This window comes from Lysinibacillus odysseyi 34hs-1 = NBRC 100172, assembly GCF_001591965.1.
GTDB lineage: Bacteria > Bacillota > Bacilli > Bacillales_A > Planococcaceae > Lysinibacillus_B > Lysinibacillus_B odysseyi.
In genome coordinates, this window is record NZ_BCVX01000011.1 from 57,672 (window position 1) to 115,342 (window position 57,671).

Genomic DNA, 57,671 nt, shown 5'->3' on the forward strand with positions numbered 1-57,671 from the left:
ATGATCATGGCATAACAATTGATTTTTCCCTCATGGACAAAATAGTAGAAGTTCGGGAGAAGGATTTTCTTGTGAAGGTTCAACCAGGGGTGACGCGTTCCCAGCTAAATAAGGAGTTGAAAAAATACGGATTGTTTTTCTCAGTGGATCCCGGAGCAGACGCAACACTTGGTGGCATGGCAGCTACAAATGCTAGTGGAACAACATCAGTTAAATATGGGACTATGCGTGACCAAGTGCGGGATTTAGAGGTGGTTCTTTCAGATGGTACGGTAATTCATACGGGCAATTTAGCAGAAAAATCTTCATCAGGCTATCATTTGAACGGTCTATTCGTAGGATCTGAGGGAACACTTGGCTGCTTTACTGAACTGACGGTAAAAGTCTATGGAATTCCTGAATATATTATGGCTGCCCGAGCATCCTTTCAAACAGTCAATGATGCTGTTGAAGCAGTTGTTAGTATTTTGCAGGCGGGGATTCCGATTGCACGAGTTGAGCTTGTAGATGAAATTTCTATGAAACAAGTTAATCTGCATAGTAAAACAGCCTATCACGAACAGCCAACACTATTTTTAGAATTTCATGGGAATGAAGCCGGTTTAAAGCAGGATGTTGAATTTATGAAAGAAATTGTAGCAGGGCATAATTGTGAAAGTATTGAATTTGAGACTGATAATACAGCTCGAAATCAGCTGTGGGAAGCACGGCACAATTTGGCTTATGCCTATATCCATGGACACCCTGGAAAAAAGTTAATGGTAACCGATGTTTGCCTGCCTATTTCCGAGTTAGCAGGGGCTATTGCCCATGCAAGGGAAGCACTTAACCTATTATCGCTGCCAGGAGGGATTGTAGGCCATGTCGGTGATGGCAATTTCCATGTCCTTTTAATGATCGATATGGATGATGCGGATGAAATAAAAAAAGCCGATGAATTTAATGAGCTGATTGTCATGTATGCGCTTGAACGTGAAGGTACTTGTACAGGAGAGCATGGTGTCGGTATTGGTAAACAGAAGTACCAAGAGAAAGAACATGGAGAAGCGCTGCTTGTAATGGAGAAGATTAAACAAGCACTCGATCCCGGCTTACTTTTCAATCCAAATAAAATAATAAAAATAAAGAAATAGGGGTGGAAATATGAAAATTTTAGAAGCAATCAGCACGATAGCCGGAAAATACTTTGCCGTATGGGTCATCTGTATAGCTGTTATTGCCTTCCTAGCGCCGGATGTCTTCTTGCCATTCGGGGGATATATTACGATTTTGCTAGGTGTTGTGATGTTTGGTATGGGACTGACATTAAAAGCCGTAGATTTCAAACTTATTTTAACGAATCCGATGCCCGTTATTATTGGAGTATGTGCCCAGTACATTATCATGCCGCTATCTGCCTTTTTAATCGCTTTTGTATTGAACCTGCCAGCAGAATTAGCTGCCGGGCTAGTCCTTCTTGGTTCAGTCCCTGGGGGTACTGCTTCAAACGTTATGGTGTATCTGGCTAAGGGGAATGTACCGTTATCCATCACGATGACATCTTTTTCGACATTATTGGCTCCTATTGCAACGCCATTAATACTGCTGTTACTTGCCGGTAAATGGATGCCGGTAGATCCAGTGGCGATGTTTACTTCCATTATTCAAGTCATCATATTCCCGATCATTCTAGGTATTGTCATAAGGAAGTTTGCCCCTGAAATCGTAGAAAAAAGCATGAATGTCATCCCGCTTATCTCGGTAGTTGCTATTATGGTTATTGTATCAGCTGTTGTTGCGGGTAACGTCGACAGTATTACTTCAGCTGGAGCGATTGTTTTTATAGCTGTAGTACTCCATAATGCATTCGGATTGCTATTTGGCTATTTAACAGCTCTTGTGTTAGGGCTGAATGAAAGTAATCGGAGAGCTATTTCTATTGAAGTGGGTATGCAAAATTCAGGTCTGGGTGTAGCGCTGGCCACTGCCCATTTTGGTCCACTTGCTGCATTACCTAGTGTTCTTGGCGCTGTCTGGCATAATATTTCCGGTCCTATTCTTGCCACTTATTGGTCGAAAAAACCGGAACATGAAGAAAAACAGCTGAACGAACAGATACAAGAAAGCAGCAGCGGTACTCATATTTAAAAGGAAGAAAAGATGAAAGTGCCTGCTGACACCTACCCTTTACGCTATGTAAAAACTTGTGTGTTCAATCTTTGCAGAAATTTAAAGAAAGAGTTATAATTTTTATACCTCGTAAATGTTAGTTGAAAAACTGACGTTTATGAGGTGTTTTTTATGGAAATACTTACAATGGCAGGTAACTTTGTTAATTGCCTTTTCACGTGTTTAATAACTTGACAGAAAGCGTGATTAGGAATAGTATAACCTAGTTGCGTAAAAAGTTATCACGAAATAATACTTTTCTAACTTTACTATTTATAATCTCACTTCATATAAATCTAATTTTTATGCAAATAAAGGGTAGGTGCAAAAAATGAAAAGTGTAGTAAGTAAAAAAGATGGCTTATTCAAAAATTTCTTTTGGATATACGTATTAGCTGTTTTGATGTTATGGATGAAAACATACATTACTCAAACAACACAGTTTGAGCTTGGTGTAGAAGGATTTCTTCAGCAATTTCTTTTATTATTAAACCCATTAGGTTCAGCTATGCTGTTTCTAGGGCTTTCATTTTTATTTAAAGGAAAAAGAAAATATACATCGCTGGTGGTAGTTTACACCCTTATGTCTATTCTCTTGTATGCGAATGTTGTTTATTACCGATTCTTTAGTGATTTCATTACTTTGCCTACTATTTTCCAAACGCAGAACTTTGGAGATTTAGGTGGTAGTGTTCTTTCTTTATTGAAACCTTATGATATTTTGTTCTTTGTGGATGTATTTGTAGTCATTTACATGAGATTTTCCAAAAGGGTTCCAAAAGATACAAGAGGATTTGGGTACAAAAATGCAATGGCTGTCATTGCTTTTGCATTAGCATTATCGATTGTCAATTTAGGACTGGCTGAATCTAACCGTCCTCAATTATTAACACGTGGATTTGACCGTAACTATATCGTGAAGTATCTGGGAATGTATAACTATACGATTTACGACTCAGTTGAAACAATGAAAACGTCATCTCAAAGAGCTTTGGCAGATAGCAATGACATTACAGAAGTGATCAACTATACAAAGTCGAACTATGCTAAACCTAATCCAGAGTATTTTGGTGCAGCTAAAGGAATGAACGTCGTCTATTTACATTTAGAATCGTTCCAAAGCTTCCTGATTAACTATAAATTAAACGGCGAAGAAGTTACACCATTTTTAAACTCGTTGGCAAAAGATTCGAATACATTGTATTTTGATAATTTCTTCCATCAAACAGCCCAAGGGAAAACATCTGATGCAGAATTTATGCTTGAAAATTCTTTATTCGGTTTACCACAGGGCTCTGCCTATATTACAAAAGGGCAAAATAAATATCAGGCAGCTCCTGCTATCTTAAAAAATGAAGGATATACATCTGCTGTGTTCCACGGGAATGAAGGCAGCTTCTGGAACCGGAATGTGATTTATAAATCATTCGGCTATGATCATTTCTTTGATGCTGATTATTACGATACTACTTCTGAAGAAAACATGGCTGAATATGGTTTGCTGGATAAACCGTTCTTTGAACAATCAGCCGATCTTTTAAATTCTTTACCGCAGCCTTTCTATACGAAGCTGATTACGGTTGGGAACCACTATCCATATAAATTGGATCAGAATTTAGCAACGATCGGTAAATCAAGTACTGGTGATTCGAGTGTCGATAGTTATTTCCAAACGGCACGTTATGCAGATGAAGCGATTGAACAATTCTTTAACCAACTAAAAGAAGCAGGTCTATATGATAATACGATGATCGTCCTTTATGGAGACCACTATGGTATTTCAGAAAATCATAATAAAGCAATGGCACAGGTCATTGGAAAAGAAATCACGCCATATGAAAGTGCTAATTTGCAGCGTGTACCATTATTTATCCATGTACCAGGCATGAAAGGCGGAGCGAACCATACTTATGGCGGCCAAATAGACCTTCTGCCAACTGTACTACATTTGCTGGGCGTTGATTCGCAAAAATTTGTCCAATTCGGTTCAGATTTATTGTCAGAAGACCATAATGAAGTTGTTCCATTTAGAAACGGCGACTTTGTCGGCCCTTCAATCTATTCAATTAACGAAAAGTTTTATGATAATACAACAGGTTTACCGCTAGATGATAGTCAATTAGAGCTAGCGAAAGAAATGAAAGATGAAGTAGATTATAAATTACAATTATCTGATAAAGTCGTTCATGGTGACTTATTGAGATTCTATACGCCAGCAGGATTTACTCCTGTTGATCCGTCTCAGTACAATTATAAAAAAGAGACAGATACAGAATCTGATGAATAGTTAAGAGTTATTGAGCAGTTCAAGAAAATGAGTTTGATATCAAGGATTTTATGATATCTTACCTTATCTTGAACTGCTTTTTTATATGCCCTTTTGAAGAAGAGCATATAAAGCAATCTTGCCACTGTCTCTTATGCTGTTATAGATGGTCAGCTTATTTCAAAATGCTACATTGTTTAAACTGGAGAGGTAGATTGGGTTTAAAATATTCTAAATATTACATCTTATTGTTATACATATTTATTAATAAATAGTGTCTTTTTGGCAAAAATTGTTGAACTATGTAGAATTGTGTGAGACTATTATAGAAGTTAGGGATTTTTACTTATAATATTATAAATGGATAGGCAGTAAAGCCTTGTATTTAAGGTTTAAGAATTAATCGAAAGGTCCTGCAACCTAAACGATGATCATCTGATTATTAAATGTACAGATTAATACTTATTTAAAACCTCTGGCTATTCTATGGGAAATGGAATAGCCTTTTAGATTGGTTTTGCGATTACTGCAAATATCTTATTGAGAAGAATCATTAAGAAAGGAAGGGGAGAGGGCTGAAGTTAATGGAACAAAAGCTACACGGCAACAGCAGATGCACGAGTATTTTACTAAGAAAGCAGGAAGGTTTATCGATATGAATAAAAAAAGATTTTCATTTAAAATAAAGGTTTTAATTTATTCTTTATTGCTATCATTAGTACCGATCATGTTTATAGGATTTTTAGTAAATATAAAAGTCAGCGAAAAAACAGAGAAGGATTATCTTAATTTTAGTGAAAGAGAAATCAAACAGGTAGATAACGGCATTTCCATGTATTTTGACTCTATTAGGGAAAACGTGAGTTTATTAGCTACCAACCCTGCCATTTTGGATGCTGATTCTAGCATTACCTCTTATATGGAGGTAGAAGGGGAAGGTTCAATTGATATGACCCCTTCAAAGAATGGCGAGAAGGAAAGAGCAATATATGACGTATTCTCGCAATTTAGCAAGAGTCATCCGAACGCCGCTTATATTTATATGGGAACATCGGACGGAGGCTATGTTCAATATCCAGAAGGCCCGGTACCGGCTGGCTTCGATTCAAGGGATCGCCCTTGGTATACAACAGCTACTCAGGAGCCGGGGAAAGTACAATTGACAAGCGCCTATGCTGCAACAGGAATTGAAGGAATTATAGTAAGTAATGTAACTACGATTGACAAGGGCGGAAAACAAGTAGGTGTGTTAGGACTGGATATAAGTCTGGAAGGTTTAACGGATATTATCAAGGAAATCAGTATCGGGAAAAATGGTTACGTAATTTTAGCACAGGGCGATGGAACAATCCTTGCACATCCAAAGAACCCTGAATTGAATTTCGAATCTATTTCTGCTCTGAACATTCCACAACTAGAGGATTTAAGTAAAGATGGGTCATTTGAAGCTACAATCGATGGAAAAGAGTATGTGTTAAACACTGTCACATCGGAAAATGAAGGATGGAAGTATATTGCTGCCATCGAAAAGAGTGAGCTTTTAGCGACGGCAAATTCTATACGTACGAATATTTTTATCATAGGTGGAATTATTGCTGTAATAGCGATAATAGTTTCTATTTTCGTGAGTTTGGGGATAACACGGAGAATCAAAAGTATTAGTGATTTATCATTAGCTCTATCAAAAGGAGACTTAACTCAATTAGTTGAGATTAAATCGAATGATGAAATTGGTGATATGGGCAATAACTATAATATTATGGCTAATAGTTTAAAAGAAACAATCCAAAAAATCTCGTTTGAATCGCAGGCATTATCAGCTACATCAGAGGAGCTGGCAGCATCTTCTATCGAAAACCAGAAAGCTTCTAATCAAATATCCGGGTCGATTCAAAGTGTTGCAACAGGGACAGATGAACAGAATGCCGCCATGGAAAACGCAGTTGGCATCATAAATGAAGTGTTTAAGCATGTTGATGATGTGACAGTGAGCATGAACAATGTAAGTTCTTCTATTCACTATTCCGCTGAAGCTGCTAAACAAGGCAGTGATGTTGTAAGTCAAACTGTAAAACAAATGGGCGAAATAGATAGAAATGTAAGCTCTTCTGCTGAAAAAATTGGCGTATTAAATGAGAAGTCAAACGAGATTAGTCAAATCAGCTTAATGATACAGTCGATTTCAGAGCAAACAAACCTATTGGCTTTGAACGCTGCCATTGAAGCTGCAAGAGCTGGGGAACATGGAAAAGGGTTTGCGGTAGTGGCGGATGAAGTACGCAAACTTGCAGAGCAGTCCAGTCATTCGGCATTGCAGATTAATGAAATTACGAATGATATTAAAGAAGGAATTAAGGATTCAATGAGCCTTGTAAACCAAGGAGCAAACTCGGCTAAAGAAGGAATGAAGCTTGTTAATGAAAGTGGAAAAGCCTTCGGAGAGATTAAAAGTTCAGTTATTACTGTTACAGCAAAAATATCAGAAGTTAGTCTAGCAATGGAAAATATGAAAAATCATATAGCAGAAGTTGTAGAGCGTATAGAGGAAGTTTCACGAACAAGTTTAGAGGTAAACGAACATTCACAAAATGTTGCAGCATCTTCGCAACAGATGAGTGCCTCAATGGAAGAGGTTTCATTAGCTGCTCAAGAGCTGGCTAGAATGTCATTAGAATTAGAGGAAGTTATACAGCAATTTAAGTTGTAAGTTTACTGGATTCCTTGACTTTTAAGTCCTGCACAGCAGTTTGAAATAAAAGATTTATAGAGAAAAGACTAGGGAGGAAACAGCATGTTTAAAACCATCTATCAGTTTAAAACCCTGATTGCTTTTATGCTTGTAATGATAATGCTGCCATTGGTAAATGTTTCGGCAGAAGAAACAGAATTTAATCCATTTGAAAAAAGCATTAGTGAAATTTCTGCTGCTTTAAATAACAATGAAATTACTTCAGAGCAGTTGGTTAAGTATTATCTAGAGCGTATAGAAGCTTATGACAAGCAAGGCCCGGCGATTAACTCAATTATCACTGTTAATGAGCAAGCGTTGGAGACAGCAAAGCAATTAGATAAAGAAAGACAAAATACGGGGTCAAGAAGTATTCTTCATGGTGTTCCGATCGTTGTAAAAGATAACTTTGACGTAAAGGGAATGCCTACATCAGGAGGCTCTGTTGCACTAAAGGGTGCTTATCCTAATGAAGACGCTTTTACCGTTCAGAAACTTAAGGATGCTGGGGCTATTATCATAGCAAAAACAAACATGTCAGAGTTGGCAGCATCTTATGGAAGACTAGGGTACAGTTCTTTAGGTGGTTTAACTTTAAACCCATATAATCTTAATCGTGACGCCTCAGGATCAAGCAGCGGAACGGCTGCAGCAGTTACAGCGAATTTTGCTGTATTTGGATTAGGAACTGATACATCAGCATCAGTGAGAGGCCCGGCAAATGTTACAGGTCTTGTTGGTATAAGACCGACGACAGGTTTAACAAGCCGCAGCGGTGTAATTCCGTCCTCATTAACTTTTGATACAACTGGTCCATTAGCGAGATCTGTAGAGGATGCAGCGATTGCATTAAGCTTTATGGCTGGAGTCGATGAGGAAGACGATAAAACATTGTCTGCAAAGGGACATATTGTTGAGGATTATAGCAAAGACCTAGATAACACAGCATTGCAAACTGCAAGAATAGGAGTAGCTGTTGACTTCTTTGGGGACAATGAAGAAGTGGACAAAATCACAAACAAAGCTATAGAAAAAATGAAAGAAATGGGTACAGAGGCTATTCCGGTATCCTTCTCAGAACTAACACAATATTTATGGACGCCGATTATTGGGCCAATCAATGATGCAGATTTTAAAGTTCAATTTGAAGAATATCTTAAAAAGCTCCCAGAAGGTCAGCCAAAAACACTGGAGGAAGTAATCAAGATTAGTGAATCACCAGAAGTTCTAAATTCAGCAACACCGGTAAACCCTGGTCGTTTAGAAGGCTTAAAAACAGCTTTGAAACAAGCAGAATTTAAGGACAGCGCAGAATACAATGAGTTAATTAACGATATGTCTAAAGTGCGTGATGAAATCCAAACAATCATGGAAAAAGAAAGCTTGGATGCACTAGTATTCCCAACCATGTCGTGTCCGGCATCGTCAAGATTTGATAAGGAAGACCCAACATATGTATGTGAAGCCTATGATACGTATGCAGCGAGTTATGTAGCGTCAGCTACAGGATTCCCTGAGATTACTGTACCAGCTGGAGTTACGGAGCAGGAAGTGCCTGTTGGTATCTCATTCTTAGGAGTAGCATATAGTGAAAAATCTTTACTAGATTTAGCTTATTCGTTCGAACAGGCAACAGAAGCTAGAACGCTGCCTAAAACAACGCCTGATTTTACAGTTGAGACAGAAGAACAGCCTACATTTAAAGATGTAAATTCCTTTGTAGAGGAAATTGAATATTTGGCAGACAAAGGTATTATTCAAGGCTATAAAGATGGAACATTTAAACCAAACAATACTGTTACTCGTTTACAGGCTGTACAAATGATTTTAAGAGAAAAGGGAATTAAAGACTTTTCCAATGTTGCAAATCCCGGATTTATAGATGTGAAGTCGGGCGATAAAGGATATGGCGAGATTGCTAAAGCTGTTGAATTAGGGATTATCAGTGGAAAAGTAAACGCCCAAGGTCAAAAGTATTTTGACCCTAATGGAAACCTGACTCGCTCACAGGCGGCTAAGGTTCTAGTATCAGCTTATAGCTTAAAGGGAACTAGTCCAACTGAATTTAAGGACATCCCAAAAAATCACTGGGCCTATAATGTTACTTCCGTGCTGGCAGCTAATCATATTGCTACTGGTTATGCAGATGGAACATTTAAGCCATCTACTAATCTATCACGCCAACATTTTGCTGCATTTATGGCTCGATGTTTAGACGATCAGTTTAAGCCGGTAAAGTAAACCTTTGAGGAAGAAGCAAGGGTAATAGAAGAATAATAAATAACATGTAGGCATCTCATAAACAATACAAACTTATGAGATGCCTTTTGTATATAGAGAAATTTAGCAGATGTCCGCTCATTCATCTTGTAGGCCGGAAAGATATGCCTGTTTTTCTGCTGGTCTTATCAACTACTATGTAAAAACAAAAATATCCTCAACTATGCCTACTATCTTGTGGAGCAGCCGCGTAGCTAGCTTTACTCCTCAATCAATTTCTTCATATCCATAAATTTACACCATACCTTCTCATTTAATGTATACTGTGATTATCCTGTTAAACGAGTAGGAAAGTCTTTTTCTAGGAGATTTACAATGAAATTAGATTGCTTAATTGTTGATGACGAAATTGCTTTAGCGGAAACAACATGTGAATATTTTAATATGTTTGATGTCAACACAGCCTTTGTGACAAGTGCGGAGGATTGCGAACGTTTTTTGGAGAAGCATGAACCATCAGTGCTTCTTCTGGATATCAATCTTGGGAATGAATCGGGCTTCGATCTGTGTAAAAAATTGCGCAAAACAACGCAGATTCCGATTTTATTTATCAGTGCCCGTTCCAGCGATGATGATGTTCTCATCGCGCTTAACATAGGTGGTGACGATTACATCCAGAAGCCCTATACATTAAGTATCCTACTGGCAAAAGTAAAAGCAGTGCTCAAAAGATATGGCGGTAATCCCGGCAGCCAACAAGATTTCTTAGCGTTTGGGCAGATTCAACTTGATTCAAAGCTGCATCGTGTACGGGTAAACGGCGTTGATATTCAACTCAAGACGATGGAATATAAACTTCTGTCTTATTTAGTAAAGAACAAAAATCGGATCATTACAAAAGATGAATTGTTTCAAAAAGTTTGGGGAGATTCCTTTGTGGGAGATGGCACGCTTAACGTACATATAAGATATTTACGTGAGAAGATTGAAAGCAATCCAAGGGAACCGCAATATATAAAAACGGTTTGGGGAACAGGCTATGTTCTAGAGGATACGGACGAATGAGACTCAAACTGCTGATTATTACAATACTAACTGTTTTTGGTGTGGGGATTGTTCTCTCTGTAATCGTTATTAATACTAAAAATATCGCTGAGGTAGATCTCGTAGCTCTCAATGATGCAGTGAAAACGGCTGAAAAACATTGGGGGCAGATCAGTCGGGAGACCTTTCAACATAGTGATATTAAACAGCCGTTCACTATTTTAGATAATGCAGAAAATGTGATTTACGAAACACCGGACAATCACTTTAGCAATTTATATGGCGCGATAAAAAATAAAGATACAATAATGGATTTGAAGAATGATGACGAGATTGTAGGGAAATTAATTATCCGCAATAACGAAAAAGAAATTATACAGCAAATGAAAAGCGAACTGGCTATATCCATCAGTTTACTATTTGTATTCCTAATGAGTATCAGCATTTTTTATATCCTCTATATTTACAGAACGATTCTGAAGCCATTTCAGCAGCTTCGGACTTTCGCAGCGAATGTGGCGAGAGGAAATTTGGATATACCTTTAAATATGGATAGGAATAATTATTTTGGTGCGTTCACGGAAAGCTTTGATTTATTGCGTGAAGAGCTTGATACGGCACGCCAGAGAGAGTATGAATCCAACCGCAGCAAAAAAGAGCTGGTGGCTACATTAAGCCATGATATTAAGACACCTGTCTCTTCGATAAAGGCGGTTAGTGAATTGATGCTTATGCAGGCCAAGGATGAAAAGATTATGAAGCAGGCGAATACAATCTATTCAAAAGCCGAGCAAATTGATTTACTCGTGACAGATATGTTTCACGCCACTTTGGAAGAGCTGCAGCAGTTAAAATTAACAGTATCCGAAAAGTCGAGTGAAATACTTGTTGATATGATTGAAAATGTTAATTATGATCATCAAATCGAATATGAACCAATCCCCCAATGTATTATTTTAATGGATTCACTACGTACACAGCAGGTAATAGATAATATTATCAGCAATTCGTATAAATACGCAGGAACGAAAATCACTATAAAGTCTCAAATCAATCAGGGCTATCTTGAACTCCATATTCTAGACTTTGGACCCGGTGTAAGTGAAGAAGAATTGCCTTTGCTGCTCAATAAATATTACCGCGGAATGAATGTCGAAGGGAAGAGCGGTTCAGGACTTGGTCTTTATATATCGAAGTATTTTATGGAAAATATGTACGGCCAAATTAACTGCTATAATCGTTGTGATGGCTTTACCGTAGTATTAAAGATCAAGCTCGCATGATAATTAAGAATCAGTTAAGAATGGCACAAAGATTTAATAAGAATTCATCTTGTATGATAAGACTGTAATCTTCATTACGGTCTTTTTTCGTTTTGTTGAAAATACAAACACGAGCTTAATAAGGGGAGAGTGTGAATCAATAATGCCTAATATAATTATTAAGACAGAGAAGCTGTGTAAAACCTTCTCAAGCGGGGGAATTCAACAGCATGTCCTGAAAAATCTGGATATTAGTTTGATAGAAGGAGACTTTACAGTCATAATGGGCAGTTCGGGCTCCGGGAAGTCTACGCTGCTTTATGCCATCAGCGGAATGGATAAACCAACATTAGGTGAAATCAATTTTGCTGATAGAAATTTAGCGAAACTAAATAACGATCAATTGGCAGTATTCAGGAGAAATAACTGCGGCTTTGTCTTCCAGCAGATTTATTTATTGGACAATATGAGTGTACTCGATAATGTACTGGCAAGTGGCCTTTTAGTAAATAAAAACAAACGCGAACTCGTCCAAAAGGCGAAGAAATTACTCATGCAAGTAGGGATCAATGAAAATGCATGGTCTAAATTTCCGACACAGCTTTCTGGGGGGGAGGCTCAGCGGGTGGGAATTGTTAGAGCCTTAATCAATAATCCGAGGATACTATTTGCCGATGAACCAACCGGTGCATTAAACTCAGCAGCGAGCGATAGTGTACTCGATGTTTTAACTAACGAAAATCAAAACGGGCAAAGTATTGTCATGGTCACACATGATATGAAAACTGCATTACGGGGAAATCGAATCTTGTATTTGCGGGATGGCGTCATTTGTGGTGACTTGCAGTTAAGTGCATTCAGTGAAAAAGAGTACGCTGAGCGACATGAAAAACTCGGAACTTTCCTTGCTGAAATGGGGTGGTAAGGTGAAAGTTATGAATCTAGCCCTTGCCAATATTAGAAAAAGTAAATCTGCAACGGCTTCTTTATTTATTTTTATTTTAGTCGCTGCGCTGCTTCTCAATACAGGTCTTATGGTTATTACACAAATAAATGTGTTTTTTGACAGCAAAGCGGAACAATTAAAAGACCCCCATGTGGTAATCATGATGGATGATGCAAGCTATCATCATAATTATGGAGAATTTATAAGAAGCTATCCCGGGGTAACAGAGACAGAAACAGAAGAAGCGATCATCATGAACAGCGCTAAATTTAATTTTAACAATAGTGAATTAACGAGTAGTGCCGCTATTTTTAATGCAGATGATGATCGTAGCATCGGGGCATTGAAGCTGATTGAGAAGCTTGATACTTCACGGGCTGATGATATTTTTATTCCTTATGTTTTTAAAACAAATGGCGGCTATGAGTTGGGTGAAGATTTTACTATCACCTATCAAAACAAGGACTACGACTATCGAATTGCCGGCTTCTTTGAAACAACCATGCTGGGTACGACCAATATTGGGATTATGAAGTTTATGCTGCCCCAATCCCCATATCAAACATTAGCAGCTAAACTCGACACACTAACAGATGGGGTGGTCATCTCCGCGCTGATGGAGGACAAAACACAATCTGCAAAATTACTCAATGATTTCACGAAGGAATTCCCTCAATCAACGGTAGGTGAAACGACTTCGTATATTTGGGGATTGGATATCGAGATGGTGAAAAGCGTGAGCACATTAACGATTAACATCATTGCTGTGATACTAGTAGCTTTTGCCGCTATTATGGTGCTCGTGTCCCTCATTGTTATTAAGTATCGTGTATCAAACAGCATTGAAGACGGAATGACAAATATAGGAGTACTGAAAGCAATCGGCTACACAAGCAGGGAAATTCTTTCGTCTATTATTTTACAGTTTGTATTAATTGCTTGCAGTGCAAGTGTGGCAGGGGTAGCTTTGTCATATTCTCTTATGCCTTTCATTGGAAGCATTATTTCCTCCTTATCCGGTTTAATATGGCATCAAAAATTCGATATCGGTATTAATTTAGCCGCTATTTTCATTGTTGCTTTTTGCGTTGTTATTGTTACATTACTTTCTGCATTTCGAATTAGAAAAATCCAACCGATCATGGCGCTTCGTGGGGGGATTTCTACACACAGTTTTAGAAAAAATTACTTTCCGTTGGATAAGACAAGAGGGGGACTGCACTTCTTGCTTGCTGTTAAATCAGCGTTGGCCAACGCAAAACAAAATATCATGATTCTTTTAATCATTAGCGCATTAACTTTTGCATCGGTTTTTTCAGTGGTGCTTTATTACAACATTGCTTCAGACAAAACCGCATTCGTGAATTTATTTGGCACGGAACCGGCAAATGTAATGGTCACCGTTAAACCTGATGCTGATTCAAAAGAGCTTTTGAGTACCATTCAGCAAATGGATCGAGTAAGAGAGGTAAATATATTTGACCTTATTACGACAAAAGTTGATGGTCAAACTGTCTATACGAATGTTACGGATGATTATAGCCAGTTGGAAAATAATATTGTCTACGAAGGCCGCCAGCCGAAATATGATAATGAAATATCTATCTCCTGGGTCGTATCAAACCAAATTGGTAAAGGAATCGGGGATACGGTTGAAGTGGAATATGGGGCTGGAAAAGCACATTTTCTAGTAACCGGTCTCAGTCAATCCGTTGGCAATTTAGGACAAATAGCTGCATTAACAATGGATGGGATACAGCAATTACACCCTGATTATAAAGGAACAACTCTTTATGTCTATCTGGATGGCAGCTCAAATAAAAACTTTATCGAAAATATCCAGGAACAGTACGGAGATTATATAGTAGAATCATTAGATATCGATGAAAATATAGAGAGCCAAACAAGTATGTATACAGCTGCAGTATTTGCCGTGATGGTGATGGTTTTGACAATTACCATTCTCGTCGTTGTGATGATTCTCTACCTCGTCATTAAAACGATGATTATTAAGCGCAAGAAGGAATTTGGTGTAATGAAAGCTGTCGGCTATTCAACGGTTCAGCTGATGAATCAAATCTCTATCAGTTTTTTACCTGTCATCATTACCGGTGTTACTATTGGCGGTATGCTTGGATACTTTTTCACAAATCCGATGCTTTCCCTATTGCTTTCAAGTGCAGGGGTGAAACGTCTGGAGTTTATCGTTCATTTACCAATCATTTTCATGCTTTGTGCAGGAATTCTTATTGTCGCTTATAGTGTCTCCATGTTCGTATCCTTAAAAATCAAAAACATTTCGGCCTACAGTTTGCTTACAGAATAGAATGATTTGTTGAGTTCTAAAATGCAATACGGAAGAAGGAATGACCCCCAAAAAGCCACAACGGTAAATTGGGAATTTTTAGACTTCTAAGCTGAATATTGCTATACTAACGGAGCAGTTTAGCACTTAACATATAATTAATCAAACTAATAAGGGGGAAGTTAGCATGGCAAAGAAAAATAGGGAGTTGTCGCCCGAACAACGTGAAGAAATACTTGGAATATTAAAGACTCGCTTTGAAAAAAATATGAACCGTCATGAAGGAATGGAATGGTCCGAAGTTCAAGTAAGGCTAGAAACGAATATTGAAAAATTGTGGTCGCTTAATGAGATGGAAATAAGCGGGGGCGAACCGGACGTTGTAGGTCTTGATAAACAAACAGGTGAATACATTTTTACTGATTGTTCAGCGGAAAGTCCTAAAGGGCGCAGAAGTGTTTGTTATGACCAGGAGGCTCTGGAGTCCAGAAAACAGCATAAACCAAAAAATAATGCTGTAGATATGGCTGCCGACATGGGGATTGAAATCTTAACGGAAGAACAGTATCGGGAGTTGCAGAAACTGGGGAAATTCGATACTAAAACATCGAGCTGGGTGAGAACACCTGATCATATTAGAAAACTCGGTGGAGCTATATTCTGTGATTGCCGCTATGACACGGTCTTTATGTACCATAACGGAGCGGAGTCTTATTATGCTGCCAGAGGTTTCAGAGGTACGTTAAAGGTCTAAATTATCATGTGAAGCAGAGTTTATTAAGTATGCTGGGAAAAGCAGATGGTTAGAAGTGCAGGGATGCACCTTTAGTTGGCCGTCTGCTTTTACAATTTATAAATGCAGCGTTATGAATAGTTTACAAAGCTGCTGATTATAGTGCAGCAGCCTGCTGGATTATATGAGTTTAGTGTATATACATCAGAAGAAAACTTCCGGCATCCAAGAAACTACAGCTCTACTTATTTTGCTATAAAAATAGACACTAATCTTTTTTTTGCCTGTCTATCTTTGGCTGCTGCATATGCAAAATAGGCAAATTCATATAAGACATAAATAACGTAAAATAAGTGTCATCGAGAAAATGTTGGCGCTTATTTTTTATTTATGTTGTATGTCAAACTCAGCGAATAGCGGTCGTGCCTGTTATAAAATCTTTCAATAATAAATTGGCACCCTAAGCGATTATTGTTTGCTGAAAAGTACCTGTTTAGATGTGCTATGCTGTGCCGGAAGGTTAAAGCGGACTTATATAGAGGGTGAAAACGGTATAGTTGTAAAATGATAATAATAGGTTTTTTAAATAATAAAATCGAATAGAAAGGTAAGGGGTGTACGATTAATGATATCAACTATAAAATTTGACTCTTTTCATCAGAGAGAAGAAATAAAGAGAGAATTAAACTTCATCAAATTGGAGCATGAAATCATGAAAGACTTTGTGGATTTTGAAATCTTCTCTTTCGACGAACTTGATGAATATCAAATAGGGTACAGTATAGATCTTAATGGAAACTCTCTTGTAACCGATGAGGCAGATACTTGGGATGACAGTTGGGTTGTTATTGGATATGAAACCTTGTGTGGTGATCCGATTATTATCGAGTTAAACGAAGCTGGCTATCCTGTATCTAGATTGATGCATGGTATGGGGAGCTGGAATAACGGTACGTTCCTTGCAGATTCTATAAAATCGTTTTTAAGCATTTTGAAAGATATAAGGTGTTTCCTGACAGAAAAGCAAATGTTGCAGGGAAAGAAGATGATACAACATAAGGAATTAAAAGTATTGGTAAATAGCATGATAGAAAAAAACAAAACCGTAGATTTTGAAATATGGGAAGCTCTATTACAGCCATTATTTGATATGGCGGAAGAATACGAGGAAACATTAAAAGCAAAAATTGAGGAAATGAAAAGAGAAGGCAGAAAAATTACAGAGATTGCGGGCATGCTTAGCATACAGCCTAAAGATGTTTATGAGTATAGTAAGAAAAGTTAAAAGGAAAAATAGTGTTATAGTTCAATAACTAACTCTCGCTTTTATAGTTACATGATTCACTAAACAATAATAAGAGCTGTAAAAAAGTTAGACCCTACTGATATAGGTGCCTGCAGGATTAATAAAGTCTACGGATATAGTAATCGCAAAATTTTGCGGTCAGGGCTTGAATGTTTTCAGAGGATAGCCGTATGTAATAAAAGGACTTCCCCATCATTTAATTATAAAAGTCCGCAGCAAAACAGGTTGTTGCAGTTCTGTATATTTCATATATATAGAAGAAAAGCTAATGGGAGTAGAGATGACTGGACAAAAAAAGCAGCAAATACAGATGGATTGTCTTTTTTGCAGTATTATTTACTTATTTGTTAATGGCAAGTCAACGGACTGCACCGGGATTGATTACGGATCAATTAATGAGGGATTTTAGTGTAACAGCTTCTACGATTGGTTTATTGACGAGCATACAATTTTTTGTGTACACGGGTTTGCAAATACCGATGGGGATTTTAGCTGACCGGTACGGGCCGAACTTTTTTCTGATTATTGGTGCCGTACTTACGGGTTTGGGGACAATTATTTATAGCCTCGGCACCCATGAATTCGTGCTGTTTTTCGCCAGAATACTTACAGGGATAGGGGATGCGACCATATGGGTCAATATGGTTCTTATTTTAGCCCAATGGTTTCATACAAAGGAATTTGTTCGGTTAATTGGCCTCGCGGGTATGACAGGCAGTCTTGGTTTCTTATTAGCGACTGTTCCTTTCTCTGCGTGGATTCTATTACTTGGCTGGAGAACCGCGTTTTTCTCAGCAGGAGTACTATTATGCTTATGTGGGATTCTTCTTTATTTTGTTCTTATAAAAAGATCCAAGCAGATTTTTATGGATGAGCCGGCAATAAAAACAGCAGAAGTACGGCGTGAAAAACCGTCTGTCTTACTAAAGGGGATTTTTTCGAGCCGGCAAGCATGGGCGCTGTTCCTTTGTCATTTTGGTGTAGTCGGCGGTTATGTGGGGTTCATCAGTTCATGGGCAGTACCGTATGGGATGAATATGTATGGGATGACGCGCTCAGATGCAAGCGGAATGATTATGATTGGTCTTATCGGGGCACTGATTGGCGCCCCTCTGGCCAGCTGGATTTCAAGTCGGCTGGAAACAATAAAAAGGCCGTATATGATTGTTCATATGATTGTTTTATTGAGTTGGCTTTCCTTCCTTTTGTTTGATGGAGTGCCGTCATTTTCTTTGGTAATGATACTCTTCTTTCTTATTGGGTGTGGATACGGAGCAAGTGCATTGACCTTTGCAGCTGTACGTCAATCTTTCCCTATAACAGAATCGGGGATTGTTTCGGGGTTTGCCAATACAGGAGGATTTCTAAGTGCTGTACTGCTGCCAATCATATTTGGATTTATATTAGACTATTTTTCAGCTGCCTCAGGTAACCAGGAGGCGGGATATTATTATGGTTTTATTATTCCGGTCATCTTCTCCCTCCTTGGGTTGATAGGGGTAATGTTATTGAAAGAAAAGCGCAGGGAGTCAGAGGTGAATACGGAGTTCTTAAACGTTAGTAAGTAGAGATGAAAAGGAATATTTGTCCGGCTATATACTATTAAATAAAAAAGCAGGGGCCTATTATTGGATTGGAATAAAACTTGATTAAAATTTCTATTCAAATCTTACTTAACAATATATAAACTCCATTTTGAAGAAAAGAATGATAAAAATGAAGTTTGCTGTTTTAACTAATGATAAGAATGCTATAAAAAGGTTTGATCATGCCCTAAGAGTGTTGCTCACTAATGGCGCCTGATTGTTAAAGAATGCTATGAATGAAAAGTAATTAAAAGCCTGCTACAGTTGGATGCTAAATACTAACTGCAGCAGGCATATTATCATTTAGTATGTTTTACATTATCTATGCTTAAGCTGTTAGTCCAACATCACTAAATTCAAGTGAGGTGTTTTTATTTGACCCACGCTTAAGATTACAAGTCGATCGGCTCGCCACCTGTCACCCCATAGATCTGTCCTGTGATATAACTCCCTTCATCGGAGGCTAGAAGAACATACACCGGCGCAAGCTCTACCGGCTGTCCTGCACGGCCAAGAGGAGTGTTTTGGCCAAACTCAGGGATTTTTCCTTCCAATTGTCCATTATCCAACTGCAACGGTGTCCAAATAGGTCCTGGCGCAACCCCATTGACACGCACCCCCTTAGAAGCAAAGTACGAGGAAAGGTTTATCGTAAAGTTGCTTATCGCACCTTTTGTAGCGGCATAATCCATTAAAGATGCGGATGGATTGAAAGATTGAACCGATGTAGTAGTAACAATCGCACTTCCAGGTTCCAGATGCTCTTCGGCAGCTTTTACGGTCTCAAACATGCTCATGATATTTACTTTGAAGGTATCATGCACTTGTTTAATTGTGAAATCACTTAAGGTTGGCTGGGCGATTTGTTGCGCAGCATTCAGTACTAATGTGTCCAATCCACCAAAAGCTTCTACAGTTTTTGTCACAATTTCTGTCGGTGTGCCATCTTCCCGCAAGTCATATGGGAGCAGTAATGCTTTTCTGCCTGCTTTTTCAATTAATTCTTTAACTTCGTTCGCATCTTCTTCTTCACCAGGGAAGAATTGGATAGCTACATTTGCACCTTCACGCGCAAAGGCAATAGCAGCGGCACGGCCAATGCCGGAATCGCCGCCGGTAATTAGGGCATTACGTCCTTCCAGGCGATTATATCCTTTATATGATTCTTCTCCGCAGTCAGGTTTAGGACCCATTTTACTCTGTAATGCTGGGGTGTTCTGCTCTTGATCCGGGAATTTTTCTGTATAAAATTTCTTGCGTGGATCGGTTAGATGTGGGTTTTTCATCAAAATCATCTCCTATTTTGTTCGATATTTAAAGCTAAAGAATACAAATTACAGAAAGGCATTTAACACACTTTGCAAGCTTTCACAAATTAATCCCTGGTACATTTTTTCCCTCTGATCATCACTTTAAACAGCTTCAGCCCTTTTCCCCTTTTCGAATCCGCTAATTAATAAGAGCTACTGTAATTAACACCATTACCAAACTATACTGATACCTCTAAAAAGGAGTTGTTCAATTGTCTGGCCCGATTGCGAAATGGTAAAATATGTATATAATCACCGCAACTTAATTAGATTTTTTATAATCTTCGCATCTTTTTATAAACATCGGGGATTTCCTTGAAGCCTATAAAAGGAGAAATATAAATACTAACAAGCTGAAAAACTAAGAACAAAACCAGGTCCCCTCAGGCACCTGGTCTATCAGATCTTCTATCAAGCCTTCAATATTATAATCGTCTGGTCATCATGCACCTTACATGGCCGGAGTTGATTCACTTCCTCAAGCACATGTTGGGCGAGAGCTTCGCCAGTTTGAGAATGATCGGTCCTCAGCACTGCTTCGCGCAGGAGGGTTGTTCCATCTGGAGTATCCTCATTTTTACACTCAATCACACCGTCTGTATAGAGTATGATTAAATCGCCATCTCCCAGTACCACACTTTGAGTTATATAGGTACTGTCTGCTAAAATACCTAGTGCTGGGTTTTTCGTATGTAACTCAATAAACTTATTGCAATCAGCCTGATACCATAAAATCGGTTCATGTCCTCCTGTTGAATAGGAAAACAGCCGGGTAGCCTGGTTGTAGTTTACCATCGACAACGTAACAAATGAATAATCACTCGTGTAATCATGAACAAACGTATTCATACTAGTAAGCACATCATGTGGTTCTTCATAACGGCTGTTAAAGTCCTCTAATGCATAAACCATCATCGATTTCTGGATTGCAGCTGGGATACCCTTACCGGATATATCGGCAATCGCCATCATTAGCAGGTCCCCGCGTCTGACAATACTGTAAAAATCACCGTTCAAGATGCGAAAGGGGACACTCGCTATACTAACATTTTCAAAAGCTTTCCATTTATTTTGCTGAGAAGTGAGTGATTCCTGCAATTTCACAGCCAAGTTCAGCTCAAGGTCAAGTTCCTTCTTTGCCTGCTGCAGCTCACCAAACGCTAATTCCTGCGACAAGTCAGAAAAAGTAACAACCGTGCCAGCTTGCACCCCATTCTTTAGCATCGGTTCCGTTTTCATCAACACCGGAAAAACAGTGCCATCCTTGCGTCTGAAAAATTGATTCTTTGAGGAGCGCGGTTTTCCATCTAGAAATGTCTGCCAAGCCAGGCAATCCTCCTTGTCAAACTGATTGCCCTCGGAAGTACAGTGAATGATATTATGAAAATCATACTCGAAAATTTCCTTTTGCTGAACTCCAAGCATTCTTAAAGCTGATTCATTGATGAATGTTATCTTTCCTTCGTCATTAATGCCATACACTCCATCAGCGATTGAATTCAGTAAAAGTTCATGTCTTGCGCTTAAATCATATAACTCTGTATACGGCTTTTCGATTTTTGCCTGATACATATGCTTGAGCAAATAATAATAGCCGAGAACTTTAAATAAGTGACCAGCCATATTTCGGTATTCATTGACTTCCTCGTAAGAAATGAATAACCAGGAAGACAGAATCAGGTAAAACGAAGCAAGGGAGACTTCCTTAAAAATCATGCTCGACCCACCGTAAATTGCTTTATAGAGCACTGAAGCATGGATAAGAATCGTCATAAATTCGAAGCCGATTTTCAGCGGAGTCGGACTGCCGCCGATAATCAAAAGCGGCAGGTTCGGATAGAAACGAAAGATAATGAATGATATGAGCAGGGCATACAGCAGTGCCAGCAGATAGGCATACTTTCGAACGGACAGCTTTACCCTGGATTTTAATGGTAACAAAATGACAATCATAAAAATAACGCTTTCGGTCGAGCGGGCTGCAACCCAAAACCATGCAGCCGCTAGTGAGCTGCTATCGATAATGAAATAGGGCATTCCGCTAAAAGAATATGTATGCATCAAATCAAGCAGCCCCACCGCTACAAACATCGCTGAAAACAGCAGCCAGTTTGCTGACATCGTCTCTTTAAAAGAAATCCAGCCATGAAGAGCAATTGAAAAGGCTACGAAAATACTACACATTTCTAACATTCCATGGACAGCTATATGGTTGGCGCGAACTGGCTCATAAAGATTTGTGAAGAAACCGACTTGAAAGTTTAATAAAATAAAAAAGAGGATGGATCCTAGTGCAAGCAGCCTTGTAGGCAGGGCGATCCGTTGTATAAAAGCAATCATTGCTGTCCTCCATATCCTTCAATTTTTAGGCAAACCTTTTTATTTCCTTAATGTTATTTCCATATTAACCAACTATCAAAGTGGCTACTTTTTTAGTATGAATGTGTCTCATTTAAAGTTTGCAAGAGTCTCTATGTACTTCACAGTCACTATTACCGGATTTCATAATAATAGCCGATTGGATATCTTTTTCTAATCCTGTGCTTCGTTTAATGTTACTGTTATTGCATCTAATTAACAATAAAAAAAGAAAATAAAGCCATCCCCATGCGTTTCATTAAAATTTCTTGTCCTCTAAATGAATTAAACCCAAATATTAATAAGTTCCGTATTGTTTTTTCTTCATAAACATTAACATAAATAGCCAATTTGATTTGAACGTCTTTCTCTATTAAATAGCCCCCTCCATGAAGAAAGACACTCTCCTCATTTAAGGAAAGCGCCCGTTTGATACAGAGCATAACAACGGCTTGTCTTTGTTGCTTCGTTTGATTTTTGAAAATAGAAACGGAACAAACACAAGACTCAAATAACCTAATGTAAATAACCTTTGCGTTTTAATAGGTCTTACTGTTGACAGGAATTAGAGCAGTTTTTTCGCTCTTCAAAAATTCAAGAGCAATTATATCTTTAACTTTCCACTTGTAATTACAGTTAGTAAAATGTGGCATAATAACTCTTCCTATTCTTCCTTACCCCATATTTCACAAAATGGCTCGTTTATAGAATAAAAAAATCCTGTATATCAACACAGGATTATTAATCAAACTTTTTATAAAAATAAGGGTTTCCTTTCAAACCTATGCCTATCATATAGCTAGCCTCTTTATCGGGACTTCCTTATTTTTTTCTTAAAGCTGCCCAAAGTGAAGCACCTATCCCAGCTGCTATAGCACTAGTTAGAACGGGATGTTTCGTCGCTTTTACATAATAGCTTGTTTCCCGTATCCAGCCTTTATTTGTACCACGTTCATGCAAGCCATAACCGGCTTTGTATAAGGCACTGGCTTCCGGCGGATTGGAAGGCCGGTCATCATGCTGCGTCCGGTATAGTGTCTTTTCCATAAACTTATCAGTAAATCTAGGTGCGAGTCTACCGAGCAAGGCTAAAAACTTTGCTTGCCCGCCGACAAACATATCGCGTTTCGGATGCTCGGCTGTATAAAGAATAGCCTCGGCTACTGTTTCAGGTGCGTAAATCATTCCGATATGAGTTGGCTGTTTATCCAGGTAACTACGGGCATGTTCATTGTAAGGCGTATCAATTCTTCCTGGATGGATGAGTGTAACAGAGACAGGGGCATTTTCTTTTTCGAGTTCCATCCGCAGGCTTTCCGTCCAGCCATGTACAGCGAATTTTGCGGAAGAGTAAGTGGATTGGACCACTGCACCCCGGTCGCCGAAGAAGCTGCCGACATTAATAACTGCTCCCGGGACTCTACGATCCATATAATGATCCACAGCAGTCCTGGAACCATAAACGACACCCCAAAAAACAGTATCGAACATGCGGCGCATATCCTTAATGCTGACTTCCGTTGTTTTACCGAAAATTGAAATACCAGCATTGTTTACCCATGTATCAAAACCGCCGAATGCCTTGATTGCTGCATCCGCAATTTTCTGTACGTCTTCTTCCACCCCAACATCCGCTGCTACCCAAATGGCCTCATGCCCTTCGTTTTTTAATTCCTTGACCAGTTCTTGAAGGGCGTCCTCGTTTCTGGCGGCAGCCACGACTTTGGCTCCTTTTTTTGCCGCCATTCTAGCTGTGACAAGGCCAATTCCACTGGAAGCACCGGTAATGACGATCACCTGGTCTTCCAATTTTTTTAAAGAGAGCTCCTCCATTGACCTGTTCTTATCTCGAAGCATGTCCATTGCTGAATCGTATTCTACGTCTTTCATTTCCATTGTGAGACCCTCCTGCATGAGATTTATCCTTTGTTTACCCAGAGGCTCTTATACAAAACGCCGCCTTGTGTAGTATGAGCCTTTTCCATATAAAATAGAGCTGAATGAACGCGAAAATAATGTAAAAATTGTCCGATAGATAAAATGCTTACATTCTTTTTCGTCATGTCCGCCTGCATAAATCAAAGAAAGGAAAACAAACTAATACAGCAGTAAGAATAAAAAGGAGGCTTTAGGATGGCGATAAAGAAAAATAAGGGAAAATCAAATAATGCACTAAGTATAGACAGAATGATTGAGAATACAGAGGAGAATATCCGAGAAGCTGAAATCAGTATGGAATTTGCGGGTCCTGAAGAACGCGAAAACCTGGAAGAGAAAAATGAACGCCGTAAGCATTCCATTGATAAAATGAAAGAACAATTAAGTGATGAGGCAGCATTTATAGCCAGGAAAAAAAGATTTGAATAGGAAAATCAGGTAATTACCATAAATCATCGAAAAAAGGGTTCCCGAGAATGGGAATCCCTTTTTGATGGGGTTATTTTTTCAGTAAATCCAGTGCATTATCTGCCTTTTCCAAATCATGCTGCATCTGCTCGTCCAAATCATAAGCATGGTACATTTCATTTTTAATCATGTATTGAGCAATTTTATCATGCAGGTCGATTGCATGATCGAGCTCGCGGCGCAGTAGTTTCTTCACAGAAGGTGTAGCTGTTTCTGTAATCGCCACTGCCAGGTTTCGTACCCCTGCCTTTGCCGTAATAAGTAAATCAGAAGCAATTGCTAAATCATCGATTACAGTAACGCCCAATTGTTCATTGTTTGTTTCTTCGGATTTTTTTTCAGCCATTGTATCTTCCTCCTGTTCTTTTATTTACTTGCATCTGCAAGTACTTTTCTCAAATCTTTAATTGCCTTTGTAGAAAGCTCCAGATCTTCTTCGATAATTTCCTTTAGCTTTTTGTCCTGAACTAGATCGACAAATAATTTGCTTTTTGTGACACAAGTAGTTTTAAAGATAAGGACTTCATGTACTTCAAGTTGTTCATGCAATGCAAGCTCTTTAGTAGCCATTCCATTACCTCCTAGTTTGTTGTGCGTACTCCTCTTTCGTTTACCCTGTGCCGATATTTTTAATCTTAGAATGATCATTCTATAGATTTTTGTAATTCTTTGCTTAGGAAGAAACTTACAGGCATAAATAGAGAAGAGTCTCACATCTTCCTATAAGATTTCTTTTATGAGGGACCGGACTTTTATTGCTGGTTGCAGGCCTTGAGCGGATATTTCAATTTTAGGCTTTCTTTTATACTGAGGATGCAATCTATACATGGATTTCCAAGCTGCTAGTAAAAATGAACAGAAAGGTAAGAGGGTAATGAAGGTTAGGGAAAGTAGAGTAGTCACGGCAAATGGTTGAGTATAGGTCGACTGACCCGCAGGCAAAATGTTGGCTCGTAAAAGAGTGCTGGGTAGAAGCGGTTCAGGCAAGTTCCTATAAGATAAAAAGTGAAAAGCCACCTCTTTTTTCAGAGATGACTTTTATAGAGAGATTGAATTTGAAAGGGGGGAGTAATAACTTTTTACATTGTTATTTATATTTAGAGTGGACTTTTAATTAGTAGCCTCCGTATCCTCCACCGAAGAAAGCAGCTCCTACAATAATTAAAAGGATAAATAAAACAACTAAAAGAGCAAAGCCTGCTCCTGATCCGTAGCCACCATATCCACCAGTACCACAACCTACTGCACCCATTCTTAGCACCTCCTTTTCCTTTTACTCAGTTTAGTATATGTAAGGATAGAAAGCAGACATGGATATATGTAATAGTTTAAGAGCAATTTTTAGAAAAATAAATGATAGGTTAATGTCATTGAGAGACTAATCATGGGCCTGAATTTATGAAAAGCTAGGAAAAGGTCTCTAGTTTAGCGATGGAGGAAACAGCCGCCGCGTGTTCATAAACAAAAGGAGTTACGGCATTAAAAATTTGTGTGCATATAACAATTAAAAAAATCCAAACTAATCGAGACATCAACAAAAACTGAGGAGGTTACCATGTCTAATTCAAAACACCCGAAACCAGATGATCGATCAAATAATGTAGAAAGAATCCGTGATATTATTAGAAATACGGAAGAAAATCTTCAGGAAGCGGAAATCAGTATGGAATTTGCTGATCCAATGCAAAGTGAGCTAATTGAAGAAAAAAATGAACGACGCAGACATTCAATCGAAGGATTAAAGGAAGAAATGAAGGATGAAATTGCAGCCCGAAAAAAAGGGAAGGCATAAGAGGAAATATTTTATCCTCAATCTTTAATGTGATTTTTTATAAATAGGCGACAAATGAAGCACCTGTAGAATTTGTCGCCTTTTTCATTAGTCAGTTGTAGTTATTCCCTCTAGCCCGCAAATAAAGGGGCGGATTTTGTCGAGATGAAGCATACATAGATGGCCTATTTAAAAAGTAAAAAGTAATCAGCATTAGTAAAGGGCATGTATAAGTCTTACTATATATTCACAAATAGATGAGTCTTTTTCATTAACCGCCAACGCCTCATTATCTTCATTTTATTTTTAAATCCTAACTGCCCCTTCATTTTTATGATTCTTCTCTTAATCAGACCCAAAGACCTGTTGTTCCCCCTTTTTTCATCTTTCTTAATGTACTTTCTCTTTTTCATAGTCTAAATTAATTGTTTTTATAAGAGCCCTTCATCGCTTTTAGCTTTTCCCTTATTAAAAGACTATATAAACGAACCTTATCTTAAGTTATTTGTCTATTTAGCTTTACTATTTACCTATAAGAAATTAGGATATTGCTACTGAAAAGTAAGTAGTCTAAATATTATGACATATTATGACATAAATAATTTGCTTGGTCATTTAACATAGGACTTACAACTAGAAATTTCATAGTAATTAAACTAATTCTATTTACCTGAATAATAAAAGAAAGGGAGGGGAGGAAGCAAAGGTTAATCTCACCTAAAGATTGATAGTTTATGTGCAGGTAAATGGAAGAATAAAAAATGAAGGGGGAAGGAAATTGAAGAGGAAAAAGTCTTCTGGCAAAGCAGTTAGTGTGGTAGCCTCTGCATTTATGACATTATCTTTATTGACACCGGGAGTTACCAATGCAGAAACAACGGCCAATCGCCTCTATGAATCTTTTAGAGATTCGAACAGTCCGGCTAGTTCTGTTCGGGATAAGGTAAGCAGCCGTCTGCTTGAAAACTTTAAAAGCGATGACCAAGTGACGTTTTTAGTAAAATTCAAAGAGAAGGCAAATGCCGAGCATGTAGCAACGGCAGCACGTGAAAAAGCAGAAAAAGCTAACTTATCGGCACATAATACTAAGTTGATACAGCGTTCTGCGGTTGTTTCAGAATTAAAGGCAACTTCTCTGGAATCTCAACAATCAGTCCTTCAATTTCTAGAGCAGGAGGCGGCTGCCGGGAATGCCGGTGATATTACATCCTTCTATATTGTCAATGCGATTGCTGTAACAGCCACAAAAGAGGTAGCAGAAAAAGTGGCGACATTCGCGGAGGTAGAAAAAGTTCTACCAAATGAAACACGACAGCTGTTTACTACAAAAACAGAAGAGGCACCAGCAGCACCGAGCGCAGAAACAGCAAATGTAGAATGGAATATCGAGCGTGTCAAAGCACCGGAAGTATGGGACATGGGAATTGATGGCTCAGGAACGGTTGTGGCAAGCATCGATACAGGGGTTCAATGGGATCACCCGGCGTTAAAAGAAAAATATCGTGGCTATAATGCTGCCACAGGACAAGTATCGCATGATTATAACTGGTATGATGCTACGGCCTCAGGAAGGGCAACACCGTATGATGATTTAGATCACGGGACGCATGTCACAGGAACGATGGTCGGCAGTGAACCGGATGGCTCCAACCAAATCGGTGTCGCACCGGGGGCTAAATATATTGCTGTAAAAGCATTTACCTCAAACGGTGGGTCGGATGCTGATCTTTTGGAAGCAGCACAATGGATTTTAGCACCGACAGACGCGAATGGAAACCCACGTGTTGATATGGCTCCAGATATCGTAAACAACTCATGGGGTGGTGGTCCAGGTCTGGATGAATGGTACCGGGACGTCGTGAACAACTGGCGTGCAGCTGAGATTTTCCCGGAGTTTTCAGCCGGCAACACGACAGCTACAAATCCTGGTGGAGCAGGTTCAGTTGCTTCACCTGCCAATTATCCTGAGTCATTTGCAACAGGTGCAACAGACATTAATAACAAGGTAGGCAGCTTCTCACTACGTGGTCCCTCTCCATATGATGAGATTAAACCGGATATTTCTGCGCCGGGTGTAAACATCCGTTCTTCTGTCCCGGGTGGAGGCTATGAAGGAGGCTGGAACGGCACATCCATGGCAGGACCAGCTGTTTCAGGTGTAGCGGCCCTTCTTCGTCAAGTAGACGCAAACTTGACGGTTGATGAAATGGAAGAAATTTTGTTAGAGACTGCAAACCCATTGACAGACAGCCAGTATCCATCTGTTCCGAATCATGCTTACGGATACGGATTAGTTGATGCATATGAGGCCGTTTCTTCTATTATTACAGGCCTTGGAACGTTGGAAGGCCAAGTAACAAAACAAGGTTCGGATAATGAAGCACCTACATTTGAGCATACGGCACCGGCAGAAACATATGCGGGGATGTCATTGAACCTTTCTGTTTCCGTGAGCGATAATATCAGTGTTTCCTCTGTCGTACTCCATTATAAAGACGCAAACAATACATGGCAGCAGATTACAGCTGGCAAAAAGTCTGGTGATTACAAATCCGGCGAGTTTGCTGTTGTAGTACCGGGAGAAATGGTTAGCGGCAATTCATTCGTATACAAATGGACAGTAAATGATTTTGGGAACAATGAGGTCAGCAGTGAAGAGTATGTGGTCGATGTGAAACCAGGAATTACGGTTGGCTACTCCGAAGATTTTGAAGCACAACCAACAGGATGGTATTCCTTCGGCAATCAAGATAGCTGGGAATGGGGCGTACCGACATCTGGTCCTGGAAATGCAGCATCAGGCAAAAAGGTTTATGCTACAAATTTGGCCGGCCCTTATGCAAATAGCATGAATGCCACACTTGTTGCACCGCCAGTTGATTTACCGGAAGGAAACACATACCTTCAGTTCAAGCATTGGCATAATTTTGAGCAGTCTACTTCTGGCAGAGCATGGGATTATGGACATGTATTTGTTTCAACAGACCAAGAAAACTGGACTCAGTTATTAACAGTTCAAGGACAATCAAATGGCTGGGTGGATGCAGAGGTTGATTTATCAGATTATGCGGGTCAGCGTATTTACATCGGCTTTAATGCTTACTCGGATTCTAGTGTACAGCGGGACGGCTGGTATATTGATGATGTCGCGCTAACTAATGTATCTCAAACTGGAAAGGTATCAAAAGGAAAGAACAATAACAACGGAAACAACGGAAACAATGGCATTCAAGGAAGTAAAGGAAACAACGGAAATAACGGCATTCAGGGAGGTAAAGGCAATAACGGTAACAATGGAAACAATGGAAACAATGGAAACGCGAAGGATAAAGATAAAGAGGCGTTAAAAGAAGCCATTGATCCAAAGACAATTAAACCGGAAGCACGTCCAAAAGAAGGGGCGCCGGTTGTAGAAAAAGTTAACAATCCTACATTATTGCCATTAGGTGCCCAAGTAAGTGTATTGGAATCGGGGCGCTCCGTTTATACAAATCCTGCTGATGGCTCTTATGCGCTTACCCATGGAGCAGGAACATTTACAGTAAAAGCAGAAGCTTACGGCTACACATCGGAAGAACAGTCCGTCACAATCGAGGCGGATGGTACTTCTAGCGCGAATTTCACATTAGATGAAGTCGCACAAAACACAGTACAAGGAACGATCACGGACGAATCAACAGGGGAAGGTATTGAGGGAGCAACAGTTATTCTTGTTGAAGATGCGAATATTTCGCCTGTTGTAACAGATGCGAACGGTCACTTTACTGTAACTGCTTATGAGGGTGACTACACATTAAAAGTCGTTGCACGCGGCTATCACGGAAAAGAAGTACCCGTATCAATTGCTGGGCAGCCAGTAACACAAAACATTTCCCTGGAACCATTCTACACGTATCCGGGCGGAGAAATCGGCTATGATGATGGAACGGCTGAAAATGCACGCGCATTTAATGCTGCCGGCAATGCCTGGGCAGTAAAAATGTCCCTTCCAGAAGGAAAGAAAAACGGAATTGTGACAGATGGGGTCTTCCGATTCTGGACGACTGAATGGCCTGTTCCAGGTGGTACCGCATTTGCAGTAGAAGTGTGGGACAGCGGAGCGGATGGTGCGCCAGGTAAGAAGCTGGCAGGACCTATTGATGCGACTGCTTTGCGTAATGGAGAGTGGACAGTTGTAGACTTGTCGGCACATAATATTGTCGTAAATGGCGACTTCTATATGGTGTACCGTCAAACAATGGCAAATCCAAATACACCGGGTCTTGCTACGGATGAAAATGGTACAAATGCAGGCAGAAGTTATCAACATGTATCAGGCGCTTGGTCAACTTCACCAGCAAGTGAAGGAAATTACATGATCCGTGCACGTGTCAGCTATGAAGTAACTGGTCCGGTGATTACGTCCCCGACGACAGGCTCTATTACGAATAAAGCTGAGACAACGATTACAGGAACAGCCTCTCCAACAATGACGATTGAATTGAAACAAAATGGGGAGGTAGTAGCCGATACAATCGTTGGTGACGACGGCAAATTTGCTATTGATGCCAATCTTGTTGAAGGTTCAAATGAGTTCTCGGTTGTGTCGAAGCTAAACGATAAAGTAACAGGGGAGTCTACGCCAGTCTCTGTTATTTTAGATACAATGGCTCCGGAATTAACAATCGATAAACCGGCGAATGGTGAAAAAGTGAATCGCGAAACAGTAACGGTAGAAGGGGCAATCTCGGATGCCAATATTGATACAGTGATGGTTAACGGCTCACCAGCAGCGGTAAGTGATGGAAAATACTCAAAACGTATTATTTTAGATAACGGTACAAATGAAATCACGGTAGTAGCAACGGATAAGGCTGGTAACAGCGTGTCAAAGGCAGTTACGGTTACGACTGATTTCGATGCACCGCAAATTTCTAATTTAAAACCAGTAAGCGATATTTATGTGGCAACAGGTAGAACGGTCAAAATTGAGTTTGATAGCGAACCTGGATTAAAACCGACGTTTGTCATCCATATGCCGCTAACAAACGATGTGAACAATGCGACTGAATTACCGATGATGGAGCAAGGAAACGGCCATTATGTCGGCTATTGGACAGTACCTGCTGACACTGTCGCGAATGGAGCAGTTATTGAAGTGATTGCAATTGACGCCTTTAATAACGAGACACGTCAAAGAGCAGCTGGTAAATTATATGTAAACGTCCCGGCACCTGCTGGAGAGCCTTCTGTCGAGGGTGAGGACAAAGAAACTACTGAATCCCTAAACGATGAAATGAAAGAAACACCTTAAAAAAGTAAGAATGGCTCCTAAATCGTTCCTGACGATTTTAGGGGCTATTTCTGTTTTTTAATAGAAAAGCACTCATCTACAGGAATACTATTATATTCCTTTTTAGGTAATTTGCATTAGGGTTTTTAAGTAAAGTCTTTCCCAATTATGACGATATTTAAAGAGTAATTGTTATTTTTATCCTGGAGGTTAGCATATGAATATCGAAATGTTAGGAAAACAGTTTATAAATGGGGAATGGAGAGATGGACAAAGCGATACGCTTTTAAATAATATCAATCCCTATAACGATCAAGTAATTAATACATACAAATTAGCTGACATCCAAGATATAGATCTTGCATATCAGGCAGCAGAGAAAGCCAAGCAAGAGTGGGATAAAGTGAATCCGTATAAGAAGCGTGATATTCTGGAAAACGCGGTTAAATATATTGAGACGCATGAAGAAGAGATCACTTCTATTATTATGGATGAGCTTGGTGGTACAAGATTGAAGGCCGCATTCGAGATTGGTCTTGTAAAGAATATTATTAAAGAAGCAGCTACTTTCCCATTAAGAATGGAAGGGAAAATCCTTCCTTCGACAATAGATGATGTGGAAAATAGACTTTACCGCATTCCAGCAGGCGTTGTAGGTGTAATCAGCCCATTTAATTTCCCATTCTTTTTGTCAATGAAATCGGTAGCACCTGCACTAGGAGCGGGAAATGGTGTTGTGCTAAAGCCGCATGAAGATACGCCGATTATGGGCGGTACATTAATCGGGAAAATCTTTGAGGAGGCTGGTGTTCCTAAAGGTCTGATTAATGTAGTTGTAGCGGATATTAAAGAAATCGGGGATGCATTTGTAGAGCATCCAATCCCTAGAATCATTTCCTTCACGGGATCTACACAAGTAGGAAGCTATATAGGTCAGCTAGCTATTAAAAACTTTAAAAAACCGTTATTGGAATTAGGTGGAAACAGTGCCTTTATCGTATTGGAGGATGCAGATATCGATTATGCTGTAAATGCTGCGACATTTAGCCGATTTACTCATCAAGGACAAATTTGTATGTCTGCTAATAGAATTCTTGTCCAAAAATCAATTTACAATGAGTTCACCGAAAAATATGCTCAAAAGGTAGCTAGTCTTACAGTTGGCGATCCGAGAGATCCACAGACAATTATCGGTCCTGTCATTAATGACCGCCAGGCAAAAAATCTTGAAGCTTTGATCGAAAAGGGGATTTCAGAAGGTGCAACTCCGCTTCTTAAAGGAAATGTTCATGGCAGATTGCTTGAACCAACGATTTTAGCAGATGTAACAACTGACATGAGCGTTTCACAGGAAGAGCTATTCGGGCCGGTAGTATGCGTTATTCCATTCGAAACAGAGGAAGAGGCAATCGATATCGCCAATAATACCCGTTTCGGCTTAAGTGGAGCTGTTCATACATCTAATTTGGAACGCGGTGTAGAGCTGGCCAAAAAAGTGCACACAGGTATGATTCACGTAAATGATTTAACAATTAATGATGAACCGATTGTAGCATTTGGTGGTGAGAAACAATCTGGCATAGGCCGCTTGAACGGTGAGTGGAGCCTTGAAGAGTTTACAACACTAAAATGGATCTCCGTAAATTACGGACAAAGAAATTTACCTTATTAATGGGAAAGAGAGTAAAAAGCGATGTCACAACATGAAGTAATACATGCATTTGTAAAAATAGCTCCATTACTGAATGAACTAATCCATGATGATATTACCGTAGGAATTTATGATACAGAGAAGCTGATTATCAATATCCCGGGAAAAACCTTTTCTTTAAATGTAAGTCCGGGTGATCCACTAGTTGAAGGGGATATTGTCACGAATGCTATTAAAACAAACCGTCCTTTATCAGCAACACTTCCGAAAGAATTATTCGGGTTTCCGTTAATTGCACGTGCTCTTCCGCTGCATGATGACCAAGGCAGGGTAATCGGTGGAGTAGGAATCGGGACAAGCCTGGAGAAGGCAAATAAGTTATTTGAAATGGCTGAAAGCTTTTCTGCAATCGTGGAACAAACAGCGGCTTCAATCGAGGATATAAGTGAATCCGTTACCCGTCTTGCTGACCGTGTAACGGACGTTACAGGCCAAATGAAGGATGTCAGCGCAAGTGCGAATCAAATCGGCGAAATTTCTTCCGTAGTAAAGGGAATATCTGACCAAAGTAATCTCTTAGGGCTAAATGCTGCTATTGAAGCGGCACGTGCAGGAGAAGTGGGGAAAGGTTTTTCAGTAGTGGCAGATGAAATTCGCAAGCTTGCAACGAATTCGAAAGAAAACGTGAATCAGATTAACGATATCACAAAAAATATTCATGGACTTCTCATCACATTAAATGAAGCCTTTGGGGAAATCGATTCCTTGACTGAGACACAGTCAGGTTCCATCCAAGAATTCTCAGCTACTATTCAGGAAATTAGTACAAAGGCTCAAGAGTTAGCTCAACTGGCTGAAGAGACGCTTTATGGAGATAGTAAAAAGTAATGATATAATATGTTCATTCAAGCTGAAAGAACATACACTTTTACTTAATGGGAAGCTATGGATTTTCCGGTTACTATAAACAAAGTTTTAATAAGACTGTAGACATCTTGAACTGCTCAAGTTGTTTACGGTCTTTTTTACTCTACGGAGCGTTTGTTGCCGGAAAGGCAATTAGCAACTATGATGAAGGTAATTGGAGGTGAACAGATGAATTACAGCAAAATCGGTAGTTTGATTGCTGCTTTACGGAAGGAAAAAGGGCTGACACAAAAAGAATTAGCAGAGCAAATGCATCTTTCTGATCGAACTATTTCAAAATGGGAACGTGGTCAGGGATGTCCGGATGTGTCTTTGCTACCGGAGTTATCTGCTCTCCTTGGCATAAATATAGAGGATATATTAGTCGGTGAACTTATTACTAATGATTTTGTAGGAGGAAATATGAAAAAGTCGAACTATTTTGTTTGCCCGTCTTGTTATAATATTGTTTTATCTACAGGGAATGCAGCAATCTCTTGCTGTGGCAGAAAATTAGAGGCGTGTGTTCCAACAAAAGCGCCAGTGGAAGAAAAGCTTGATGTTTCACAAGTGGACGGCGAATGGTTTATTTCAAGCGATCATCCGATGAACAAGGATCATTATATTTCTTTTATCGCTTTTGCAACGGGAGACCAGGTACACATTATCAAGCAGTACCCGGAATGGGCATTACAAACACGCTTGCCTATGCGAAAACACGGCACGCTGCTTTGGTACTGTACACAACATGGTCTGTTTTACCAATTACTATAACAAAGAAAAGGGAGCGGTCCAGAAGAGTAATGATTTCTGTAACGCTTCCTTTTTAGTATTTTTATTTCTTTGAGTACTACAACATCCCTGCAATGATTACATAAAGAATGATCATTACGTTGCAAAGCAAAAAGCTCTCAAAGCCGACGCCGCCCTTTGCAGCAATGCGCTCTTTAACTACTTCCTTGCCTTCCCCGCTATTTTTATATTTGGCAATCGTTTTCAGTGCATGCTGATGATAAATGGAATTGCCATATATACCGAGCAAAATCATAACTGCTAACCTTAAAAGTCCATCTACTTTACTGAAATCAAGATGAAACAATGCTGTTATGATACGGAGAAATAAGAAAGCTCCTAAAATAGCGATAAACGGTATGTACATTTTCCGGTAGGCTAACCACCATAAAGATAAAAAGAATGCGGCCCAGTTCCAGGTAGGCCTTGCCTTTGCCCATTTTTTTAGATAGTATGCTTGTCCATCTTCATTCACAAATACCCCTAACAGATCTTCGGTATCATCTTTCCCAGAAGAGTTATTAAAGTTAGAAAAAAACGAATCACTAGGTTTTACTGTTTTTTCAGAGGAAGAAAAAGGGATAGAATTCTCCTCGGCGCTGTGTTGAATCCGGTCTTTTACAGGTTTATGGCTGCTGCTTGTCTGATCCATCGATTCCCTCCTAAAGCTTGATAGTATTGAAGAGTAGTAAAAAGGATAAACAGCTAAAATAATTGTATAACAATTAAATACAGAATATGAATATTTTGTATAATTAAGTACTTTCTATCTATTCTAGTGAAGCTACTCTAGGAAATTGAAGTTAAATCCTTTGAGAGGAATTTATTTTTGCTTCCCTTCAATAGCCCAGGAAGTGACTGTTTTATCCATAAAGAGTAGGAGGAAAAGAAAAAGAGAGAGTAGAACATAGGTCAATGTACGGACAAAGGATAACACAAGAACCCTTTGCTGTTTAGTGCCAACGCAGTGCGATTGTCAATCGGCAACAGTCTAGACCTCTTGCTTTTGAAATGAACTCGACATGCAGGCTATCAGGATTATACCGGATATCTACGTCTGACGTGATGCCGAGAGAACGGATTAAACGTTTAACTTCGCTTGTATCAGAGCGTTGAGCAGCCTCCATCAGCTTATGATCAAAGTCTTTTGAAGCAGCTAAATGATTGAGCAGTATACTTGCTTCAGACAGTAGTTGACGAGAGCTTTGAGCCGATTCATATAAATAATCCGGGTTAACAGCTGGATATACAGGAGACTGTCCCCCCGAAGGTAAAGAATTTGGCTTAGCAGTGCCGGTATTTCGCTGTGCTATAGGCTGGCTCAAAAATTCGAAATGTGTGGAAGGAGAAACAGGCAAGGAGTGATAGGCAGTCTGTCCATAAGGAAATGGGTAATGATGTGGCTGATAGAAGTAATACATAATTGGTCCCCTTTCTATAGAAAAATATACATAAAGCCATTTGTAGATTATATTATGAAGGTTATATACGTCAGATGGGAGGTATATGCCTATTGCAAGCTGTATTTTCCTTGAGGTAATGAAAAGGGTATGTGTATTTTACAAAAAACGGCAACCTGTTTACTTGTGACCGGAACAACAAGTAAATGGTGATAGCTTGTATAGTGTGCTTTACAGGAAATTACCCCTTGCATGTGAAAATTATTGCCTAATGAGAATAAGTACTTTTCTAATGTATTAGTAGTGTTTTAGTACCTTTCCACTTCATTCTTCCTATGGCAGTTTTAATAAATATTGATTGTCCTCTTCTTGATTTCCAACTCATTTTAACAAAATCCTTTTTTTGTCATAAATTGCGTACTCCTATCGACACATTGACTAAAGTTTCAACAATTTAATATATTGAAACCTGAATTGTATAACTAACCCAATGTTAGTGGGTGAGGAGGATTTAGCAAGATGAAGAAATTAGGATTTTTATCATTATTATTAATACTCATGATTGCTTTGGCAGGCTGCTCTTCTTCTACAGGAGCAGGAGGATCGAAAGTGGAAGTAGAGGTTGAGAAAGCGTCATTTGTTTTACTTGGAGATCAAGGACAATCGATTGATAGTGAAGCTGAGAAAAACCCGATTGCAGTGACACTGAATATTAAAAATAAATCAGATTCAACAATAACTGTTTCTTCCTATTCTGAAATTAAAGTATACGATGGCGACAAGCAGCTGACAATCGAACCTGTCTATGATACAGAATTAGGATTTGACTCTTCTCCGGGCGGTGACATCGGTGCCGGAAAGTCAAAGGAAGTTACAATCATTTTCCAGGCTGAAAAAGAGAAAGAATATGAAATAGGCGTCAAACCGTTTGTAATGGGAGAAACAAAAGAAGGAAAAGAGGTCAGTGTAGAATTTAATACATCCGAATATACGGAAAGCTTTGATCATCTCGATGACCCGGCAAAGGCATTAGCTGCCTATATTGAAACAATCTATTTGGATAAAGAAAATGTAGATTATGAGAAGCTGGTGGCTGCTGATAAGCAGGCGCTCCAGGATGCAGGACTCAATTCATTTAAAGAGGTAATCGATGATTCATTCTATGATTTAGAAGTCTCCAAAGAAGAGGCAGCAAAACAATATGCTATTTATAAAACAGCCATGGCACAAAAAGTAGAAGTAAAGGCTGCTACAATAGCAAATGCCAATGGAAAAGCGAAAGTGAAGCTGGAATATTCCTCTCTTCCATTAGGAGATTTATATGATAAGATTAGTGATTACCGCGAGGAGTATCTCGATAATACAGGTGAATATGATGGGAAAAAACGTGATGAATATGCATATTCAAAATTAGATTCCATCATCAATTCATTAGAGATAAAAAATGCTAAGCGACCATTGGAAATTCAAATGGTTGAAAAAGACGGCAAATGGACAGTTAATGGTGATCATTACAACAGTGAAGAAATAGTGGATGTTTTTGCAAAAGGCCGGAGCTATTAAGGAGCGATTACGTATGTCTAAAAAAGCAATCCTAATTATCGCTTTATCTGTTGTTTCGGTAATGATTCTCGGTGTAGGTATTATTTTCTTTGTAAGCCAGCTTAATAGCCCGGAGAAAATTGTTGCGCAATTTGAAACGGCGATTGAAGAAGAGAAGCCTAACCTGCTGAAAGATCTCATTGTTCCAGATAAATCAGAGACTGCTGTAGATAATCAGTCTACAGCAGCTCTTGTTGCTTATTTAAAAGAAAACAATCATAGTTACCAAACAATTAAAGAGAGTCTGCAAAAGCAGCTGGAAAAAAAAGATTACACAAAAACGAATCAGCCAATCAGTCTCATAGCGGGCAAAAAAAAGGGACTGAAAAAAGAGTATCAGCTGCTCGTGAAAACGACTTCTATCCAAGTGACAGGTCAGCATGAGGATGATACAGTCAATTTCAATATTGATAAGTCAAAAGTAAACTTTGAAGAAAATGCCGATGGTTTGTATGGCCCTTTCCTTCCGGGAACGTATTCCATTGTATTGTCTGTAAAAAATGACCTTGGGGATTTTACGGAAACGAAAAAAGTAGATGTGTGGGGCAACGATGTGGTTACGTATATCGTAGATACAAAAAGCCTCGTGAAGCAGGATGAAAAAGCAAAGAATGATATAGTAGCAGCTGTTGATACATTCAATTACGACATGTCTGTCTTTGAAACGACAGAGTTTAATCTCGAATCATTTACGAATTTGCATGCTACAGATGAGGAAATGGCCTATTCCCAGGATCTAGTTAACTCAGCTTACATGGAAACAGCGGATTATATCGAGGAATTTCATTCGAAATATAATGAAGCGGTTTTAAATTTAGATGATTTTACGATTAATTATTTTGATGGGAAATGGTCGGCCGAGGTAACAGCCTATGTTGCTTATTCACGTAAGCTAAAGCTTATCGACTACCCTGAATTTGAAGATATCTCCTATGAGCTCATTCGAGAGTTATACCTTGTTTACAGCAAGGATGAAAAGAAATGGATGATCGATGACTTTATTGAAACGGATAGAGATACGAATGAACGTGAAAATTGGAAAGAAACACTGAGGTTAGAAGGTCCTAAGGATGGATTGAAGTGGGTCCGTCCAGAAAACAGCAATCCTGCAACTAACATATAAACAACGCTTTCAAAAAAGGAACGTAAAAAATCATAACGGTAAAATTCCGGTTTTGACCCTGTATTGGGTCGAAGCCTTTGTTTTTATAACGATATATTTTTGGAATACCGTGCGGTCATTTATTGGCCGGGGAACGAAAAGAGGCTGTCATGAAGAAAACAATTATCAGTGAATCGATAGGTGTGTTTACTTATAAAGAAGAAAGAAAAGTGTATGAGCTGGAGAAAGAAGGGAAACGTTGGAGTCTACTTATATCTTTCGGACAGGAAGACGCCTACGGGTTACTAAAAAAAGCAGAAAATCTGTTTGTCTGCCTGGCACAATTTGATCAAAAGGCAAAGAGAGCCATAGCAGAAAAGTTAGTAGATTATAAAAATGAGTTTTGGCCTGAGTATGATGAAGATGATGAAGAGTTAGATTGGGATGCGGTAGATGCAGGGGAGTATGATATAACCGAGGAAGCATTTGGGGAAGCCATCTTCCTTTGTGATATTCAGGTCGGAACGGACATGATCTATTGTGAGTACAACGATGGGGACTTATTTGGAGGGCATCGCATTCATGCTTTTTTTGATAATGACTATAAGCTGATAAGCACGGATGTATAGCCATAGAAAGGCTTATTGAACATCATATAAAAAAGAGCATGCAGGAGTTGTCCTGCATGCTGCTTTCCCGGACCGCAGGGATTTATGCCTGCAGTTCTGTTTCCAATTGAGCGATCGCTGCTTGTACATGCTCAGCAGAAAGGCCATGCTTTACAATATAGCGGTTTCGCTCGTGTTTTGTACACTCAATTGTACAGCCTCCTAAATGCTTCGCTTCATTCTCCTCTGATGCAAGAATTTGCTTGTTGCACTCAGGATTAGCACAATTAATGTAGCGTTCACAAGGTGTACCGTCAAAGTGGTCTTTTCCGACAATAACATGCTCGACTTGATTGATTGGTACAGTTAAACGTTCGTCAAATACATACATTTGACCATCCCAAAGTTGTCCTTTTGCAACAGGGTCTTTACCATATGTTGCAATGCCGCCATGCAGCTGGGCAACATCCTCAAAGCCTTCGCGTTTCAGCCAGCCGGAGAATTTTTCACATCGTATACCACCTGTGCAGTAAGTTAACACGCGTTTGCCTTCAAATAAATGACGGTTTTCACGCACCCATTGTGGTGTATCACGGAATGTTTCCACTTCCGGACGAATTGCCCCGCGGAAGTGACCAACATCATATTCATATGTGTTACGCACATCCAGCACGACTGTATCTTCACGCTGCATCTGCTCAAAAAAATCAGCAGGTGATAAATGTTCACCTGTAATTTCATGTGGGTTGATGTCATCCTCTAAGCTTAGGTTAACAAGCTCTGGACGCGGACGTACATGCATTTTTTTGAACGTATGTCCCTCTGTCTCATCAATTTTAAAGACAATACCGTCAAATAAAGGATTGTTCTTCATCATTTCCATATAGGTATTTGTCTGTTCTACGGTTCCCGACACAGTACCGTTAATCCCTTCGCCTGCTACAAGGATCCGTCCTTTTAGCCCAAGATCTTTACAGTGCTGTAAATGTTCCTGTGCAAATGCAGCTGGATCTTCAATCGTTGTGTAATGGTAATATAATAAAACTCGATAATTCATATTCATTCACCTATCATTCATATTTGCAAGATATACCTGATAGTCAAAAAGGTATACCTATATAATAAACGAAAAACAGCATTTTACCTATCAGTAATAAGACTGAATTTATATTGAAGTGGACAGTTTGAGGATAGCCTTTGAATAAGAATTGTGTGAATCAGCAGTAACTGACTGGGGATATTTCGCTAAATAGGGGAAGTTAATAAGCATACTAAGGAAATGAAAGGAAGAAGGATATGAAAGAATATAAAGTCACCTATTTTTTCGATGAGCAGCATTATGTCAGAAGATTCATCCATACAGCTTCCCAGGAAGAGGCAGAGGAGCTGATCAGGAACGAACGTGACCAATATATTTCCTTTACGGATAGTAGAGGCATTTATCATGAACTGAATACGAAAAACGTTAGAGTGGTTCAGATTTCCGAGTACCATCGTGTAGATAAAAACAAAAAAGATCGTAATTAATTGCCGATTGTCATAACAATCATTTTCTGTGGCACCCTAACAAAAAAATAAGGAGGCTGACGGATGAACCATAATAAAGAGGAATTTGGCCGGACCGATGTAGAGGAAGTAAAAAGAAAAAATGCAGAATCGGGATTATCCTATAAAGAAATACTGGAAGTTCTGGCTCAAACAGGCGGTCATGGGACAGCAACTTACAGCAATACAGATGTTGAACAAGTAAAGAGAAGCATTCATTCAAACGAATAAAACATATCTTCACGCTGAGATGGCCGGAAATATAAAATTTTCCGGCCATCTTTTTTAGGGGACAAGAAAGGTAGCCAATGAGCCAGCCATCTTAAAAGCCTATGCTCCTTTTGCAAGGGGAGAAATTTTAAATAACTGGTTAGATACCTTTCTTTTCACTTTAATCCTTCTCTTCTTATGAATAAATTATCCATTGTCCTCTAAACGTTATTTCAAGTTGTCGCAATGTTTAGGTATCATACTTTGTCTCACTTCATAATATGGTAGAAACATGCTCCTGAATGGAGGGATGGCTATCAGCATTTTAAACAAGGCTAGAAGTTACCGTGAAGAAGAAAATCGCTTGAAATGGGAAGGAACGTTTGGGGAGTATTTGGAGATTGTGAAGGAGCGCCCTGAAGTTGCACAGACAGCTCACTCACGGGTGTACAGTATGATCAGGAGTGCAGGGATAGAAGAAAGAGACAGTCAGAAAATGTACCACTTTTTCGGCAAGGAAATTTTTGGACTTGAAACAGCATTGGAACGATTAGTGGAGGAGTATTTCCATCCTGCTGCGAGAAGACTTGATGTCCGGAAACGTATATTGTTATTGATGGGCCCTGTTAGTGGAGGGAAATCAACAATTGTCACACTGCTGAAAAGAGGTTTAGAGCAATATTCACGTACAGATGAGGGTGCTATTTATGCCATTAAAGGCTGCCCGATGCATGAAGATCCGCTTCATCTCATTCCTCATCATTTACGGGAAGACTTTTATGAAGAGTATGGGATCCGGATAGAAGGCAGCTTATCCCCGCTGAACACAATGCGCTTAGAGCAGGAATATGACGGCCGTATTGAAAACGTCATGGTCGAGCGTATTTTCTTCTCAGAAGACAAACGTGTCGGCATTGGTACATTTACACCATCAGATCCTAAATCACAGGATATTGCGGATTTAACGGGAAGTATTGATTTTTCAACGATTGCTGAATATGGTTCTGAATCAGATCCACGTGCCTATCGTTTTGACGGGGAACTAAACAAAGCGAATCGGGGCATGATGGAGTTTCAGGAAATTTTAAAGTTAGATGAAAAATTCCTTTGGCATTTATTGTCTCTAACGCAGGAAGGAAATTTTAAAGCCGGGCGCTTTGCATTGATTAGTGCAGATGAGCTGATTGTTGCCCATACGAATGAAACAGAGTACCGCTCTTTCATTTCTAACAAAAAGAATGAGGCTCTTCATTCCCGGATAATTGTCATGCCTATTCCTTATAATTTAAAGGTGAGCCAGGAGGAGCGCATCTATAAAAAGATGATCAGGGATAGTGATATGGCAGACGTGCATATTGCACCACATGCTTTGAAAACAGCGGCAATTTTTTCAGTACTGACAAGGCTGGAAGTTCCGAAAAAGCAGGGCATTGATTTAGTAAAGAAGATGCGTCTATACGATGGCGAGAGTGTAGAGGGCTATAATGCAGTTGATGTGGAGGAGTTAAAAAAGGAGTACCCGACAGAAGGTATGCATGGCATAGATCCACGCTATGTCATTAATCGGATTTCATCTGCTATTATCCGAAAGGAAGTGCCGTCCATCAATGCCTTGGACGTCCTTCGTTCACTGAAGGATGGGCTCGATCAGCACGCGTCCATTTCACAGGAAGACCGGGAAAAATATATGAATTACATTGCGGTTGCTAGAAGAGAATATGATGAAATCGCGAAAAATGAAGTCCAAAAGGCCTTTGTGTACTCCTATGAAGAATCAGCGAAAACATTAATGAACAATTACCTCGACAATGTAGAGGCTTACTGCAATAAAAATAGGATACGTGACCCCCTCACAGGCGAGGAAATGAATCCTGATGAAAAACTGATGAGGTCTATCGAAGAACAGATTGGTGTTTCAGAAAATGCAAAAAAAGCATTCCGTGAGGAGATTTTAATCCGGCTTTCGGCATTTGCCCGAAAAGGGAAACGATTCGAATATGATTCCCATGAAAGATTGAGAGAGGCCATTCAAAAGAAGATGTTTGCGGATTTGAAGGATGTCGTTAAAATTACGACTTCCACAAAAACGCCAGATGAATCGCAATTGAAAAAGATTAATGAGGTAATTGCCACATTAATTGATGAGCATGGCTATAATTCTACATCGGCAAATGAATTATTGCAGTATGTAGGCAGTCTGCTAAATCGCTAAATGATGTACTGGAGTGTCCCAATGTTTTTTTGGGCGCTCTTTTTTCTTACTTAAATTTGTCGCAAAAATCTGAAAAGTGTTCATAGAATATAAAAAGCGCCCCTCTGGCACAGGGCCTTTTTGGTTGGAAAGCTGGACAATAAAAGGATGGAGGAAGATAAAAATGAGTGAAAATCAATATAACCGTTTCGTCGTCTCTAAAGAAGATTGGTCACTCCATCGCAAAGGCCACCAGGATCAGCAGCGCCATATGGAAAAGGTAAGAGAAGCAATTAAAAACAATCTACCGGATTTGATAAGTGAGGAAAGCATTATTATGTCCAATGGGCGGGAAGTATTGAAGATTCCAATCCGGTCATTGGATGAATATAAAATTCGCTACAATCATGATAAGACAAAGCACGTCGGCCAAGGAAAAGGTGATAGTAAAGTTGGAGATGTACTGGGCCGAGATGGAGGCCAGCAAAAGCAGGGGGCGGGACGTGGCAAGGAGGCAGGAGAAGCCCCGGGGGAAGACTATTATGAAGCGGAAGTAAGCTTGGAGGAAGTAGAAAATATGCTGTTTAGCGAACTGGAGCTACCGAACCTGCAGCAAAAAGAAACAGCCGATATCCCTACTGAAAAAATCGAGTTTAACGATATCCGAAAAAAAGGGCTAATGGGCAATATCGATAAGAAACGGACCATTCTTTCAGCCATCAGGCGTAATGCGCTGAGCGGAAAAGCACAGATTGCCCCCATTCAAAATGACGATCTACGTTTTAAAACATGGGATGAGGAGGTAAAACCGGAGTCCAGAGCTGTAGTGCTGGCGATGATGGATACGAGCGGCTCGATGGGACAATTTGAAAAATATTGTGCAAGGAGCTTTTTCTTCTGGATGACTAGGTTCTTGCGCTCCAAGTATGAAACCGTGGAGATTGCTTTTATCGCCCATCATACGGAAGCAAAAGTCGTGACGGAGGAGGAATTTTTTACGAAAGGGGAAAGCGGGGGGACGATGTGCTCCTCAGCCTATGTAAAAGCTCTTGAGCTGATTAAAGAAAAATATAGTCCTAAAAAATATAATATTTATCCGGTTCACTTCTCGGATGGAGAGAATTTATCTTCAGACAATGAGAAATGTCTGCAATATGTTGAGGAGCTGATGAAAATATCAAGTATGTTCGGTTATGGAGAAGTCAATCCTCATGGCCGCTATTCTACAATGATGTCTAATTACCGTAAAATTGATAATCCGCATTTTCGTCATTACGTTTTAAAAAAGAAAAGCGATGTATACCCAGCGTTAAAGGCTTTTTTCAAAAATGAGGACCCTTCTATGTAGGGACAGGGAACCTCAATGATCGAGGGGGGATATAGTTGATGGAAAAGGAACTGCACCGGGCTATCGATGAAATTACTGAAATTGCGAAAGGCTTTGGGCTTGATTTTTATCCAATGCATTACGAAATTTGTCCTGCGGATATTATTTATACAATTGGGGCGTACGGGATGCCTACGCGTTATACGCATTGGAGCTTCGGCAAACAATTTCACCGGATGAAGCTGCAATATGACTTAGGCTTAAGCCAAATATACGAGCTTGTCATTAATTCCAACCCGTGTTATGCATTTTTGCTCGATACGAATACACTTATCCAAAATAAGCTGATTATCGCCCATGTCCTTGCACACTGTGATTTCTTTAAAAATAATATCCGGTTCTCTAATACAAGACGAGATATGGTAGAAAGCATGACTGCTACAGCAGAAAGGATTGCCCACTATGAACTGCTGTATGGAAAGGATGAGGTGGAACAGTTTATTGATGCTGTCCTCTCTATCCAGGAGCATATTGACCCATCTATTTTAAGACCAAAGCAGCTAATAGAAAATTATGACCTGGAAGCAGAAGAGGAGGAAATTTACACCTCAAAAACTGTATATGATGATCTTTGGAGCCTGGATGATAAGGAAAAGAAGGAGGAGCTGCCAAGAAGGAAAAAAAAGAAGTTCCCCCCAAAGCCAGAGAAGGATTTGCTGTTATTCATCGAACAATTCAGCAGGGAACTAGAAGACTGGCAGCGGGATATTTTAACAATGATGCGCGAGGAAATGCTATATTTTTGGCCGCAGCTTGAAACAAAAATTATGAACGAAGGATGGGCGTCCTTTTGGCACCAGCGCATTTTGCGTGAGTTAGATTTAACAGCAGCAGAAACGATTGAATTTGCAAAGCTGAACGCAGGGGTCGTCCAGCCATCGAAGACAACAATTAATCCTTATTATTTAGGGTTGAAGATTTTTGAGGATATTGAAAAGCGATATGATCAACCAACCGCAGAGATGCAAAGAGCGGGGATAAAACCTAACTCGGGGCGTGAAAAAATATTTGAAGTACGGGAGATAGAATCGGATATTTCATTTATCCGCAACTATTTAAAAAAAGAGCTGGCAGAGCAGGAGGACCTTTATTTATTCGAGAAGAAAGGCAATGAATACAAGATAACGAACAAGGATTACGAACACATCCGTGACCAGCTTGTCTCCATGCGGGTCAATGGGGGATTCCCTTATATTGTGGTGGAAAATGGGGATTTCGCTAAAAACGGCGAACTGTATTTAAAGCATGGATATGAGGGAACAGAACTTGATCCGAAATATTTGGAGTATGTCCTGCCTTATATTTATCAGCTTTGGGGACGCCCTGTTCATCTGGAAACATGCATAGAAGATAAACCAATGCTTTATTCGTACGATGGGAAGAAAAGTTACCGAAGTATTAAATAAATAACAATGTTGCGCCAGGAACCTTGTCGGTACCCGGCGCATAGCTTTGTTGTTGAGCTATTATTTTGAACTTATGGATTTTTCCTAGGGAAGCTTAAATTGCTTTGTTATTTTATCCAGCTCTTGTGCATTTTGACTGAGCTCGGTTGAAACAGTATGGACATTTTGTATTGTAGCGGATTGCTTTTCCGTTGTGGAGGAAATCACCTGCAAATTAACGGAAGTCTGCTCAGTTGCTCTTGCCACTTCATTAATGGAAGCAGAGACTTCTTCAGCGCTTGCTGAAATTTGCTGGGATGTTGCTGATACCTCCTCGACTTGTGTTGTCAATGAAGTCACATTGGCCGTGATTTCCTCGAAGGCAGTTCCTGCTTTTTGAATAACTTCCACACCTTCTGATACCGATACGAGTCCAGAGGAAACAGCCTGTTCGACATTTTCCATATCGTGATGGATATTGCCGATCAATGACACAATCTGTTCTGCCGATAATTTGGACTGTTCAGCAAGCTTTCTTACCTCATCTGCAACAACCGCAAAGCCCTTCCCATGTTCTCCGGCACGTGCAGCTTCGATAGCTGCATTAAGAGCCAATAAATTTGTTTGCTCTGTAATCGCTGTAATGACCTTTGTGATTTCACCAATTTCATCCGTCTGCTCACTAAGCTTCCGGGTTAAATGTGAAATCGTTCTTGTAGATTCATTAATCGTGTTCATTTGCTGCTGGGCTGTCACGATTGTCTCTATGCCAAAATCAGCGGTCTCATTCATATCTAAAGCATTTTGATGCAGCAGCTGAGTAGCCTCCGCGATTCGCTGAATACCGCTCGCAGTCTCATCCATCGCCTGGGCAATCTCTTTTGTAGATTGTGACATGCTGCCGGCCGCTTGTGATGTTTCGGCAATGTTTTCGGCAGCTTCCCCTGTAGAAGCAGTAATGGAGGCGGTAGCACTGAAAAGGGTGTTTGCCGACTCACTGACGTGTGCTGAATTTTTCTGAAGATCAAAAATAATTTTCTGGAAACTATGTTTCATTTTATTGAACTCAATTACGAGGCTTCCAATTTCATCATTGTTTTTATAGGTATAATCCGGTCTTGATAAATCCCCGCCTGCAATGATAGATGCCTGTTCTACTACTTGTGACAGCGGCTTTGTCACAGAACGTCTGACAAAAATAAGATACGCTGTCACGATAATGACGATGAAAATAAAGGAAATACCTGAAACGATAGTAGAAAGAAGAGTAGCGTCATTTACTTCATCTGATAGATGTGCAATGTCCTTTTGCAGATAGTCGGCCATTTCACCTGTCAGGCTGCTCATTGTCTCCTTCATTTCCATGTATTCATTCTTCAGCTGCCTTTGTGCGATCTCTCCTTTAGAAGCTGCAGCAGATCGGGTAATCCCGCTGACATAGCCCTGAATAGTTTCATTATAGTCGGACAATTTACTGACATATTCCTGCATATCGTTAGAGAGGGCCATGAGAGAAAGCTCCTCGATGTTTGCTGTTAGTTGATTGCTATAACTAGATAGTGATTCTAAATTATCCTTTGATGGCTCTGTTACATATATCGATGCATACATTCCTTGATTGGCAAGGACAGCCTCGATCGATTGTGTTATTTGCATTTGAACTATCTGTGAATCAATCGCTTTTTCTACTTTACGGTCTAAAGAGAAAAATTGGAAAGCAGCAAAGCCTAACGATAACAAAGCAAGAAACTCGACAGTCATAAATCCGATATTGATTTTTTTCCGTACTGACATAGTATCCTCCTGAAATATTATTGCTGAAAATTATATTTGTATCTAATTATATCTTTTTTCTTTATTTGGAAAATACCTTTCATCTGGTCTAATCTTCCTGTTTCTTCAAGTAAATAAACGGCTGAAAGCGGTATTTATAAAATAAAGGTAGTTTTAGCCTATATAATAGTGAAATAACTTAATAGCAGGAATTCCTTCCATACCTATATGAACACCTTGATGAGAATGAAAGAAATTTAATATACAGCAATTTTTCCTGTCTGATTTTCTTTTGCCAAGCTGGTTATGTACGAACTTACTAAAGAAGAGACAGAAAAAAATGGAATACATAGTATAAGAGAATGTTGTGATTGAGGAATCTTTCGATGAGGAACTATCGAAGAGTTCGCTGATTTGGCCAAAAGTATGAAGCCAGAACAGGGATAAGGAGAATGCGGGCATAAAGAAGAGGGAGATTTACTTGAAATGAAAGGGGGGCTTGGGTTGCCCCTTTCATCTTGTTTTCTAATGATCCTTCTCTTCTCTCATCGCATCCATTTTTGTTGGGTGGACAGTGCCGAATGGATGTTGGGGAGGGGCATAGATTGAATAAAGCCTTAATGGGATATTCCCCGTATTTGTGACGTTATGCCATGTGCCGGCGGGTACTAGGATCGCATCATTGTCATGCACGTTTCTAACAAAGTCTAGATGCTCTCTTGTGCTACCCATTTGAACAATTCCTTGCCCCTGCTCAATGCGAAGGAACTGGTCAACAGCTGGATGTATTTCCAGTCCAATGTCTTCTCCGGGCTTAATACTCATCAGTGTCACCTGTAGATGCTTTCCTGTCCATAAAGCCGTTCGATACGTATTATTCTGTCTGGAAGCTTGCTGAATATTTATGACAAATGGCTGTCCTCCATAATCTTTCAGCCTTAATGGTTCTATGCTCATCGTTTGCTGCGGATAATTCCACTGACTAGCAGTATACCAAATATTTCCGTAGTCTGTCTGTCCTCCATAATCATACATAGGTGTATAGGCAGATGAAGGATATTGGTATTGAGGGCCATACATCCAAGGGTGATAATACATTACTTTCCCATCCCTTCTCGAATATCTAAATTCATCTTATGCGGGACGAGAGCGGAACGTACTTATCATATGATCCAGCATGGATAAGCCGATATTCCTCAAAAAATGAGAGGGGGAAGGAAAGCACAGCACAGTAAACTAATCTAAAATGACCATGGACATTCAACTGCCTGTTTTCTACCTATTTATATAGCGTGCTGTGGCACTCCTGGTTTTAATGGAATTTAAAGAATGGTTCTTCAAGAAATGAATGAAGGATAAGAGATTTAAAAAAATTGCTAAAAATTGTATAGTTAAGAGGTTAGTATAAAAAATTGTTTAGCAATAGCTCATGCTGTGATTAATGGGGATGGGGGGAATTGCTGCTCTTTATAAAGGTGGGTTAAACATGATGAATATGCGATCTTATGGCAAATTAGGAAAAAGATTAATCTATTCGAGTATATTTTCTGCTGTGATCCTTATTCTATTTATTATCGTTGCTACCATATGGATCCGGCAATCCTTGAATGAAAATATTCAAGGGCAACGGGTATTGGACAGTATTGATGAGGCTTATAATTTTCTGTATGAATCACTGATCGACCAGGAAACGGGCCAAAGAGGGTATAATCTGACGGGGGAGGAAGCCTTTTTGGAGCCATATTATAAAGGGGAGGAAATATTTAAGGAAAGCGCCGAGACCCTTCTTCAAAAAACAGCAAACCTTTCACCATTGGATACGGAAATAAAAAAAGTGATCGATATAGGAACCTATTGGCAGGAGCATTATGGCGGTATATTGGTGGATCTTACCCGTAATGGGGTGCAGCCGGACAAGGGTCTAATGGAGGAAGCTAAGCAGGCGCTTGACGAATTCCGCCAAGTATCGACTGACTTTTCTATACATATTGAGCAGCAAAGAAGCGTTGTGAGGGAAAAAATGAAGACGCGGATCAAATTTATCCTTGCCTCTTTGGTGCTGACAAGCTCGTTTATTATTTGTATTAATCTACTTTTTAATATAAGGGTGCTGAAATCGATCATCAGGCCGATTATCCAGCTGGATGATTGTGTAACCTATTATGCCAAGCATGAATTTACGAGGCCGATCCCTGTCTATAAAGGGAATGATGAATTAGCAGCATTAATTTCCAACATCGATAGGATGAGAGCAGAGCTGGCCGTCAGTATTGACCTGCTTGAAACGAAGGCCCATCATGATGAACTGACAGGGCTTTTCAACAGACGGTATTTTAATAGTACGTTAGAAAAGGAATGGACCCTGGCTAAACGGGCTTCCACAAGCGTGTCTCTTATACTGTTTGATATAGATCACTATAAAAATTTTAATGATACTTATGGACATTTGGCTGGGGATGACTGTCTGAAGGTTATTTCCAAGATGCTGGACTCCTATAATGTCGATCGTTTAAGCATAGCAGCAAGGTATGGAGGGGAAGAGTTTGCCATACTTCTTGTCAGCCAGGAGGAACAAGAAGTACAGCACTTAGCCGAGGAGGTAAGAAAAGCCGTGATGGATTTGAAAATACCCCACCATTCCTCTGCAACCAATCAATTTGTCACAGTGAGTGTAGGAGCAGCCACTATCAGGCCAGCTGGAGATCAGGTATCCGAGGAGCTGATTGAATCGGCTGACCGGGCGCTATACCATTCAAAACAAGCCGGCCGCAATTGTGTAACCTATTACCGGGAATCATTATAAAATTCTGCTGTATAATAGTATTCCAGCAGCAATATATCACCATTCTTATCGTAAAGGAGGTGTTCCAGGGAGACTTCTCGGCCACCTCTTTTTTGTTTTATCGAAAATGAAAGTAATAACATAAACTTGGCTATTCTTGCTAACACTATACATTGATGAAGAACATCCATGATAAGAGGAGGAAAAGCTATGGATACATCCTACACGAAGCAGTATATTAATGGGGAATGGAAAGTAGGCTCTAGTGAGAAAACGATTAAAAATATCAATCCCTATACTGGGGAAGAGATTTTCACAATTCGATCAGCTGATAAATCTGATTTGGATAAGGCATATGAGGCTGCCTATATGACCCAGCCGGAGTGGGCGAATAAAACAGTAGCTGAAAAGCAGGGGCTGTTTCAAAAACTAGTGGATGTCATGCTGGAGGAAAAAGAAACGATAATCGAGTGGCTCATTAAAGAATCAGGAAGCACCCATATAAAAGCAATGATTGAATTCGATGCAGCACTTGGGATTGTCAAGGAATCGATGTCTTTTCCAACACGTATGAAGGGCTATATTTTTCCTTCTATCTTTCCAAATAAGGAAAACCGGATTTATCGTATACCAAAAGGGGTAGTTGCTGTTATCGGACCATGGAATTTCCCTTTTCATTTAACGATGCGCTCCGTAGCCCCGGCACTAGCGACCGGTAATACTGTTGTCGTCAAGCCTGCTTCGGATACCCCGGTAACTTCTGGGTTGATCTTTGGGTCACTGTTTGAAAAGGCAGGCTTTCCAAAAGGGCTCGTCAATGTGCTGGTAGGAAAGGGTTCCGAAATCGGAGATGAATTTGTCCTTCATCCGATTCCTAAAATTATTTCCTTTACAGGATCTACAGAAGTAGGAAGAAGGATCGGAGAAAGGGCCGGCAAGTACTTGAAGGATGTAGCGCTGGAATTAGGCGGTAATAATGTAATGATTGTCTTAAAGGATGCAAATATCGAAAAGGCTGCCAAAGCAGCGGCTTTTGGGAAATTTCTTCACCAAGGCCAGATTTGTATGGCATTGAACCGTATCGTTGTTGCTAAGGAAATATATGAAGAGTTTATTGAACACTTTATTAAAATAGTGAGCAAATTACCGTACGGAGATCCTGCTGATAAGTCCACATTTGTAGGCCCGGTCATCAATAAAGAGCAGGCGGATCGCCTTGAGGAAGTTGTGAAAACAAGTATTGAACAAGGGGCGGAATTAATTTATGGAGGCAAAGTAGAAGGATGCCTCATGCAGCCAACTGTATTAAGAAATGTTTCGAACGATATGGATATTGCCCAAAAGGAAATTTTCGGTCCTATAGCTACGATCTTAAAGTTTGAGGATGAAGAGGAAGCAATCGAAATCGCGAATGGTTCACCATATGGATTAAGCGGCTCTATTTTTACAGAAGACCGTCATCATGGCGTAGAACTGGCAATGAAAATTGAAACAGGCATGATTCATATAAATGACCAATCAGTGAACGATGAGGCGCATATTCCGTTCGGCGGTGAAAAAGATTCCGGTGTTGGACGCTTTAATGGGGAATGGGCTATTGAAAAGTTTACAACCGTAAAATGGATTGGCGTGCAAAGCGGCTACCGCGAATTTCCTTTATAATAGGGTTTAGAAAAGTTCGACTTGAGGGATTCCTTCTTCAAGTTGAACTTTTTATATGATAATCAGCAATATACAAAGATCATTATTCAAATAAAAGAAATGAGGTACATGATGGCTACTACAACACATTATTTTTTCGCTGTTCGACTGCCTGATTCGGTAAAACAAATCATCCACGATCAGATGATGAAGACTACTTCAACTTTTCGATTTAAACGTTGGGTACATAGGGAAGATTATCATATTACGCTCGCTTTCCTAGGTTCAGTTGGGGAAGAACAGCTATCATCTGTGATTCAGTTAGTGGGAGAGTCTTTAAAGGGAGGAGCAGGCTTTCAGTTGCAGATAAAAAGCCTTGATATATTTGGAAATAAACAATCTCCAAGAATTTTCTGGGCCGGTGTAAGCAAAGAGAGACGATTATACGACCTTCAGAAGACGGTGTATCGGCAATGTATAGAGGCAGGTTTTACGTTAGAGAGCCGCCCGTACCATCCGCATATTACATTAGCCAGGAAATGGGCGGCAGAAGACGAATTTACATCTGTACTGTTAGAGCGATATAATCCTTTTCTGGAAAACCCTTTATCTTTTCAGGTAAATGAAGTTGTACTATATAAAACAAACCTAGATCAGGAGCCCAAGTATGAACCGGTTGCAAGCTTTCCGCTGAAATGACAGAGGGGGCAGGTCTATCTAAAAAGGGAAACCCTCTGTTATAATAGAGCCGAATGGGAAAGTGCAGGAGGAACAATAATGACAAATAATGATATTTTAATCCGCTTACGGTATGCACTGGATATAAAAAATGTGGATATGGTGGAAATGTTTAAGCTTGGCGGCATGCATTTTACAAAAGAAGATGTAATGAACATGCTGATCAAAGTAAAAGAGGACGAGGAAACACCGGAAAACTTTTTAAAGGTGAACAATAAAACATTGGAAGCCTTTTTGAACGGGTTCATTACGTTCAAACGCGGACCGCAAAAGGATAAGGAAGGCAATATTAAAGAAGTGATCCCGGCTTCAGGCAAGGAGAGCTCAAATAATATGCTGCTGAAGAAGGTAAAGATTGCTCTGCAGCTGACGAGCGAGGATGTGCTTGACTTGCTTTATGAAGGAGGCGTCACTGTATCTAAAGGTGAATTGGGGGCGATTCTCCGCAGTCCAGACCATAAAAACTACAAAGAATGCGGAGATCGGTTTGCCCGGAGCTTTTTAAAGGGACTGACAATGAAGTACCGCGGATAGGAAATAAAAAGAAGAAGGTACGGAAATGAGTGTGATATCATTTCCGTACCTTTTTTAAAGAGGCCGATTATTTATTTTTATTTGACTGCTGATTTTTATCGTGGTTCGTTTTATTATTTTTATTTTTTAACTTTGAGTCGAATTCCTCAGCGAACTCCGCTGTATTGTCCTCTGGATTACGATCGTGGCTCGTCGTATTGCGATGCAGATGTTTATACGTTTCAAAAGGGTTATGCGTCCGTTCGTTCATTGTTTTTCTGTTGTTTTTGCTCATGGATTATCACCTCCTAGAGCTAATGTGCGCAGGAAGGAGGCTTTTATAAGTAGTTGAACAGGCCTTTCTAAAATTCAATAATAATAGGTAATAACAGCGGTTTTCTCTTCGTATGCGTGGAGATATATTGACCGACTGCCTTTTTTAAAGCCTGTTTCATAGCAAATATATTAGGCTCCTTGAAGTTCTCGATTGTCTCTTTTACAACATCTGCAAGTGTGGTCATTAGTTCCTCTGCATCCTTGGCATAGACAAAGCCGCGGGAAATGATTTCTGGAGCAGAAATCAGGGAGGCATCAGTTTTACTGACAGTGACGACGATAACAAGCATACCGTCTTCAGAGAGCTGTTTTCTGTCACGCAGCACAACTTGTCCGACTTCCCCGATTCCGTAACCATCCACATACGTATCGCCGGCTGAAACTTGTCTTGTTTGACGTGCTGTACCATCTTGAATATCGACTACATCACCATTTCTCAAAATGAAAGTATTGTCCTTTTCTACCCCAATTGTTTCAGCTAATTGACGGTGGATATGGAGCATCCGGTATTCCCCGTGGATAGGGATGAAAAATTTTGGCTTCATTAATGTAAGCATAAGCTTTAAATCTTCCTGATAGCCATGGCCGGATACATGCATCCCTGTAATACTCGCAGAACCGTAAATGACATGGGCGCCAAGGCGGAACAAATTGTCTACAACACGCGACACATCTTTTTCATTGCCGGGTATTGGGGAGGCAGCTAGAATGACGGTATCGCCCGGGTGTACTTTCACATCCCGATTGCTGTTGGTAGAAAGACGGGAGAGTGCTGCAAGCGGCTCACCTTGACTACCCGTACATAAAATCGCAATTCTTTCAGAAGGGATTTCATGCACATCACGTGCATTCACAAGCATCCAGTCAGGCATTTGTAAATAGCCGCGCTCCCTGGCAACCTGAACGACATTGACCATACTTCGGCCTAATAAGGCAAGTTTTCGGTTTGTCCTTATACATGCATCGACAACCTGCTGAACCCGATTAACATTAGACGCAAAGGTAGATATAAAAATCTTTTGCTTTGCCCTTAGAAAAGCTTCTTCAAGGTGGGCGCCTACCAGCATTTCAGATGGTGTCATACCAGGACGTTCTGCATTAGTACTTTCGGAAATGAGGGCAAGTACACCTTCGTCTCCCATCTTGGCCATCTTATGAATGTCTGATGACTGGTCATTTACTGGTGTTAAATCAAATTTGAAATCCCCGGTATGAACGACCTTTCCTTCAGGAGTATCGAAAACAATTCCTAAACAATCAGGGATACTGTGGCTGACCCTAAAGAAGCTGACGCTCATTTCCCCTAACGTAATTTCAGAATCAGCGGTAATAATATGAAGTTCGGATTCCCGAAGAATCTTATGCTCCTTGAGCTTTGTTTCAATAAGTCCCAGTGTAAAACTTGTCGCATAAACAGGGATATTCAGTTTTTTTAGGAAGTAGGGAATCCCCCCGATATGATCCTCATGGCCATGTGTAACAATTAATGCTTTGACTTTCTCCTGATGCTCAAGCAAATAGCTCATATCTGGAATGATCAGGTCGACACCAAGTATGTTATGCTCAGAAAATTTTGCACCGCAGTCAACAACGACCATGTCCTCCCCGTACTGAATGACATACATGTTTTTGCCAATTTCATTGATTCCACCTAAAGCAAGAAATGATAGTGAATTTTGTGCGCTGCTCAAATGTATCCTCCTTTATTTCAAACATTATTTCCTATCTTGGTGTTAGTATTTCTTCACATGTTTACTCTATACAAAAACGTTGAAAGTTCCCTGACTATATATGCAGAGGTAGAAAAAGGAATAGCTGGCGGACTGTTTTGAGAGATGCTTTTTGTAACGGGGATGGCAGTATTTTGGTGATGCTTTTTAGCGGATGTTTAGCAAATAAAAACAAGGCTGCCCGAAGTATTTGCTTTTCGGAAAGCCTATGGAGAATGTTAAAAAACCTTTTTTGTGTCTCTGTCTTCTTTTAAAATTTCTACTGCTTCCCTAAAACGAAGAGAATGGACGACTTCCCGCTCACGTAAAAATTTCAAACTATCATTCAAGTCTGGATCATCGGACATATCAATAATCCATTGATAAGTGGCACGCGCTTTTTCCTCAGCAGCGATGTCTTCATATAGATCGGCAATAGGATCGCCCTTTGCTTGGATATATGCTGCTGTAAAAGGTACACCAGCAGCATTATTATAAAAGAGGGCACGATCATGATTAACATAATGATCCCCGAGGCCTGCCTTTTTTAGTTCTTCCGGTTTAGCATCTTTCGTCAATTTATAAATCATCGTAGCGATCATTTCTAAATGGGAAAATTCTTCTGTCGCAATATCTGTAAGCAGTCCTACTACCTTGTCAGGTATCGTATAGCGTTGATTCATATACCGGAGGGCGGCAGCCAGTTCCCCATCAGCACCGCCATATTGCTCGATTAGAAATTTTGCCAGCATAGGATTGCATTCGCTTACTCTTACAGGGTATTGAAGCTTTTTCTCATAATACCACACTGCTACTTTCCCCCTTGTTCCTCATCGTTATACTTGCCACGGCCAAGGTGTCTCATTCCAGCTCCATGGATAGCCGGAGAAGCTTCGGCCAAAATTCATGAGCGGGCCAAATTGCTGTTCGAAGCTATGCTTAAGTTCCATACTTTTTAAGGTCATTTCATTAAATTGCTTAATCGCTTCCAAATCCTGAGGATGGGTATCGAGATATAAGTTTAACTCCACAATGACAAAATCAATTGCCTGAATCTCCTCAAGCAGACTATAAAATTCAGGAGGTAAATTCTTATTCACTACTGCTTCCTCCTTTTGGGTCAGGATAAGGGCTATAGAGCTGAGGCCAAAGTGTGCCGTGTTTTAGGGCAAGTCTAGGGGATTGAAATTGAGCAAGGCCGGGTGGCTGGAATCCGATGTATAGCTGGGGCGGTGTATTGTAGCTTTTCACTCTAATTGGTTTGCATGGGTCAAGAGGGCTGATGTAAGGGTACCAATATTTGTATTGGGTAAACAAAAAATCCTCCCTTCATTTTGTTCATTAGATGAAGTATATGAAAGGGGAGATCCGTTTACTACAAATTTTACCCTCTCACCCTTTAAAAGAAGCAGTTTATTAACGGTTAATTATAAAAAAGAAAGGGGGATTTATGGAAGGGATTACGTTATTATACATAGGGGATTTCCTTTTTTTCTTTTCATTTTCAGTAGAGCACAGTAAAATAGTCAGGATATAGGCAGGGGGAATGCTAAAGTGAAAGGTAAAGGGGAAAAGGAAATAACAAGAAAGATGCAATGAGATGGGTTTGCTTTTTAGTCTGAAAACACACTGATTGTACAGTAATAGTAATGGAGGAAGTAAATGAAGAGATGGACTAGAAATTTACTGATTGGTACAGGGGTCTACGGGGTATATTCCATTTTTGCAACGGCCGTTAT

47 protein-coding genes (2 of these 47 cut by a window edge) are annotated in these 57,671 nt (G+C 39.8%); 31 read left to right on the forward strand and 16 right to left on the reverse strand.

The genetic code is table 11. From position 1 onward, the window contains the following. From BOD01S_RS17065 to BOD01S_RS17120, 12 genes are all read left to right on the forward strand, one after another. Positions 1–1,133: the 3' portion of an FAD-binding oxidoreductase gene (locus BOD01S_RS17065; protein WP_036151685.1), read on the forward strand. Its footprint begins 253 nt before the window's first position; 1,133 of the gene's 1,386 nt are visible here — the last part of the coding sequence; the start codon falls outside the window, past its left edge; it ends in the stop codon at positions 1,131–1,133. A gap of 10 nt (positions 1,134–1,143) precedes the next feature. Beyond that, positions 1,144–2,127: a bile acid:sodium symporter family protein gene (locus tag BOD01S_RS17070; RefSeq protein ID WP_036151688.1), complete on the forward strand. Its 984-nt coding sequence runs from the start codon at positions 1,144–1,146 to the stop codon at positions 2,125–2,127. A 352-nt stretch (positions 2,128–2,479) separates the two neighbouring features. Further along, entirely contained in the window at positions 2,480–4,435 is a 1,956-nt protein-coding gene (locus BOD01S_RS17075; protein WP_036151690.1) for an LTA synthase family protein, read from the forward strand. A 634-nt stretch (positions 4,436–5,069) separates the two neighbouring features. Continuing rightward, positions 5,070–7,121, forward strand: a complete 2,052-nt coding sequence (locus BOD01S_RS17080; RefSeq protein ID WP_036151692.1) for a methyl-accepting chemotaxis protein — start codon at positions 5,070–5,072, stop codon at positions 7,119–7,121. An 84-nt stretch (positions 7,122–7,205) separates the two neighbouring features. Further along, the gene (locus tag BOD01S_RS17085) at positions 7,206–9,383 is read left to right on the forward strand and encodes an amidase family protein (protein ID WP_052124718.1); all 2,178 of its coding nucleotides are present in this window, start codon (positions 7,206–7,208) and stop codon (positions 9,381–9,383) included. Between the two features lie 354 nt (positions 9,384–9,737). Beyond that, positions 9,738–10,427, forward strand: a complete 690-nt coding sequence (locus BOD01S_RS17090) for a response regulator transcription factor (RefSeq protein ID WP_036151695.1) — start codon at positions 9,738–9,740, stop codon at positions 10,425–10,427. Beyond that, positions 10,424–11,689: a HAMP domain-containing sensor histidine kinase gene (locus tag BOD01S_RS17095; RefSeq protein ID WP_036151698.1), complete on the forward strand. Its 1,266-nt coding sequence runs from the start codon at positions 10,424–10,426 to the stop codon at positions 11,687–11,689. The genes BOD01S_RS17090 and BOD01S_RS17095 overlap by 4 nt, the downstream gene beginning before the upstream one ends. A gap of 142 nt (positions 11,690–11,831) precedes the next feature. After that, a complete protein-coding gene (locus BOD01S_RS17100) occupies positions 11,832–12,593 on the forward strand; it encodes an ABC transporter ATP-binding protein (RefSeq protein WP_036151700.1) in 762 nt (253 codons plus the stop codon). Continuing rightward, on the forward strand, positions 12,553–14,940 hold the full coding sequence (locus tag BOD01S_RS17105) for an ABC transporter permease (RefSeq protein WP_244887327.1): 2,388 nt from the start codon (positions 12,553–12,555) through the stop codon (positions 14,938–14,940). Before BOD01S_RS17100 ends, BOD01S_RS17105 begins: the two co-directional genes overlap by 41 nt. A gap of 166 nt (positions 14,941–15,106) precedes the next feature. Further along, positions 15,107–15,673, forward strand: a complete 567-nt coding sequence (locus BOD01S_RS17110; protein WP_036151702.1) for a DUF4256 domain-containing protein — start codon at positions 15,107–15,109, stop codon at positions 15,671–15,673. A gap of 607 nt (positions 15,674–16,280) precedes the next feature. Further along, positions 16,281–16,937, forward strand: coding sequence for a hypothetical protein (locus tag BOD01S_RS17115; protein ID WP_036151852.1), 657 nt, complete (start codon positions 16,281–16,283; stop codon positions 16,935–16,937). Positions 16,938–17,242: 305 nt separating this feature from the next. Then, the gene (locus tag BOD01S_RS17120; protein WP_036151704.1) at positions 17,243–18,526 is read left to right on the forward strand and encodes an MFS transporter; all 1,284 of its coding nucleotides are present in this window, start codon (positions 17,243–17,245) and stop codon (positions 18,524–18,526) included. A gap of 410 nt (positions 18,527–18,936) precedes the next feature. On the opposite strand, the gene BOD01S_RS17125 is transcribed toward BOD01S_RS17120, so the two are convergent. From BOD01S_RS17125 to BOD01S_RS17135, 3 genes are all read right to left on the reverse strand, one after another. Further along, entirely contained in the window at positions 18,937–19,830 is an 894-nt protein-coding gene (locus tag BOD01S_RS17125; protein ID WP_036151706.1) for an SDR family oxidoreductase, read from the reverse strand. A 435-nt stretch (positions 19,831–20,265) separates the two neighbouring features. Beyond that, positions 20,266–22,194, reverse strand: coding sequence for an MASE3 domain-containing protein (locus BOD01S_RS17130; protein WP_036151708.1), 1,929 nt, complete (start codon positions 22,192–22,194; stop codon positions 20,266–20,268). Between the two features lie 840 nt (positions 22,195–23,034). Further along, positions 23,035–24,075 (reverse strand): SDR family oxidoreductase, encoded by a 1,041-nt coding sequence (locus tag BOD01S_RS17135; RefSeq protein ID WP_088321769.1) that lies wholly within the window; start codon positions 24,073–24,075, stop codon positions 23,035–23,037. Positions 24,076–24,345: 270 nt separating this feature from the next. Between BOD01S_RS17135 and BOD01S_RS17140 the strand changes: the two genes are divergently transcribed. Further along, positions 24,346–24,579 carry a hypothetical protein gene (locus tag BOD01S_RS17140; RefSeq protein ID WP_036151710.1) on the forward strand — a complete coding sequence of 78 codons (234 nt, stop codon included), beginning with the start codon at positions 24,346–24,348 and terminating at the stop codon, positions 24,577–24,579. Positions 24,580–24,649: 70 nt separating this feature from the next. Here the strand turns inward: BOD01S_RS17140 and BOD01S_RS17145 are convergent, their stop codons facing one another. The 3 genes from BOD01S_RS17145 to BOD01S_RS22690 form a co-directional block, all read right to left on the reverse strand. Beyond that, a complete protein-coding gene (locus BOD01S_RS17145) occupies positions 24,650–24,964 on the reverse strand; it encodes a spore coat protein (protein WP_052124719.1) in 315 nt (104 codons plus the stop codon). A gap of 20 nt (positions 24,965–24,984) precedes the next feature. Continuing rightward, positions 24,985–25,188: a hypothetical protein gene (locus BOD01S_RS17150; RefSeq protein WP_036151712.1), complete on the reverse strand. Its 204-nt coding sequence runs from the start codon at positions 25,186–25,188 to the stop codon at positions 24,985–24,987. Positions 25,189–25,732: 544 nt separating this feature from the next. Further along, positions 25,733–25,870, reverse strand: a complete 138-nt coding sequence (locus tag BOD01S_RS22690; RefSeq protein ID WP_081977883.1) for a YjcZ family sporulation protein — start codon at positions 25,868–25,870, stop codon at positions 25,733–25,735. 303 nt (positions 25,871–26,173) lie between these two features. Here BOD01S_RS22690 and tlp point away from each other — a divergent pair, with 303 nt between their 5' ends. The 5 genes from tlp to BOD01S_RS17180 all read left to right on the forward strand — a co-directional run bounded on the left by tlp (position 26,174) and on the right by BOD01S_RS17180 (position 34,992). Further along, entirely contained in the window at positions 26,174–26,410 is a 237-nt protein-coding gene (gene tlp / locus BOD01S_RS17160; protein WP_036151716.1) for a small acid-soluble spore protein Tlp, read from the forward strand. A 757-nt stretch (positions 26,411–27,167) separates the two neighbouring features. Further along, positions 27,168–31,682 (forward strand): S8 family peptidase, encoded by a 4,515-nt coding sequence (locus BOD01S_RS17165; protein ID WP_036151718.1) that lies wholly within the window; start codon positions 27,168–27,170, stop codon positions 31,680–31,682. A gap of 196 nt (positions 31,683–31,878) precedes the next feature. Then, positions 31,879–33,333 carry an aldehyde dehydrogenase family protein gene (locus tag BOD01S_RS17170; protein WP_036151720.1) on the forward strand — a complete coding sequence of 485 codons (1,455 nt, stop codon included), beginning with the start codon at positions 31,879–31,881 and terminating at the stop codon, positions 33,331–33,333. Between the two features lie 21 nt (positions 33,334–33,354). Next, positions 33,355–34,200: a methyl-accepting chemotaxis protein gene (locus tag BOD01S_RS17175; RefSeq protein ID WP_036151722.1), complete on the forward strand. Its 846-nt coding sequence runs from the start codon at positions 33,355–33,357 to the stop codon at positions 34,198–34,200. Between the two features lie 180 nt (positions 34,201–34,380). Then, positions 34,381–34,992: a helix-turn-helix domain-containing protein gene (locus tag BOD01S_RS17180; protein WP_244887328.1), complete on the forward strand. Its 612-nt coding sequence runs from the start codon at positions 34,381–34,383 to the stop codon at positions 34,990–34,992. Positions 34,993–35,068: 76 nt separating this feature from the next. On the opposite strand, the gene BOD01S_RS17185 is transcribed toward BOD01S_RS17180, so the two are convergent. Together BOD01S_RS17185 and BOD01S_RS17190 are read right to left on the reverse strand one after the other, a co-directional pair. Then, positions 35,069–35,662 carry a DUF2628 domain-containing protein gene (locus tag BOD01S_RS17185; RefSeq protein ID WP_036151726.1) on the reverse strand — a complete coding sequence of 198 codons (594 nt, stop codon included), beginning with the start codon at positions 35,660–35,662 and terminating at the stop codon, positions 35,069–35,071. Between the two features lie 301 nt (positions 35,663–35,963). Next, a complete protein-coding gene (locus BOD01S_RS17190; protein WP_052124720.1) occupies positions 35,964–36,431 on the reverse strand; it encodes a hypothetical protein in 468 nt (155 codons plus the stop codon). A gap of 498 nt (positions 36,432–36,929) precedes the next feature. Between BOD01S_RS17190 and BOD01S_RS17195 the strand changes: the two genes are divergently transcribed. The 3 genes from BOD01S_RS17195 to BOD01S_RS17205 all read left to right on the forward strand — a co-directional run bounded on the left by BOD01S_RS17195 (position 36,930) and on the right by BOD01S_RS17205 (position 39,743). Further along, on the forward strand, positions 36,930–37,973 hold the full coding sequence (locus tag BOD01S_RS17195; RefSeq protein WP_052124721.1) for a DUF5105 domain-containing protein: 1,044 nt from the start codon (positions 36,930–36,932) through the stop codon (positions 37,971–37,973). 13 nt (positions 37,974–37,986) lie between these two features. Continuing rightward, a complete protein-coding gene (locus BOD01S_RS17200; protein WP_036151728.1) occupies positions 37,987–39,135 on the forward strand; it encodes a TcaA second domain-containing protein in 1,149 nt (382 codons plus the stop codon). A 149-nt stretch (positions 39,136–39,284) separates the two neighbouring features. Next, positions 39,285–39,743: a DUF2262 domain-containing protein gene (locus BOD01S_RS17205; protein WP_036151731.1), complete on the forward strand. Its 459-nt coding sequence runs from the start codon at positions 39,285–39,287 to the stop codon at positions 39,741–39,743. 82 nt (positions 39,744–39,825) lie between these two features. Here BOD01S_RS17205 and trhO read toward each other — a convergent pair whose 3' ends face one another. Next, on the reverse strand, positions 39,826–40,779 hold the full coding sequence (trhO, locus tag BOD01S_RS17210; protein WP_036151733.1) for an oxygen-dependent tRNA uridine(34) hydroxylase TrhO: 954 nt from the start codon (positions 40,777–40,779) through the stop codon (positions 39,826–39,828). A gap of 239 nt (positions 40,780–41,018) precedes the next feature. Between trhO and BOD01S_RS17215 the strand changes: the two genes are divergently transcribed. From BOD01S_RS17215 to BOD01S_RS17235, 5 genes are all read left to right on the forward strand, one after another. Next, on the forward strand, positions 41,019–41,249 hold the full coding sequence (locus BOD01S_RS17215) for a hypothetical protein (RefSeq protein WP_036151735.1): 231 nt from the start codon (positions 41,019–41,021) through the stop codon (positions 41,247–41,249). A 63-nt stretch (positions 41,250–41,312) separates the two neighbouring features. Beyond that, on the forward strand, positions 41,313–41,498 hold the full coding sequence (locus BOD01S_RS17220) for a hypothetical protein (protein WP_036151738.1): 186 nt from the start codon (positions 41,313–41,315) through the stop codon (positions 41,496–41,498). Positions 41,499–41,793: 295 nt separating this feature from the next. Further along, complete coding sequence (locus BOD01S_RS17225) at positions 41,794–43,689, forward strand: PrkA family serine protein kinase (RefSeq protein WP_036151858.1); 1,896 nt, start codon at positions 41,794–41,796, stop codon at positions 43,687–43,689. Between the two features lie 163 nt (positions 43,690–43,852). After that, entirely contained in the window at positions 43,853–45,016 is a 1,164-nt protein-coding gene (yhbH, locus tag BOD01S_RS17230) for a sporulation protein YhbH (RefSeq protein ID WP_036151741.1), read from the forward strand. A gap of 38 nt (positions 45,017–45,054) precedes the next feature. After that, the gene (locus BOD01S_RS17235) at positions 45,055–46,461 is read left to right on the forward strand and encodes a SpoVR family protein (RefSeq protein ID WP_036151744.1); all 1,407 of its coding nucleotides are present in this window, start codon (positions 45,055–45,057) and stop codon (positions 46,459–46,461) included. Positions 46,462–46,545: 84 nt separating this feature from the next. Here the strand turns inward: BOD01S_RS17235 and BOD01S_RS17240 are convergent, their stop codons facing one another. Beyond that, complete coding sequence (locus BOD01S_RS17240) at positions 46,546–48,234, reverse strand: methyl-accepting chemotaxis protein (protein WP_036151746.1); 1,689 nt, start codon at positions 48,232–48,234, stop codon at positions 46,546–46,548. A 504-nt stretch (positions 48,235–48,738) separates the two neighbouring features. Beyond that, positions 48,739–49,311: a cupin domain-containing protein gene (locus tag BOD01S_RS17245; protein ID WP_036151748.1), complete on the reverse strand. Its 573-nt coding sequence runs from the start codon at positions 49,309–49,311 to the stop codon at positions 48,739–48,741. A 388-nt stretch (positions 49,312–49,699) separates the two neighbouring features. Here BOD01S_RS17245 and BOD01S_RS17250 point away from each other — a divergent pair, with 388 nt between their 5' ends. From BOD01S_RS17250 to BOD01S_RS17265, 4 genes are all read left to right on the forward strand, one after another. Then, positions 49,700–51,016 (forward strand): diguanylate cyclase domain-containing protein, encoded by a 1,317-nt coding sequence (locus BOD01S_RS17250; protein WP_052124722.1) that lies wholly within the window; start codon positions 49,700–49,702, stop codon positions 51,014–51,016. A gap of 189 nt (positions 51,017–51,205) precedes the next feature. Further along, complete coding sequence (locus BOD01S_RS17255; RefSeq protein WP_036151750.1) at positions 51,206–52,657, forward strand: aldehyde dehydrogenase family protein; 1,452 nt, start codon at positions 51,206–51,208, stop codon at positions 52,655–52,657. Between the two features lie 111 nt (positions 52,658–52,768). Next, positions 52,769–53,335, forward strand: coding sequence for an RNA 2',3'-cyclic phosphodiesterase (gene thpR, locus BOD01S_RS17260; protein WP_036151752.1), 567 nt, complete (start codon positions 52,769–52,771; stop codon positions 53,333–53,335). 78 nt (positions 53,336–53,413) lie between these two features. Continuing rightward, positions 53,414–53,908, forward strand: a complete 495-nt coding sequence (locus BOD01S_RS17265; protein WP_036151754.1) for a YehS family protein — start codon at positions 53,414–53,416, stop codon at positions 53,906–53,908. Positions 53,909–53,975: 67 nt separating this feature from the next. Here BOD01S_RS17265 and BOD01S_RS17270 read toward each other — a convergent pair whose 3' ends face one another. The 5 genes from BOD01S_RS17270 to BOD01S_RS22695 form a co-directional block, all read right to left on the reverse strand. Continuing rightward, the gene (locus BOD01S_RS17270; RefSeq protein WP_036151756.1) at positions 53,976–54,182 is read right to left on the reverse strand and encodes a hypothetical protein; all 207 of its coding nucleotides are present in this window, start codon (positions 54,180–54,182) and stop codon (positions 53,976–53,978) included. A gap of 67 nt (positions 54,183–54,249) precedes the next feature. After that, entirely contained in the window at positions 54,250–55,914 is a 1,665-nt protein-coding gene (locus BOD01S_RS17275) for a ribonuclease J (protein WP_036151758.1), read from the reverse strand. Between the two features lie 257 nt (positions 55,915–56,171). Beyond that, a complete protein-coding gene (locus BOD01S_RS17280; RefSeq protein ID WP_036151760.1) occupies positions 56,172–56,741 on the reverse strand; it encodes a manganese catalase family protein in 570 nt (189 codons plus the stop codon). A 27-nt stretch (positions 56,742–56,768) separates the two neighbouring features. After that, positions 56,769–57,032 (reverse strand): spore coat protein CotJB, encoded by a 264-nt coding sequence (locus tag BOD01S_RS17285; RefSeq protein WP_036151762.1) that lies wholly within the window; start codon positions 57,030–57,032, stop codon positions 56,769–56,771. Then, a complete protein-coding gene (locus tag BOD01S_RS22695) occupies positions 57,025–57,249 on the reverse strand; it encodes a spore coat associated protein CotJA (RefSeq protein WP_081977885.1) in 225 nt (74 codons plus the stop codon). Before BOD01S_RS22695 ends, BOD01S_RS17285 begins: the two co-directional genes overlap by 8 nt. A 345-nt stretch (positions 57,250–57,594) precedes the next feature. On the opposite strand from BOD01S_RS22695, the gene BOD01S_RS17290 reads away from it, so the two are divergent. Further along, positions 57,595–57,671, forward strand: the start of a protein-coding gene (locus BOD01S_RS17290; protein WP_036151763.1) for a polysaccharide deacetylase family protein. 622 nt of this gene lie beyond the right edge of the window; only the first 77 of its 699 coding nucleotides appear in the window; the start codon lies at positions 57,595–57,597; its stop codon lies off the right edge, out of view.

What these genes read in the sequence shown, in the direction of transcription:
- BOD01S_RS17070 (WP_036151688.1), top strand. Translation starts at nt 1,144, where the DNA reads ATGAAAATTTTAGAAGCAATCAGCACGATAGCCGGAAAATACTTTGCC.
- BOD01S_RS17130 (WP_036151708.1), bottom strand. Translation starts at nt 22,194, where the DNA reads ATGATTGCTTTTATACAACGGATCGCCCTGCCTACAAGGCTGCTTGCA.
- BOD01S_RS17140 (WP_036151710.1), top strand. Translation starts at nt 24,346, where the DNA reads ATGGCGATAAAGAAAAATAAGGGAAAATCAAATAATGCACTAAGTATA.
- BOD01S_RS17145 (WP_052124719.1), bottom strand. Translation starts at nt 24,964, where the DNA reads ATGGCTGAAAAAAAATCCGAAGAAACAAACAATGAACAATTGGGCGTT.
- BOD01S_RS17180 (WP_244887328.1), top strand. Translation starts at nt 34,381, where the DNA reads ATGATGAAGGTAATTGGAGGTGAACAGATGAATTACAGCAAAATCGGT.
- BOD01S_RS17195 (WP_052124721.1), top strand. Translation starts at nt 36,930, where the DNA reads ATGAAGAAATTAGGATTTTTATCATTATTATTAATACTCATGATTGCT.
- BOD01S_RS17200 (WP_036151728.1), top strand. Translation starts at nt 37,987, where the DNA reads ATGTCTAAAAAAGCAATCCTAATTATCGCTTTATCTGTTGTTTCGGTA.
- BOD01S_RS17170 (WP_036151720.1), top strand. Translation starts at nt 31,879, where the DNA reads ATGAATATCGAAATGTTAGGAAAACAGTTTATAAATGGGGAATGGAGA.
- BOD01S_RS22690 (WP_081977883.1), bottom strand. Translation starts at nt 25,870, where the DNA reads ATGGGTGCAGTAGGTTGTGGTACTGGTGGATATGGTGGCTACGGATCA.
- BOD01S_RS17105 (WP_244887327.1), top strand. Translation starts at nt 12,553, where the DNA reads ATGAAAAACTCGGAACTTTCCTTGCTGAAATGGGGTGGTAAGGTGAAA.
- BOD01S_RS17190 (WP_052124720.1), bottom strand. Translation starts at nt 36,431, where the DNA reads ATGTATTACTTCTATCAGCCACATCATTACCCATTTCCTTATGGACAG.
- trhO (WP_036151733.1), bottom strand. Translation starts at nt 40,779, where the DNA reads ATGAATTATCGAGTTTTATTATATTACCATTACACAACGATTGAAGAT.
- BOD01S_RS17090 (WP_036151695.1), top strand. Translation starts at nt 9,738, where the DNA reads ATGAAATTAGATTGCTTAATTGTTGATGACGAAATTGCTTTAGCGGAA.
- BOD01S_RS17245 (WP_036151748.1), bottom strand. Translation starts at nt 49,311, where the DNA reads ATGTATTATCACCCTTGGATGTATGGCCCTCAATACCAATATCCTTCA.
- BOD01S_RS17205 (WP_036151731.1), top strand. Translation starts at nt 39,285, where the DNA reads ATGAAGAAAACAATTATCAGTGAATCGATAGGTGTGTTTACTTATAAA.
- BOD01S_RS17085 (WP_052124718.1), top strand. Translation starts at nt 7,206, where the DNA reads ATGTTTAAAACCATCTATCAGTTTAAAACCCTGATTGCTTTTATGCTT.
- yhbH (WP_036151741.1), top strand. Translation starts at nt 43,853, where the DNA reads ATGAGTGAAAATCAATATAACCGTTTCGTCGTCTCTAAAGAAGATTGG.
- BOD01S_RS17150 (WP_036151712.1), bottom strand. Translation starts at nt 25,188, where the DNA reads ATGGCTACTAAAGAGCTTGCATTGCATGAACAACTTGAAGTACATGAA.
- BOD01S_RS17075 (WP_036151690.1), top strand. Translation starts at nt 2,480, where the DNA reads ATGAAAAGTGTAGTAAGTAAAAAAGATGGCTTATTCAAAAATTTCTTT.
- BOD01S_RS17250 (WP_052124722.1), top strand. Translation starts at nt 49,700, where the DNA reads ATGATGAATATGCGATCTTATGGCAAATTAGGAAAAAGATTAATCTAT.
- thpR (WP_036151752.1), top strand. Translation starts at nt 52,769, where the DNA reads ATGGCTACTACAACACATTATTTTTTCGCTGTTCGACTGCCTGATTCG.
- BOD01S_RS17185 (WP_036151726.1), bottom strand. Translation starts at nt 35,662, where the DNA reads ATGGATCAGACAAGCAGCAGCCATAAACCTGTAAAAGACCGGATTCAA.
- BOD01S_RS17255 (WP_036151750.1), top strand. Translation starts at nt 51,206, where the DNA reads ATGGATACATCCTACACGAAGCAGTATATTAATGGGGAATGGAAAGTA.
- BOD01S_RS17235 (WP_036151744.1), top strand. Translation starts at nt 45,055, where the DNA reads ATGGAAAAGGAACTGCACCGGGCTATCGATGAAATTACTGAAATTGCG.
- BOD01S_RS17080 (WP_036151692.1), top strand. Translation starts at nt 5,070, where the DNA reads ATGAATAAAAAAAGATTTTCATTTAAAATAAAGGTTTTAATTTATTCT.
- BOD01S_RS17265 (WP_036151754.1), top strand. Translation starts at nt 53,414, where the DNA reads ATGACAAATAATGATATTTTAATCCGCTTACGGTATGCACTGGATATA.
- BOD01S_RS17100 (WP_036151700.1), top strand. Translation starts at nt 11,832, where the DNA reads ATGCCTAATATAATTATTAAGACAGAGAAGCTGTGTAAAACCTTCTCA.
- BOD01S_RS17135 (WP_088321769.1), bottom strand. Translation starts at nt 24,075, where the DNA reads ATGGACATGCTTCGAGATAAGAACAGGTCAATGGAGGAGCTCTCTTTA.
- BOD01S_RS17095 (WP_036151698.1), top strand. Translation starts at nt 10,424, where the DNA reads ATGAGACTCAAACTGCTGATTATTACAATACTAACTGTTTTTGGTGTG.
- BOD01S_RS17220 (WP_036151738.1), top strand. Translation starts at nt 41,313, where the DNA reads ATGAACCATAATAAAGAGGAATTTGGCCGGACCGATGTAGAGGAAGTA.
- BOD01S_RS17125 (WP_036151706.1), bottom strand. Translation starts at nt 19,830, where the DNA reads ATGAAAAACCCACATCTAACCGATCCACGCAAGAAATTTTATACAGAA.
- BOD01S_RS17175 (WP_036151722.1), top strand. Translation starts at nt 33,355, where the DNA reads ATGTCACAACATGAAGTAATACATGCATTTGTAAAAATAGCTCCATTA.
- tlp (WP_036151716.1), top strand. Translation starts at nt 26,174, where the DNA reads ATGTCTAATTCAAAACACCCGAAACCAGATGATCGATCAAATAATGTA.
- BOD01S_RS17240 (WP_036151746.1), bottom strand. Translation starts at nt 48,234, where the DNA reads ATGTCAGTACGGAAAAAAATCAATATCGGATTTATGACTGTCGAGTTT.
- BOD01S_RS17270 (WP_036151756.1), bottom strand. Translation starts at nt 54,182, where the DNA reads ATGAGCAAAAACAACAGAAAAACAATGAACGAACGGACGCATAACCCT.
- BOD01S_RS17215 (WP_036151735.1), top strand. Translation starts at nt 41,019, where the DNA reads ATGAAAGAATATAAAGTCACCTATTTTTTCGATGAGCAGCATTATGTC.
- BOD01S_RS17110 (WP_036151702.1), top strand. Translation starts at nt 15,107, where the DNA reads ATGGCAAAGAAAAATAGGGAGTTGTCGCCCGAACAACGTGAAGAAATA.